Origin of the sequence: Massilia arenae, from assembly GCF_008014745.1 — a bacterium.
Lineage (GTDB): Bacteria > Pseudomonadota > Gammaproteobacteria > Burkholderiales > Burkholderiaceae_D > Telluria > Telluria arenae.
The window spans coordinates 1-55126 of the sequence record NZ_VPFD01000029.1 but is presented as its reverse complement, the minus strand read 5'-3'; the positions used below and the strand labels follow the sequence as shown (position 1 = coordinate 55126).

At 65.6% G+C, this 55126-nt stretch carries 54 protein-coding genes (1 of these 54 cut by a window edge); 32 read left to right on the top strand and 22 right to left on the bottom strand.

The genetic code is table 11. The annotated features are described in order from the left end of the window. Together FVD38_RS21870 and FVD38_RS21865 are read right to left on the bottom strand one after the other, a co-directional pair. Positions 1-1749: the 5' portion of a bifunctional diguanylate cyclase/phosphodiesterase gene (locus FVD38_RS21870; RefSeq protein ID WP_147936735.1), read on the bottom strand. 1083 nt of this gene lie to the left of the window's left edge; only the first 1749 of its 2832 coding nucleotides appear in the window; its start codon is at positions 1747-1749; the stop codon falls past the left edge of the window. 146 nt (positions 1750-1895) lie between these two features. Continuing rightward, positions 1896-2672, bottom strand: a complete 777-nt coding sequence (locus FVD38_RS21865; protein ID WP_147936734.1) for a fused MFS/spermidine synthase — start codon at positions 2670-2672, stop codon at positions 1896-1898. Between the two features lie 189 nt (positions 2673-2861). Here FVD38_RS21865 and FVD38_RS21860 point away from each other — a divergent pair, with 189 nt between their 5' ends. From FVD38_RS21860 to FVD38_RS21850, 3 genes are read left to right on the top strand one after another with little or no spacing between them, the layout of a single operon-like run. Continuing rightward, positions 2862-3113, top strand: coding sequence for an AbrB/MazE/SpoVT family DNA-binding domain-containing protein (locus FVD38_RS21860; RefSeq protein WP_147936733.1), 252 nt, complete (start codon positions 2862-2864; stop codon positions 3111-3113). Beyond that, the gene (locus FVD38_RS21855; protein ID WP_147936732.1) at positions 3107-3457 is read left to right on the top strand and encodes a type II toxin-antitoxin system ChpB family toxin; all 351 of its coding nucleotides are present in this window, start codon (positions 3107-3109) and stop codon (positions 3455-3457) included. The genes FVD38_RS21860 and FVD38_RS21855 overlap by 7 nt, the downstream gene beginning before the upstream one ends. A 10-nt stretch (positions 3458-3467) precedes the next feature. Further along, positions 3468-3704 carry a hypothetical protein gene (locus FVD38_RS21850; protein ID WP_147936731.1) on the top strand — a complete coding sequence of 79 codons (237 nt, stop codon included), beginning with the start codon at positions 3468-3470 and terminating at the stop codon, positions 3702-3704. Between the two features lie 134 nt (positions 3705-3838). Here the strand turns inward: FVD38_RS21850 and FVD38_RS21845 are convergent, their stop codons facing one another. The 3 genes from FVD38_RS21845 to FVD38_RS21835 all read right to left on the bottom strand — a co-directional run bounded on the left by FVD38_RS21845 (position 3839) and on the right by FVD38_RS21835 (position 7643). Continuing rightward, positions 3839-5362, bottom strand: a complete 1524-nt coding sequence (locus FVD38_RS21845; protein WP_147936730.1) for a CitMHS family transporter — start codon at positions 5360-5362, stop codon at positions 3839-3841. 138 nt (positions 5363-5500) lie between these two features. After that, complete coding sequence (locus FVD38_RS21840; RefSeq protein WP_147936729.1) at positions 5501-6952, bottom strand: sensor histidine kinase; 1452 nt, start codon at positions 6950-6952, stop codon at positions 5501-5503. Between the two features lie 4 nt (positions 6953-6956). Further along, positions 6957-7643, bottom strand: coding sequence for a response regulator (locus FVD38_RS21835; protein WP_040777660.1), 687 nt, complete (start codon positions 7641-7643; stop codon positions 6957-6959). A gap of 123 nt (positions 7644-7766) precedes the next feature. Here FVD38_RS21835 and FVD38_RS21830 point away from each other — a divergent pair, with 123 nt between their 5' ends. Together FVD38_RS21830 and FVD38_RS21825 are read left to right on the top strand one after the other, a co-directional pair. After that, entirely contained in the window at positions 7767-8828 is a 1062-nt protein-coding gene (locus FVD38_RS21830) for a porin (RefSeq protein WP_147936728.1), read from the top strand. A 34-nt stretch (positions 8829-8862) separates the two neighbouring features. Then, a complete protein-coding gene (locus FVD38_RS21825; RefSeq protein WP_123068902.1) occupies positions 8863-9843 on the top strand; it encodes a tripartite tricarboxylate transporter substrate binding protein in 981 nt (326 codons plus the stop codon). A gap of 1 nt (position 9844) precedes the next feature. On the opposite strand, the gene FVD38_RS21820 is transcribed toward FVD38_RS21825, so the two are convergent. Together FVD38_RS21820 and FVD38_RS21815 are read right to left on the bottom strand one after the other, a co-directional pair. Next, on the bottom strand, positions 9845-10462 hold the full coding sequence (locus tag FVD38_RS21820; protein ID WP_147936727.1) for a PEP-CTERM sorting domain-containing protein: 618 nt from the start codon (positions 10460-10462) through the stop codon (positions 9845-9847). 228 nt (positions 10463-10690) lie between these two features. Beyond that, positions 10691-11311 (bottom strand): PEP-CTERM sorting domain-containing protein, encoded by a 621-nt coding sequence (locus tag FVD38_RS21815; RefSeq protein WP_222706956.1) that lies wholly within the window; start codon positions 11309-11311, stop codon positions 10691-10693. A 220-nt stretch (positions 11312-11531) separates the two neighbouring features. On the opposite strand from FVD38_RS21815, the gene FVD38_RS21810 reads away from it, so the two are divergent. The 4 genes from FVD38_RS21810 to FVD38_RS21795 all read left to right on the top strand — a co-directional run bounded on the left by FVD38_RS21810 (position 11532) and on the right by FVD38_RS21795 (position 14776). Beyond that, a complete protein-coding gene (locus tag FVD38_RS21810) occupies positions 11532-12155 on the top strand; it encodes an exopolysaccharide biosynthesis protein (RefSeq protein WP_123068905.1) in 624 nt (207 codons plus the stop codon). Positions 12156-12258: 103 nt separating this feature from the next. Further along, on the top strand, positions 12259-12534 hold the full coding sequence (locus tag FVD38_RS21805; protein ID WP_123068906.1) for a hypothetical protein: 276 nt from the start codon (positions 12259-12261) through the stop codon (positions 12532-12534). After that, a complete protein-coding gene (locus FVD38_RS21800) occupies positions 12524-13708 on the top strand; it encodes a GGDEF domain-containing protein (protein WP_229493891.1) in 1185 nt (394 codons plus the stop codon). Before FVD38_RS21805 ends, FVD38_RS21800 begins: the two co-directional genes overlap by 11 nt. Positions 13709-13798: 90 nt before the next feature. Then, complete coding sequence (locus tag FVD38_RS21795; RefSeq protein ID WP_147936725.1) at positions 13799-14776, top strand: Ppx/GppA phosphatase family protein; 978 nt, start codon at positions 13799-13801, stop codon at positions 14774-14776. Here the strand turns inward: FVD38_RS21795 and FVD38_RS21790 are convergent. Beyond that, positions 14750-15847: an AI-2E family transporter gene (locus tag FVD38_RS21790; protein ID WP_147936724.1), complete on the bottom strand. Its 1098-nt coding sequence runs from the start codon at positions 15845-15847 to the stop codon at positions 14750-14752. The two genes, FVD38_RS21795 and FVD38_RS21790, sit on opposite strands and share 27 nt — an antisense overlap. Before the next feature lie 276 nt (positions 15848-16123). Between FVD38_RS21790 and FVD38_RS21785 the strand changes: the two genes are divergently transcribed. Then, positions 16124-16639, top strand: a complete 516-nt coding sequence (locus tag FVD38_RS21785; RefSeq protein WP_147936723.1) for a hypothetical protein — start codon at positions 16124-16126, stop codon at positions 16637-16639. 7 nt (positions 16640-16646) lie between these two features. Here the strand turns inward: FVD38_RS21785 and FVD38_RS21780 are convergent, their stop codons facing one another. The 6 genes from FVD38_RS21780 to FVD38_RS21755 form a co-directional block, all read right to left on the bottom strand. Then, entirely contained in the window at positions 16647-16937 is a 291-nt protein-coding gene (locus FVD38_RS21780; RefSeq protein WP_147936722.1) for a hypothetical protein, read from the bottom strand. A gap of 176 nt (positions 16938-17113) precedes the next feature. Continuing rightward, the gene (locus tag FVD38_RS21775; RefSeq protein WP_147936721.1) at positions 17114-17758 is read right to left on the bottom strand and encodes an ABC transporter ATP-binding protein; all 645 of its coding nucleotides are present in this window, start codon (positions 17756-17758) and stop codon (positions 17114-17116) included. A 16-nt stretch (positions 17759-17774) separates the two neighbouring features. Then, positions 17775-18569 carry a phosphonate ABC transporter, permease protein PhnE gene (gene phnE / locus FVD38_RS21770; RefSeq protein ID WP_147936720.1) on the bottom strand — a complete coding sequence of 265 codons (795 nt, stop codon included), beginning with the start codon at positions 18567-18569 and terminating at the stop codon, positions 17775-17777. Then, a complete protein-coding gene (locus tag FVD38_RS21765; RefSeq protein ID WP_147936719.1) occupies positions 18566-19396 on the bottom strand; it encodes a PhnE/PtxC family ABC transporter permease in 831 nt (276 codons plus the stop codon). Before FVD38_RS21765 ends, phnE begins: the two co-directional genes overlap by 4 nt. Continuing rightward, on the bottom strand, positions 19396-20211 hold the full coding sequence (locus FVD38_RS21760) for a phosphonate ABC transporter ATP-binding protein (protein ID WP_147936718.1): 816 nt from the start codon (positions 20209-20211) through the stop codon (positions 19396-19398). The genes FVD38_RS21765 and FVD38_RS21760 overlap by 1 nt, the downstream gene beginning before the upstream one ends. Positions 20212-20230: 19 nt before the next feature. Then, positions 20231-21109: a putative selenate ABC transporter substrate-binding protein gene (locus tag FVD38_RS21755; RefSeq protein WP_147936717.1), complete on the bottom strand. Its 879-nt coding sequence runs from the start codon at positions 21107-21109 to the stop codon at positions 20231-20233. A 308-nt stretch (positions 21110-21417) separates the two neighbouring features. Here FVD38_RS21755 and egtD point away from each other — a divergent pair, with 308 nt between their 5' ends. Genes egtD through FVD38_RS21740 form a run of 3 tightly spaced genes read left to right on the top strand, consistent with a single transcriptional unit; the run spans position 21418 to position 24535 of the window. Next, complete coding sequence (gene egtD, locus FVD38_RS21750; RefSeq protein WP_187271672.1) at positions 21418-22368, top strand: L-histidine N(alpha)-methyltransferase; 951 nt, start codon at positions 21418-21420, stop codon at positions 22366-22368. Then, on the top strand, positions 22365-23591 hold the full coding sequence (gene egtB / locus FVD38_RS21745; protein ID WP_147936715.1) for an ergothioneine biosynthesis protein EgtB: 1227 nt from the start codon (positions 22365-22367) through the stop codon (positions 23589-23591). The genes egtD and egtB overlap by 4 nt, the downstream gene beginning before the upstream one ends. Next, positions 23588-24535, top strand: coding sequence for a YihY/virulence factor BrkB family protein (locus tag FVD38_RS21740; RefSeq protein ID WP_147936714.1), 948 nt, complete (start codon positions 23588-23590; stop codon positions 24533-24535). Before egtB ends, FVD38_RS21740 begins: the two co-directional genes overlap by 4 nt. 66 nt (positions 24536-24601) lie before the next feature. On the opposite strand, the gene FVD38_RS21735 is transcribed toward FVD38_RS21740, so the two are convergent. Then, a complete protein-coding gene (locus FVD38_RS21735; protein WP_123068918.1) occupies positions 24602-25567 on the bottom strand; it encodes a TerC family protein in 966 nt (321 codons plus the stop codon). A 148-nt stretch (positions 25568-25715) separates the two neighbouring features. On the opposite strand from FVD38_RS21735, the gene nhaR reads away from it, so the two are divergent. Then, positions 25716-26660 (top strand): transcriptional activator NhaR, encoded by a 945-nt coding sequence (nhaR, locus tag FVD38_RS21730; protein WP_147936713.1) that lies wholly within the window; start codon positions 25716-25718, stop codon positions 26658-26660. Positions 26661-26693: 33 nt separating this feature from the next. Here the strand turns inward: nhaR and selD are convergent, their stop codons facing one another. From selD to FVD38_RS21715, 3 genes are all read right to left on the bottom strand, one after another. Beyond that, on the bottom strand, positions 26694-27749 hold the full coding sequence (selD, locus tag FVD38_RS21725) for a selenide, water dikinase SelD (RefSeq protein WP_147936712.1): 1056 nt from the start codon (positions 27747-27749) through the stop codon (positions 26694-26696). Between the two features lie 235 nt (positions 27750-27984). Continuing rightward, positions 27985-29577, bottom strand: coding sequence for a DEAD/DEAH box helicase (locus tag FVD38_RS21720; protein WP_147936711.1), 1593 nt, complete (start codon positions 29575-29577; stop codon positions 27985-27987). 366 nt (positions 29578-29943) lie between these two features. Then, positions 29944-31275 (bottom strand): transglycosylase SLT domain-containing protein, encoded by a 1332-nt coding sequence (locus tag FVD38_RS21715; protein ID WP_147936710.1) that lies wholly within the window; start codon positions 31273-31275, stop codon positions 29944-29946. Positions 31276-31600: 325 nt separating this feature from the next. On the opposite strand from FVD38_RS21715, the gene FVD38_RS21710 reads away from it, so the two are divergent. Beyond that, a complete protein-coding gene (locus FVD38_RS21710) occupies positions 31601-32167 on the top strand; it encodes a DUF1415 domain-containing protein (protein ID WP_147936709.1) in 567 nt (188 codons plus the stop codon). Beyond that, a complete protein-coding gene (locus FVD38_RS21705) occupies positions 32151-32372 on the top strand; it encodes a DUF1289 domain-containing protein (protein WP_147936708.1) in 222 nt (73 codons plus the stop codon). The genes FVD38_RS21710 and FVD38_RS21705 overlap by 17 nt, the downstream gene beginning before the upstream one ends. Before the next feature lie 13 nt (positions 32373-32385). Here the strand turns inward: FVD38_RS21705 and FVD38_RS21700 are convergent, their stop codons facing one another. Continuing rightward, the gene (locus FVD38_RS21700; protein WP_147936707.1) at positions 32386-32895 is read right to left on the bottom strand and encodes a DUF1993 domain-containing protein; all 510 of its coding nucleotides are present in this window, start codon (positions 32893-32895) and stop codon (positions 32386-32388) included. A 154-nt stretch (positions 32896-33049) separates the two neighbouring features. On the opposite strand from FVD38_RS21700, the gene FVD38_RS21695 reads away from it, so the two are divergent. Both FVD38_RS21695 and FVD38_RS21690 read left to right on the top strand, forming a co-directional pair. Beyond that, complete coding sequence (locus tag FVD38_RS21695) at positions 33050-35911, top strand: bifunctional diguanylate cyclase/phosphodiesterase (protein WP_147936706.1); 2862 nt, start codon at positions 33050-33052, stop codon at positions 35909-35911. Continuing rightward, complete coding sequence (locus FVD38_RS21690) at positions 35904-38168, top strand: xanthine dehydrogenase family protein molybdopterin-binding subunit (protein ID WP_147936705.1); 2265 nt, start codon at positions 35904-35906, stop codon at positions 38166-38168. The genes FVD38_RS21695 and FVD38_RS21690 overlap by 8 nt, the downstream gene beginning before the upstream one ends. A gap of 94 nt (positions 38169-38262) precedes the next feature. Here FVD38_RS21690 and FVD38_RS21685 read toward each other — a convergent pair whose 3' ends face one another. Continuing rightward, entirely contained in the window at positions 38263-38688 is a 426-nt protein-coding gene (locus tag FVD38_RS21685) for a thioredoxin family protein (protein WP_187271671.1), read from the bottom strand. Between the two features lie 99 nt (positions 38689-38787). Between FVD38_RS21685 and tsaB the strand changes: the two genes are divergently transcribed. Genes tsaB through FVD38_RS21665 form a run of 4 tightly spaced genes read left to right on the top strand, consistent with a single transcriptional unit; the run spans position 38788 to position 41798 of the window. Then, entirely contained in the window at positions 38788-39498 is a 711-nt protein-coding gene (gene tsaB, locus FVD38_RS21680; protein ID WP_147936703.1) for a tRNA (adenosine(37)-N6)-threonylcarbamoyltransferase complex dimerization subunit type 1 TsaB, read from the top strand. Further along, positions 39495-39962: a ribosomal protein S18-alanine N-acetyltransferase gene (gene rimI, locus FVD38_RS21675; RefSeq protein ID WP_147936702.1), complete on the top strand. Its 468-nt coding sequence runs from the start codon at positions 39495-39497 to the stop codon at positions 39960-39962. Before tsaB ends, rimI begins: the two co-directional genes overlap by 4 nt. Next, positions 39959-40864, top strand: coding sequence for a uracil-DNA glycosylase (locus FVD38_RS21670; protein ID WP_147936701.1), 906 nt, complete (start codon positions 39959-39961; stop codon positions 40862-40864). Before rimI ends, FVD38_RS21670 begins: the two co-directional genes overlap by 4 nt. Further along, complete coding sequence (locus FVD38_RS21665; RefSeq protein WP_147936700.1) at positions 40848-41798, top strand: DUF1853 family protein; 951 nt, start codon at positions 40848-40850, stop codon at positions 41796-41798. Before FVD38_RS21670 ends, FVD38_RS21665 begins: the two co-directional genes overlap by 17 nt. A gap of 472 nt (positions 41799-42270) precedes the next feature. Here the strand turns inward: FVD38_RS21665 and lplT are convergent, their stop codons facing one another. Continuing rightward, positions 42271-43530, bottom strand: coding sequence for a lysophospholipid transporter LplT (gene lplT / locus FVD38_RS21660; protein ID WP_147936699.1), 1260 nt, complete (start codon positions 43528-43530; stop codon positions 42271-42273). A 159-nt stretch (positions 43531-43689) separates the two neighbouring features. On the opposite strand from lplT, the gene alr reads away from it, so the two are divergent. The 10 genes from alr to phoR all read left to right on the top strand — a co-directional run bounded on the left by alr (position 43690) and on the right by phoR (position 53726). Further along, positions 43690-44796, top strand: a complete 1107-nt coding sequence (alr, locus tag FVD38_RS21655) for an alanine racemase (RefSeq protein ID WP_147936698.1) — start codon at positions 43690-43692, stop codon at positions 44794-44796. 31 nt (positions 44797-44827) lie between these two features. Next, entirely contained in the window at positions 44828-46204 is a 1377-nt protein-coding gene (gene radA / locus FVD38_RS21650) for a DNA repair protein RadA (protein WP_147936697.1), read from the top strand. A gap of 64 nt (positions 46205-46268) precedes the next feature. Beyond that, complete coding sequence (locus FVD38_RS21645) at positions 46269-46619, top strand: PilZ domain-containing protein (protein ID WP_308617161.1); 351 nt, start codon at positions 46269-46271, stop codon at positions 46617-46619. Positions 46620-47124: 505 nt separating this feature from the next. Further along, positions 47125-48159, top strand: a complete 1035-nt coding sequence (pstS, locus tag FVD38_RS21640) for a phosphate ABC transporter substrate-binding protein PstS (protein WP_147936695.1) — start codon at positions 47125-47127, stop codon at positions 48157-48159. A 95-nt stretch (positions 48160-48254) separates the two neighbouring features. Then, entirely contained in the window at positions 48255-49277 is a 1023-nt protein-coding gene (gene pstC, locus FVD38_RS21635; RefSeq protein ID WP_147936694.1) for a phosphate ABC transporter permease subunit PstC, read from the top strand. After that, complete coding sequence (gene pstA / locus FVD38_RS21630) at positions 49277-50137, top strand: phosphate ABC transporter permease PstA (protein ID WP_147936693.1); 861 nt, start codon at positions 49277-49279, stop codon at positions 50135-50137. Before pstC ends, pstA begins: the two co-directional genes overlap by 1 nt. Positions 50138-50173: 36 nt before the next feature. Further along, a complete protein-coding gene (gene pstB, locus FVD38_RS21625; RefSeq protein WP_174348361.1) occupies positions 50174-50962 on the top strand; it encodes a phosphate ABC transporter ATP-binding protein PstB in 789 nt (262 codons plus the stop codon). Positions 50963-51025: 63 nt separating this feature from the next. Continuing rightward, positions 51026-51724 carry a phosphate signaling complex protein PhoU gene (phoU, locus tag FVD38_RS21620; protein WP_147936692.1) on the top strand — a complete coding sequence of 233 codons (699 nt, stop codon included), beginning with the start codon at positions 51026-51028 and terminating at the stop codon, positions 51722-51724. Between the two features lie 4 nt (positions 51725-51728). Then, on the top strand, positions 51729-52415 hold the full coding sequence (locus tag FVD38_RS21615; RefSeq protein WP_123072181.1) for a response regulator: 687 nt from the start codon (positions 51729-51731) through the stop codon (positions 52413-52415). 18 nt (positions 52416-52433) lie between these two features. After that, positions 52434-53726, top strand: a complete 1293-nt coding sequence (gene phoR, locus FVD38_RS21610) for a phosphate regulon sensor histidine kinase PhoR (protein ID WP_147936691.1) — start codon at positions 52434-52436, stop codon at positions 53724-53726. Positions 53727-53743: 17 nt separating this feature from the next. Here the strand turns inward: phoR and FVD38_RS26565 are convergent, their stop codons facing one another. Further along, positions 53744-54913, bottom strand: coding sequence for an IS110 family RNA-guided transposase (locus FVD38_RS26565; RefSeq protein WP_441294927.1), 1170 nt, complete (start codon positions 54911-54913; stop codon positions 53744-53746). Positions 54914-55126: the final 213 nt, after the last annotated feature.

Sequence of the window (55126 nt, the reverse complement as noted above, 5' to 3'; positions counted from 1 at the left end):
GTCGCCCGACAGGCGCGCCACGGTGTCGGCATCGCGCAGCGACGAGCGCAGGCGCGCCGCCACCGTCACCAGCAGCACGTCGCCGGCCTTGTGGCCCATGCTGTCGTTGACGAACTTGAAGCGGTCGAGGTCGATCAGCATCACCCATACCGGACGGCCGCCGCGGTTGGCGTAGGCGATCGCCTGGCCCAGGCGATCCTGCAGCAGCGAGCGGTTGGGCAGGCCGGTCAGCACGTCGTGCTGGGCCACGTGGTGCACGCGCTGCTCGGTCAGCTTGCGCTCGGTGATGTCGCTGCCGGTCCCGCGGTAGCCCTGCAGCACGTCATCGTCATCGAACACGGGCTGGCCGTTCACGCAGAACCAGCGGGTGTCGCCATGGTCGTCGACCACTTGATATTCCAGGTTGGCGAAGGCTTCGTGGGCCTGCATCTTGGCCAGGTGCTCGCGCCCGCTCTCGTTGTCGAGCAGGCCTGGCACGTATTCCCAGCGCGTCTTGCCGATCAGCCCCTGGACCGCCACGCCAGACTTCTCGGTGAAGCCGCCGGTGATCATCGTGAAGCGGAAATCCCGGTCCTGCTCCCAATACCAGTCGGACGACATCGCGACCAGCTGGCGGAAGCGCTGCTCGCTTTGCAGCAGTGCCTTCTCGGCGCGCTCGCGCGCGGCCATGTCCTCGATCAGGCGGCGGTTGCTGCGGCGCAGGTCCGAGGTGCGCTGGCGCACCAGTTGCTGGACCTTGCGCGCGCGCATCCCCGCCGACTGGACGAAGGCGGTGCCGAGCAGGGTCACCAGGATGCCGCCCACCAGCAGCGCCACCGAGGCCATGTGGTCGGCCAGGAAGGGACGCGGCGCGGCGGCGACCTCGACCCGCCATGGGCGTCCGCCGGCCTTCAGCACGGTGGCGCGGGCGCCATGGTCCGGCCGCAGCCAACTGATGAGCGCCGGGCGCGCCCGGGGCGCGGTAGGGCCGGTCGACATCAGCAAGGCCGCCGGATCGGCGTGCTCGCCGGCATACACCGACACGAAGATGTCGGTGCGGTCCAGCAGGCCGGTCTCGAGCAGCGACTGGTGCACCAGTTCCTTGCCGCGGACGACGGCCGCCGTATTGCCGAGCAGTTCGCCGCGCTTACCGAACACCGGCATGACCAGGTCGAAGACCGTGGCCCCCGTCCGCCTCAGCGTGAACAGGCTGGTCGCGGTGGGCTGGCGGCTGTTCTTCGCTTCGTCGAGCGCGGTCATGAGCGATGCATCGCGGCCCAGGTCCAGGCCGAAGGCGCCTTCGTTGCCGACCATCGGCTCGACGTACTCGATCACGTGGTAGCGGCCGCGCGCCGGCGCCGGCGCCAGACCGTTTGGTGTCATTTCCGTCAGGACGGCGCCGGGCCGCACGCGCTGCAACTCGGCCTCGACCGCCGCGCGCTCGTGGGCCGGCACCACCCGGTGGTAATGGAAGGCTTGTATGAAACGGTGCCGATCCAGCAGGCGCGAGGTGAAGTCTGCGAAGCGCTCGCGGCTGACCGGCTCGCCGTTCGAGAACAGCTGGTTGGTCACCGCCAGCACCTCGATCGCCCCGTCCATCCCCTGGCGCACCGCCGCCACCCGCTCGTCGGCGCGCTGGCCGAAAGCCAGCGCCATATTGTCGTACTCGAGGTGGCTGACGCCCACGAACAGGCCGAAGGAAGCGGCCAGGCCGCCGCCCAATGTGAGGGCCGCCGCGAGTGTCAGTGAACGGATCGGTCGGCGCGGCATCGGGTTGTGTTCCTGGACTATCGTCTGACTGTGTGGGTGTGTTGACAGAAAACTGCTTGCCGGTAGGCATTAATCCGCGCAAGTGTGTCATAAACGCGATCGGCTCGCAAACGAATCCTATCGTGCGAGACATTTCGTCCACACGTTCACACCCGGCGTCGCGCCAGCCAGGCGACGAGAAGGCGTGCCAGCAGGCGGTTGCTCCAGCCCAGGCCGCGGCCTTCCTTGCATGCCATGCGGGTAAGCAGGCGTTCGCCGCGGCCCGGTATGGTGCCCGGGTGGGCGGGGCGGATCGCGTACAGGATGCGGTTATTGCCGGCGATGCGGGTAAACCAGGCCAGGCGGCCGTCGAAGGCGGCGCGCAATCGCTGCAACACGCCCGCATATTGGGGATCGTAGGTAAACACGTTCGCCACCAGCACGCCGCCCGGGTGCAGGGCGCGCCGGCAGGCGGCGTAGAAGGCGCTGCCTGCCAGCACGGATGGCAGGCCCTGGCTGTCGAAGCCGTCGACCAGCAGCACGTCGCAGCAGCCTGGCATGCGCGCCAGGTAGTCGGCCGCATCGCAGTGCAGGACACGCAAGCGGGCGTCGTCGGGCGGCAGGCAGAACTGGTCGCGCAGGGCGATCACGTCGTCGCGAATCTCGAGAACGGTGATGCGGGCGCGCGGAAAATGGCGGTGGCAGAACTTGGCCAGCGAGCCGCCGCCCAGGCCGACCATCACGATGTGATGCGGATCGGGCACGAACAGCGCAAAGCACATCATGGCGCGCGTGTATTCCAGCACCAGCGCGTCGGGCCGCGAGACCAGCATCTCGCTCTGGACGTCGCCGGGCTTGAATTCGAGGGTGCGGCGGTCGCCGTCGGTGCGGACCAGGGGCGGGTGGGTGTGGTCGGTGGCGGGGCGGTCGAGGGGGGCGGGCATGGGGGGAGTATATGCGAGCTGCGCGGCCGGTCGGCGTCGCTCGTATCGCGTCTGCCCGTACCTTCGAGTGTGACAAGGGAGGTCCGAGGGGATGTGCCAGACGATATTGTGAGACGTATCTACATTGTAGAATTCTCTTGTCGCAGCAGATTTTCGGTAATACAATGTATCTACATTGGAGGTGTAATCATGGAACTCGCGATTCAAAAATGGGGTAATAGCGCGGCTGTCCGACTGCCGTCAACTTTGTTGAGCCAATTAGGCGTTGCACTTGGCGACAGGCTGAGCGCTGATATGAAACCGGAAGGGCTGGTGTTGCGGCCTGCCCGCAAATCCTATTCTCTCGCTGATCTAATGGCGCAATGTGATTTGAAGGCGGCGCCTCCTGTGGACGCTGAGGCCTGGGAGCGTAGCAAACCGGTAGGTCACGAAGTATGGTGAGGCGTACCACGTTCAACCGTGGGGATATCGTCCGCGTATGCCTCAACCCAACTGTTGGACGAGAGCAGCAAGGCGACTTTCGTCCCGCCCTTGTCCTTTCGCCGGCCGCGTTCAATCTCATGGGGGTGGCGTTGGTGGCCCCAATTACCCAAGGTGGCGATTTGGCGCGCTATGCAGGCTTTGCAGTGCCATTGAGCGGATCCGGTACGGAGACTCAAGGCGTCGCGCTGGTAAACATGATTCGGACGATGGACTTGGCAGCTCGAGGGGCAAAGAAAATTGAGACTGCACCTGAATTTGTGGTCGAGGACGCACTTGCCCGGTTGCGGGCCATTGTCGAATAAGGAAAACGAAATGGCCATTTTTATCTTGCGTGAGGGCGAGAAGGAAGGCGCAGTACAAACCTCCGACCTTCCCAGCGGTGATGTGGCTGTGACCTGCCAAATCACGGTCAACAACAGCGTGAAAGCCGTTTGTTCGTCTTTCGCGGGAACAACTTTCAACTGGACCTACAAAAACTGGATCGTCCCGAAAGTGCACAAGGATGCTTTGTATCAGGCCCTTGCTCAACGCGGAACGCGCACGTACTAGATTGAGAGTAGGGGATTCATTTCGCTAACTATATCGCAACTAATGCGTGCAAGAGCTTCGCCCCTGTTTCGAGGCTGCAATGGCTATAACCTGGCCGGGCACAGTCGCCATCGCATCCATTTCAGAAAATGACATCAGGCTCCTGATCCCATCAGCGGCACCACGCCAAAGATGACAGCGGCCACCAGCATCACCAGTGAGGCCGAGATCGACCAGATCAGGGTGTAGCGCTGATGGTCGCCGAATTCGACCTTGCACATGCCGACCAGCAGGTAAGTCGAAGCGACCAGCGGGCTGAGCAGGTGGACCGGCTGGCCGATCACCGAGGCGCGGCCGATCTCAGCCGCCGTGATGCCATACACCTCGGCCGCCTTGGCCAGCACCGGCACCACGCCGAAATAGAAGGCGTCGTTCGAGATGAAGAAGGTGAACGGGATGCTCAGCAGGCCGGTGACGATCGCCATATAAGGCCCCATCCAGTCCGGCACCGCTGCGATTACGCTCAGGGCGATGGCGTCGACCATTTTCGTGCCCTGCAGGATGCCGACGAAGATGCCGGCAGCGAAGATCAGCGACACCACCGGCAGCACATTGGCCGCATGCGCCTCGATGCGCGCCTTCTGCGCCTCCAGGCCCGGATAGTTCACGGTGATGGCGATCGCGAAGAAGATCATGAACAGCACCGGCAGCGGCAGGGCGCCCAGCACCAGCAGCACCAGCAGCGCCACGGTCAACAGGAAATTCACCCAGATCAGCTTGGGACGTGCGGTGTCGGGCGAGGACACGCCGACCGGCGGCTCGTCGCCACCGCCCGAATTGCCCGAGCCGCCCGAGCCACCCACTGCGCCGGCATCGGCCTCGATGCGGCCAGCGGCGAATGCATGCACATTGCCTTCGCGCGCGGCGGCGGCCGGGGCGGCGCTCCATTGGCCGGTGGTGCCGTTCATGCTGCCGGCGACGGCAAGTTCATTGAAAGCCGGCTGCAGGACGGGCGCTGGCGCCGCTTTCCTGACCTCGGCCCTGGCCTGGCCCGGCAGGCTTACGGTGCCCAGGCGCTTGCGCTCCTTCATGCCCAGCATATAGGCGACGAACAACACCCACACGGCGGTCACGGCCATCGCCGGGATCATCGGCACGAAGATGTCGCTCACGTCCACGCCCAGCGCGGTGGCGGCGCGCGCCGTCGGGCCGCCCCACGGCAGGATATTGAAGACGCCGCCGGCCAGCATGATGACGCAGGCCATCACCAGGCGGCTCATCCCCAGGCGCATGTACAGCGGCAGCATGGCCGACACCGTGATCATATAGGTGGTGGCGCCGTCGCCGTCGAGCGAGATGAACATCGCCAGCGCCGCGGTGCCGACCACGATCTTCATCGGGTCGCCCTGCACCAGTTTCAGGATGATGCGCACGACCGGATCGAACAGGCCGGCGTCGATCATGACGCCGAAATACAGGATGGCGAACATCAGCATGACGCCAGTGGGGGCCAGCGAGCGGATCCCGTCCAGCATCATCGGGCCGAGGCCGGCGCCGAAGCCGCCGATCAGGCCGAAGGCGATCGGCACGACGATCAGCGCGACCAGCGCTGGCAGGCGCTTGGTCATGATCAGGAACATGAAGACGATGATCATCGAATAGGCGAGGATGGTCAGCATGTCATGCTCCGCGGGGGATAAGGGATGGCGTGGCCAGGACGGCGCGCGCGAAAGCAGGCTGCTTCATGATGTCTCCGATCGTTGTCGTAATGGGGCTCTGCCCCGTTTTCGCCAACTATAGGCCGCGCAAGCTTTCAATCAGCTTTCAGCGCGCGGCACATCGAAGATCACCTCGACTTTCAGGCCGCCAGCGTCCGAGCGTCCGAGCGCCAGGGTGGCGCCGTGCAGGCTGGCGACGTCGCGCACGATCGCCAATCCGAGGCCGGTGCCGCCGGGATTGGCTTCCAGCGTGGACTGGGCGCGGTAGAAGGGCATCACCACCTTGTCGATCTCGGCCTCGACGATGCCCGGGCCGCTGTCGCTCACCGCCAGCACGACTCGGTCGTCGCGCCGCCCAACCCACAGCAGCACGCTGCCGCCAGCCGGCGTGTAGCGGATCGCGTTGTCGACCAGGTTCGCCACCAGTTCGTGCAGCAGCAGTTCCCGGCCGACGACCATGGTGTCGGCGTCGGCCTGTGCTTCGAGCGCCAGGTCGAGGCTCTTCTGCACCGCCGGCAGGGCCAGCTCCAGGCCCACCTGGCGCGCAATGGCCGCTAGCGCTACCGGCTGCACTTGCTCTCCGCCGCCGCCATGCTCGATGCGCGCCAGCACCAGCAGGCGGTTGGCCAGGTGGATGGCCGAGTCGGTGGTGCCGGCGATCGAACTCACGATGGCGCGCATCGCCGCCGGATCGTTTTCGCGAAGGGCCAGCGCGGCCTGGGTCTTGAGCACCGCGAGCGGGGTGCGCAGTTGATGCGAGGCGTCGGCGATGAAGCGGCGCTGGCTGGCGATCAGGTCCTGCATGCGCGCCATGGTGCCGTTCATGGCCGCCACCAGCGGCCGCACCTCCTTGTGCACCAGGGCCTGGTCGATGGTCGACAGGTCGGACAGCGGGCGCGTCTCGACCTCGTTCTTGAGCCGCATCAGCGGCCGCAGCACCAGGCGCACCGCAAACCACACCAGCGCCGCCACCGCCAGCACCAGCAGTGCCTGGCGCCACAGGGTGTTGAGCAGGATGTCGCGCGACAGGGCATTCCTCGCGTCGAGCGTCTCGCCAACCTGGATCAGGGCGATGCCGCGCATCGAATCGTCGTAGACCGGCTGCAGCAGGGCCGCGATGCGTACCGGCTCGCCGTTATAGCTGGCGTGGTAGAAGCGCACGAGGGCCGGATACAGGTCGCTGCGCGGCACGTCGGACGGCACCGGCGGCAGGTCGCCGTAGCCGCTGACGGTCTCGCCATCCAGGCCGGTGACCTTGTAGTAGATGCGGCCCAGGGTATCGGTCTCGAAACTGTCCAGCGCCACATAAGGCACGTTGGCGACCACCTTGCCGTCCCTGACCGTGACGCGCTCGGCCAGTGCACGCGTGGACGACAGCAGCGAACGGTCATAGGCCACGTCGGCCGCCTCCAGCGCGTCGCGGTACAGCGACACGGCATTCAGTGCGACCAGCGCCACCAGCGGCAGGATCAGCCAGCGCAGCAGCTGCTGGCGCAGGCTGCCGAGCGGCCGGGCCGCGGCGCGTTGCAGCAGGGAGATGCGCTGAGCCATGGCCTCAGGCGGGCTTTTCTTGCATCAGGTAGCCGATGCCGCGCAGGGTGACGATGGCGGCGTCGCCCCCCGGGCGCTCGAGCTTCTTGCGAATGCGGTGGATGTACAGCTCGATGGCGTCGAGGTTGGCGTCGTCGCTCAGGGCGAACACTTCCTGGAACAGCTTTTCCTTCGACAGCGCGCGGCCTGGCCTGGCGATCAGCGCTTCGAGCACCGCGTGCTCGCGCGGCGTCAGCGCCAATGGCTCGCCGCAATAGGAAAACATGCGCGAGACCGTGTCGAAGGCGAGCTGGCCGCAGCGGTGCACCAGCGCCTCGTTGCCGCTGCGCCGGCGCAGCAGCGCTTTGACGCGCGCTTCGAGTTCGGCCAGTTCGAACGGTTTGGCCAGGTAGTCGTCGGCGCCCAGGTTCAGGCCCTGCACCTTGTCTTCCAGGCCGCCGCGCGCGGTCAGGATCAGCACCGGCGTGCCGCCGCGTGCACCGCCGCGGGCGCGCAGGCGGCGCAGCACGTCCAGGCCATCCATGCGCGGCAGGGTCAGGTCCAGGATCACCAGCGCGTAGTCCTGGGTGTGCAGCAGGGCGTCGGCATCGGCGCCGGTGCTCGCGCATTCGACGGTCAGATGGGCGTCGCGCAGCGCCTTCGACACCCAGTGCGACAGCTCGACGTGGTCTTCAACTAGCAGGATTCTCATCGCGTCAGTGTAAGCGCAATGGCGGGGCCGTGGAAAGGGCAGCTGTTGAAAGCAAACTGAAAGCTGGCGCCGCATATAGTCGAGCGATAAAGCAGCACAACCATAACAAGATTCGGAGACACCATGAAGCAGTCGGCCCTCGCGCTCGCCGTCCTGGCAGCGCTTTCCCTGAACCATTCCGTCCACGCCCAGAGCAATGTACAGGTCTATGGCCTGATCGATGCCGGCGTCGAGTACGTCAACCATCCCAGCGAAAACAGCGGAAACATGGTGCGCGTCATCTCGGGTGGCAAGAACACCTCGCGCTGGGGCTTTCGCGGCAGCGAAGACCTGGGCGGCGGCCTGAAGGCGATCTGGCAGCTCGAAGGCGGCATCCTGATGGATACCGGCGAAAGCGACGGCGCCGTGTTCAAGCGCCAGGCCTGGGTCGGCCTGGACGGTTCGCTCGGGCGCATCGTCATCGGCCGCTCGTTCACCACCACCTACGAGCTGGTGATCAAGTTCGATCCGCTGGGCTTCGCCCCCAATTATTCCTGGGCCACCGGCGCCAGCGCCACCGGGCCGTCGAAGTACGGCATGACGACCCAGTTCGACAACCTGGTCAAGTACACGGGAAAAAGCGGCGGCTTCACCTATGGGGCCACGGTCGGCCTGGGCGAGCGCTCGGGGAGCCTGGCCGAGGGCCGCAAGCTGGCGGTGGGCGGCTCGTGGTTCGGCGATAGCGGCCTCGGGCTGATGGCCTCGTATGAGCAGATCAACGGCAATGCGGTAGCCGGCCTGCCGGCGCGCGACGAAACCCGCGCCTACCACCTTGGCGCGGATTATCGAACAGGCAAGTGGCGCTACACCGCCGGCATGCGCGGCTATAAGCTCGACGCGGCCCGCGCCGGCGCCGACCTGCGCGCCGACACGTATTGGGGTGGCATCTCGCGCACGATCGACAGCGTGACCCTGACCGGCGCCGTCTATCACGTGAACACGAAGGACGTGCCAGCCCTCGAGGATGCCGACCCGACGATGTTCGTCGTGCGCGGCATGCTGGCGCTGTCCAAGCGCACCGACCTTTATCTGTCGGTGGCGCACGCGAAAGCCGACCATGGCCAGCTCGTCGGCCTGTCGCGCGACGACCCCGGATTCGGCACGACCCAGAGCGGCGTCAGCGCCGGCATGCAGCATCGTTTCTGAGCCGGACCGGCACCGCGGCCGGCATGGCGCTATCATGCGTCCCATGAGATTCGTGCACACCTTCCTCGCCATCCTGGGCCTGGCGCTGGCCGCGCCCGGCGGCGCCCAGCCGCGCGGGGCGGAATGCCTGATCCCGTCCAAGCCCGGCGGCGGCATGGACCTGACCTGCAAGCTGGCCCAGAAAGCCCTGCACGGGCAGCCAGGCGCGCCCGAGCTGCAACTGAGCTACCTGCCGGGCGGGGTGGGCGCGGTGGCCTGGCACACCATCGTGTCGCAGCGCCGCGCCGAAGCCAATACCCTGGTCACGTTTTCCGGCGGTTCGGTACTGAATCTCGCGCTGGGCAAATTCGGCGACGCCGACGTCGACGACGTGCGCTGGGTGGCGGCCTTCGGCGCCGACTACGGCATGATCGCGGTGCGCGCCGATTCGCCCTGGCAGTCGCTCGACGATCTGTTGAACGCCCTGAAGCGCGATCCTAAAAAAGTCTTGATCGGCATGTCGGGCACGGTCGGCAGCCAGGACTGGATCAAGATGGCGCTGCTGGCGCAAATGGCCGGCATCGACCCGCGCAAGATGCGCTTCGTCGCCCTCGAGGGCGGCGGCGAGCAGTTCATCGCGATGCAGGAAAACCATGTGCAGGCGGTGTCGGGCGACACCTCCGAAGCCTTGCTGTACACGGGTGGTGGCAAGGTGAGGGTGCTGGCGGTACTGTCCGAACAGCGGCTACCGGGTGCGCTGGCAAATGTGAAGACCGCGCGCGAACAGGGCTACGACGTGGTCTGGCCCGTGATCCGCGGCGTGTGGATGGGGCCGGACGTGCGCGAGGCCGACTACCGGCGCTGGGTGCAGGCTTTCGACAATATGGAGGCCAGCCCGGAATTCGCCGAAAAGCGGGCCCGGGCCGGCCTGTATCCGTTTTCGCTCACCGGCGACGCGCTCACCCGCTACATCAAGCAGTCGGTCGCCGGCCATCACCGCCAGGCCCGGCAGTTCAAGCTCTTGCGCGAGCGCTAGTTCAAGACTGGCGACGACGACGCAGGGCGCCGACACCCAGCAGGCCCGCACCCAGCAGGGCGATGCTGGCCGGTTCCGGCACGTCGACAGGAAGCTCGTCGATGGCGGTGCCGATCGTCAGATTGTCGACCGAGGCGAAATTGAGGCCGGTTGCGGCGGTCAGGGTGATCGAGGCGATGCCGACCAGGCTCGTGAAGCCGCGGTAGCTGTCCGCCAGCGACAGTGGTGACAACGAGGTGTTGGTGCCGTCGCTAAGGGCGATGGTGATCATGGTGCTGAGGAACTCATCGGCGTTGCTGGAGTTGAAGAAATTGCCGCCGATGGCAGTCACGGTTGCACCGGTAAACGTGATGGCGAGTGCGTTGGTGGATCTGTAAGTGCCCAGGAAACTCCCGCTCAGCCATACGCCGTCAGGGGCGGAGGCGGTGTATGAATAAGCGCCGCCTGCAAAATTTATCGTCGGTGGGATGCTGAAATCAGGGGAGCTGAAGGTTTCAGTATAGGCGCCGGCGGCGACTTGCGGCAGGAAGTCGGCGGCTGAGGTGTAGACCACTGCGGCGTGGCTAGGGGCGGCGAACATCGAGGCGGAGACGGTGAGCAGTGCGAGTAGCTGTTTCATGACAAATCCCTTCGTTATCGTGGTTATGTGTTTGCGACGGATATTGCTAAGCAAGCCCTGTGCCCGATCGCGAGATTTGTTAAAGAACAATGATTTAGATCAAGATAGACGACCTGCCTGGCCGTCGCCTCGCCGTTTTCTCGACAATGTAAGATTTCCCGACGCCTGTCTTGGACCGCGCTTCTGCCGGAAGCGGGGCCCGTGTAACTTGCGCCAGGTTATTTCCGTCTAATTGGCCGACGATGCGCGGCGGCGTTGGCCCAGCAGACCGGCCAGGCCGATTCCGATCAGACCCAGGCTGGCCGGCTCGGGCACTTCGCCCGGGGCTTCGCCGATCCAGGCGCCGACCGTCAGGTTGTCGAGGCTGGCGAAATCGAGCAGGTCCGTGCTGCTGAGGGTGACGGAGGCAATGGCGACGTCCGAGGTGAAGCCGCGGTAACTGTCCTCGACCGAGCTGGGTGTGAAGCGCGTGATCGTGCCGTCGCTGAGCGCGATGATGATCTCGGCCGCACGGAAGGCCAGGTCGACACCGGTGTTGTAGAAATTGGCGCCGAAGGCGGTGACGTCGGCGCCCGTGAACGAGATGGTCAGCGAACTGGCGGTAGTCGAGGTGCCCAGGAAGTCGCCGTTCCCGAACAGGCCTCGTCCGGCAAAGACCGTATAGGCGAAATCGCCTTGCGCGTAGTCGAGCGCGCGTGGCGCGTTCGAGAGGGCGGTGTCAAAAGTTTCGGTGTAGGCGCCTCCCCCCACTTGCGGCAGGAAGGCGGCGGACGAGGTATGGACGACAGCGGCTTGGGCGGGTGTAAGTAAGGTACAGGCAAGTACGACCAGTGCAAAAGCGTGTTTCATGGCGATCCTTTCGGGTTGGGGGAGTTGCAGTTCAGTAAACACAATGCCGGGATTTGGCATGTATTGACAACAACGTCGCCCCCGCGCAAATGGATGCGGATTCGTATGCGGTGTGAGGGGTGGCGCGGTGCACAATGACGGTTGCCCGGCAATCGACAGTGCCGATCCCCGCTAACGCGTATACTGTCGCTCCGTCATTGACTCCAGGAATAGAAACGCAATGAACAGTGCCCCGATTTCCCAGACGCTTCGCTCGCTGGTCCGCTCCCTGCCGCGCACCGGCATTACCCTCAGCGAACTGATACAGCGTGTCGGCAACGATGGCCTGCTGATCCTGGTCACCCTGCTGACGCTGGTGTTCCTGATCCCGGTGTCGATCCCGGGCGTGAGCACCGTGTTCGGCGCCGCCATCCTGCTCATCAGCGTCAGCCGCCTGTTCGGCCGCAACCTGTGGATCCCGTCGAAGATCGAGCACCGCATCATCGGCACCCGTAAGTTGCGCCCATTGCTGCGCAAGGCCTTGTCGTGGCTGAAAAAGCTCGAGCGGGTCAGCCGCCCGAACCGCATCCAGTGGCTGGTGGCGAGCGGCACCATGGCGGTCATCAACAACCTGGCCCTGATCCTGGGCGCCGTGTTGCTGATGATGCCCTTCGGTCTGATTCCATTCAGCAATACCTTTCCGGCGGTGGCGATCCTGTTCCTGGCGATCGGCCTGTTGCAGCGCGACGGCCTGTGCATCCTGCTGGGCCACGTCAGCAATGTCGTGACGATCCTGTATTTCGCCGTCCTGATCGGCGGCGGCGGATTGGCCATCCGCGAGGTGTTCAACCGCTTCGCCGGCTGAACCCGGCAAAGGCGTTGATGTCCAGGAGCAACGTCGAGGCGGAAGAGTTGGCTTGTTGCAAAGCATCTTCTTCTGATAAGCTGGCCGCTTCGACGGAGAGCCCATGTTCCTGGACCATCCCACCATGACCGCGACCAATGCCGTGGCCGAGCCGGACCGCCTGGAGCGGCTGCAGCGCGTGTACGGTTACGCGGCAGCGCTGGCGGACGGCTTTGGAGATGGCGGTTTCGTCGATAAAGTCACCCAGTTGCACGATCACAAGGGCACCCTGATCGTGTTCTGGCACGAACCGCCCCTGGACGCGGAGCGGGACTATTTCACCCGCGCCTGGGCCAGCAAGGTCGGCGACGGCACCTTGAACGTCGAACATGAGTACTGACACAATGATGCTGGACGCGTCGACCATGGTCCTGGTACTGGCATTGGGCAACCTGGCCCTGTGCGCGCTGCTGACCTTCTTCAATCACGGACCGACCCGCTCGCCGGCGCTGGTGCTGTGGAGCCTGTCGAAACAGATCCAGGGCGGCGCCTGGCTGCTGCTGGCCCTGGGCGATGCCGGCGTGGTGCCGGCCCCGATCGCGGTGCCGGGCGGCTATGCCTTGCTGTTCGCCGGCGTGGCGGTCGAAGGCGGCGCCTCGTGGGAAGCGGCGCGCCGACGCGGCTGGCGCACCCCGACCATCATCGTCGGCGGCCTCGCCATCCTCGGTTTCTTCCTGTGCTACCTGATCGACGAGGAAGCCTTGCGCGCCGTGGCGGCCTCGCTGCTGCTGGGCGGCTTCTATTTCTCGGGCGCGCTGGCCCTGGCCTGGCGCTGGCGCGACGTCAGCCTGCTGCAGCGCTTCCTGGCGCTGGCCAGCATGGCGCTGGCCCTGGTGGTGGCCTCGCGCGGCCTGTCGGTGCTGCTGCTTCCGGGTGGCTGGGGCTGGCTGACGAGCGAGCTGCTGGGCCAGCTGTCCAGCGGCGCCCTGTACCTGCTCATGCTCGGCAATGCCTTCGGCGTGCTGCTGCTGACGCGCGAACGCCTGCAGGACGCGCTCGAGCGCGCCGAGGTGATCGATCCGCTGACCGATGCGCCGAACCGGCGCGGCTTCTTCCAGCTCCTGGGGCCGTGGATGGCGCTGGCGCGCCGTCCTGGCCAGCCGACCTCGCTGGTGGTGTTCGATCCGGACGGTTTCAAGCGCGTCAACGACAGCTACGGCCATCCGGCCGGCGACGTCGTGCTCCGCCAGATGGTCGAGCTGTGCCGACGCCAGCTGCGCGACAGCGACCAGCTGGGGCGCGTGGTCGGCGTGGAGTTCGCGCTCCTGCTGCCGCGCACCAATCTCACCGAGGCCGCGCTGGTGGCCGAGCGCATCCGCGCCGCGATCGAGTCGACCCCGTTCAAGGGCGAGCGCGCGATGATCAAGCTGACCGCCAGCTTCGGCGTGACCACCATCCGCCCCGAGGACAGCACCACGACCCTGTTCCAGCGCGCCGACGAGGCCTTGCAGCAGGCCCGCCAGGCGGGGCGCAACCGGGTGGAGCTGGCCAGCGAGACGCTGGCCGAGGTTTGAGCGGCCTCGCTTAAGAAAGAGTTCGCGCCGCGCCGTCACGCGCATGTCACGGACACGGCTTATCCTGCGGCCTGTTCAACTGGACATGCCATGCAAGCCTCACATAGCGAATCACCAATCTATGCCGCCGTCGAGCTGGGCTCGGACAGTTTCCGCCTGCACGTCGGGCATGTCGAGGACGGCGTGCTGCGCCTGGTCGCCACCATGGCCGAGCCGGTCCGGCTGGCCGCGACGCTCGACGAGGACGGCATGCTGTGCACGGCCGCCATGCGGCGCGCGCTGGACTGCCTCGATGCCTTCCGCAGTGCGCTCGATGCATGGCGCCCGCAGGCGGTGCGCGTGGTGGCCACCTCGGCCCTGCGCATGGCGCGCAATGCGGCGCTGTTCCTGCCCGCCGCCGGCAAGGCGCTGGGCCGGCCGATCGAACTGATCGCGGGCGACGAAGCCGGGCGCCTGGTCTACCTGGGCGTGGCGACCACGCTCGGCGCGCAGGACACCGCGGCGCGGCTGGTGGTGGATATCGGCAGCGGCTCGACCGAGCTGGTGCTGGGGCAGGGCGCCACGATCCGGCGCATCGAATCGTTCGCCGTCGGTGCCGTGCGCCAGAGCCTGACCTTTTTCCCGGATGGGCGCCTGGACGCGGCCGGTTTCGACGCCGCGGTGCGTTCGAGCCGCAGCCGCTTCGCCGAGGCCAGGCTGGGCGCCCAGCGCTGGCAGCAGGCGTATGGCGCCTGCGGCACGGTGCGCGCACTGGCCGAGATCGCACAACTACACGGCGAGCAAGGGGTGTTGAGTCGCGCCGGCCTCGAACGTCTGCGCGCGGACTTCATCCGGATCGGCCACGTGGCCGGCGTGCGCCTGGCCTATCCGGCGGCCGAGCGGGCCTCGCACCTGCCGGGCGGGCTGGCGATTTTGATCGGTTTGATGGAAGAACTCGACATTGCCGAGCTGGCGCCAGTGCAGGCCGGCCTGCGCGTGGGCGCACTATGGGACTTGCACCAGCGCGCGGCGGCAGTGGGAACCGCCGCGCTGGTCGACTCGCTAGCGCATCCGCTCGGCGTCGCCTGACGCCTCGGTGGCCGGCGCCTGCGGCGGCGGCACCGTCAGCAGCGCGGTGCCCGGCGGTTCGTCACGCAGCCAGCCGAACAGGATCGCCATCATCAGCGGGCCGACGAACAGGCCGATCACGCCCAGCGTCGAGACGCCGCCCAGCAGGCCGAACAGCACCGCCAGGAAGGGCAGGTTGACGCGTTGCCCGATCAGTTTCGGGCGGATGAATTTATCGACCAGGAACAGCTCGACCGCGCCCCAGGTGAACAGGCCCAGCGCCTCGGCCGAATGGCCCTGGCCGAACAGCAGCAGCGACACCATCGTGAACGACAGCGGGGCGCCGCCCGGGATCAGGGCCAGGTAGCCGGTGATCACGCCCAGCAGCACCGGGGCCGGCGCGCCGGCCACCCAGTAGGCCACGCCCAGCACGATGCCTTCCAGGATCGCGATCGAACCGAGTCCCAGCGCGGTGCCGCGTACCGACAGCGGCAGCACGCGCCGCAGCTTGGTGTACTGGTCGGGCAGCAGGCGCGCGCCGGCGCGGTCGATGTAGTGCATGACGGCCGAGCCGTGCACGTAGAGCACGAACAGCGTGAGCAGGGTAAGGAACAGGTACAGGGCGTTGGCCAGGATCGTGGAGCCCCAGACGCGTGCGGTGTCGGTCAGGTGCGGCATGAAGTCGCCCACCGTGGTGCGCACCAGCGCGTTGAGTCCGCCCGGCACGGCAAGGTGCTCGAGCCACCACTTGACGGCGGGTTCGGCCACCAGCGGCAGGTTGGCCAGCCAGTCCGGCACCGGCACCCCGGTCTGGTTGAAGCTGATGAGCATGCGCTGCAGGCTCGCCAGCTCGTAGGTGAGCGTGTGGAACAGCAGCACCGACGGCCCGACGAAGCTGACGATCAGGAGCAGCAGCATGAAGCTTGCGCTGGCCAGCGGCGCCCAGCCGCGGCGCAGCAGGCGCTGGTGCAACGGCCAGGTGATCACGGCCAGCAGGCCGGCCCAGGCGATCGAGCCAACAAAATGTTGCAACAGGAAGGCCAGGGCGATGGCGAACAGCACCGGCAGGATCAAATGAGCTTTGTTGCGCATACTGGCCCGGATTGAATCACGTTTTCCTCAAAAAGTTTCTACGTCGCGCGGAGTTTACAGCAGAGTTGTCCGCTCGAAAGAATAATACAGGATGCCTTCCCATAAAAGCGGAGTTTACAGAATGAATACTTCTGAAAAACAGAATGCCGCTCCTATGGAGATGGTATTGTGACACCGATCGGCGCCGGCGGCAGCAAGCGCGCGGTATGTACGCTATTCGGCGGGAAGCGGCTAAATCGTTTATACTATTTGCCCTCGCAACGAAGGAGCAGCACCATGCCACGCAAGCCGGCGACCGCGCCCGAACCAGCAGCAACGCGCGCGTCGCGCGCCAGGGCGAAGAGCGCCAGTCTTAAACCGGCGGCCAAGGCGGTGAGCAAGGCGGTGACCAAGCCCGCGACCAAGCCTGCAGCCAGGCCGGCCGCCAAGGCCACCAGGGCCGCGACGGCGAAGGGTGGACTCAAGACGGCGGTCAAGTCGGCCGCCAGGACGCTCGCGAATCCGCCGGCCAGGAAGGCGGCAGCCAGGCCAGCGGCGAAGGCCGTGGAACGTGCTCCCGTCCAGGATGCGCGTCCGGTGCTGGTGCGCGACAGCTTCACCATGCCCGAGGGGGAATACGCGGTGCTGCTTGAAGTCAAGCAGGCCTGCCTGCGGGCCGGCATCGACGTCAAGAAGAGCGAACTGCTGCGCATTGGCGTGGCCCTGCTGGGCCAGCTCGACGTGGCCACCTTGCAGGGCGTGCTGGCGGCGCTGCCCCAGCTCAAGACCGGGCGTCCGCCAGCGCAGGAGTAAACCCGCGCTAGTGGATCGCCGACGCGCTCGTCAATTCCTTGAGTTCGCGGATCGGGATATTCGATTTTTCGTGCATGCGCAGCAGGATCGTCGCACCGACATTGAGTTTGCGGTGGCGGATCTTGCTGATGATCGGCGGCTGCACTTCAAGCACGCGGCACAGCTCCGCGTCGTTCTTCAGCTGCAGGCGCTCGATCAGGGTGTCGAGCAGTTTGTTGGGTACGAAACTCGAGGGCTCAAGCGCCCGCGCTCGATGCATGGCATCGAGCATTTCCTGTTTTTTCTGTCGTACGGTCATGTCGATTCTCCAATATGAAAACATGATTCAAGACAGAGCGACTGTTCTGGAAAACGATCCACGCCTGTTGTATTCGCTTTATCGCGGCGGGTCGTTGTGATATTACTACGATTATGTTGCGCACGATTCGCGAAATTTAACTAAAAATGCCGCAATTGCGCGTTTCTTCCAGGAACTTATGCTAATTTCAGTCCGGAATGTGTCAGCAGCAGCACCTTGTCGGCCATGGCGGCCGCGGCGTGGGAGTGGGTGACCATGATGGCGCCGGCGCCGTGGGCGCGGGTCTCGTGGCGTAATAGCTGTAGGATGACGTCGGCCGTTTCCGGATCGAGGTTGCCGGTCGGTTCGTCCGCCAGCAGCAGGGCCGGACGGTGCACCAGGGCGCGCGCGATCGCCACCCGCTGCAGTTCGCCGCCCGAGAGCTGGCGCGGGAAATCGTCGCCCCGCCCTCCCAGGCCGACGGCTTCCAGCATCAGGTCGGCCCGCCCGGCGGGCTCCTTGTTGAGCAGCAGCGGCAGCGCCACGTTCTGGCGCAGGGTCAGGTGTGGCAGCACATGAAAGGCCTGGAAGATGAAGCCCATGCGGGTGCGCCGCAGGCGGGTGGCGGCATCGTCGTCGAGGCTGGACATCGGCGCGCCATCCACGATCACCTGGCCGGCGTCGGGCGTGTCGAGGCCCGCGATGAGATTGAGCAGGGTCGACTTGCCGACCCCGGATTCACCCATGATCGCCACGAACTCGCCGGCCTGGAACACATGCGACAGCTGCGCCAGCACCGTGCGGCCGCCGTAGGATTTGGTGAGCTGGTCGAGTTCGAGCATGCAGGCGATATGGAAGCTAACGGGTCAGGGCGCGCCGCAGCGCATAGCTGGCCGCATCGACCAGGGCCACCAGCACCAGCATCGCGATCACCACGGTGGCCGCGCTGGGCATCTGGAACAGCGACAGGTGGTACTTGAGCATCTGGCCCAGGCCGCCGGCCCCGACCACGCCCAGCACCGCCGCCGCGCGAATATTGTTCTCCCAGCGGTACAGCGTGTACGACAGCATCTGCGGCAGCGCCTGGGGCAGCGTAGCGTACAGGAAGGCCGCCAGCGGCCGCGCGCCATTGGTGCGCAGGGTCTGCTCGGCATGCGGTTCGACGTTTTCCAGGGCGTCGGCGAACAGCCGTCCCAGCACCCCAGCGGTGTGCGCGGCCAGCGCCATGGTGCCGGCCATCGGCCCCAGGCCGGCCAGCACCAGCAGCACCGCGGCCCATACCAGTTCGGGAATCGAGCGCAGGATATTGAGCACCAGTCGTGTGACGGCGCGCGCCGCGCGGCCCAGGCGTCCCGCGCCGGCCAGCGCCAGCGGCAGGCCGACGATGGCGGCGAGCAGGGTGCCGATCGCCGACATGGCCAGCGTCTCCCATAGTGCAACCAGCGTCTTCATGAGGAAAGGCGTGCTGGTCTCGGGCGGCGCGAAGCCGGCCAGGAATTCGCGCGCCGAGCTGACCGCCTCGGCGGTGAAGAAGGCGCTCCACTGCAGTGGCAGCGAGGCGAAGCTGGCCACGACCAGGGCCAAGAGGCCAAGCAGGATCAGCCAGCTCGTGAGATCGCGCGCCGGCGCCGGCGGCAGGGTCGGCTGCTTCATCCGAGCCTCCGGCGCAGCAGTTTCGACACCAGGTCGGCCGCCGCCACCAGCAGCACGAACATGATCAGCATGGTGGCGACTTCGCCGCCGGCCATCATCTTGGTCGATTCGTCCAGGCGCTGGCCCAGGCCGCCGGCGCCGACGAAGCCCATCACCGCCGAGCCGCGGATCGCGCACTCCCAGCGGTACACCGTGTACGACACCAGTTCGGCGCTCGAATCGGGCAGGGCGCCGTACAGCAGGGCGGGCAGGCGGCCGGCGCCATTGGCGAGCAGGACGTCGGTGGCATGGGCGTCGCTCGACTCGAGGATCTCGGCATACACCTTGGCCAGCATGCCGCTGTACGACAGGGCAATCGCCAGCACGCCGGCGGTCGGCCCCAGGCCGACGATGCGCACGAACAGCAGCGCCCACACGAGTTCGGGCACCGAACGCAGGATCATCAGGATCCAGCGCAGGCCCTGGCGCACGAGCGCCGCGAACGGATGCACGCGGCCGGTGCCCAGGCGCGAGATCGACAGGCGTTCGGTGATGACGAAGGTGGCGGGAATCGCCACCAGCAAGGCCAGCGTGAGGCCGGCGGTGGCGATCGCCACCGTCTGCCAGGTCTCGCGCAGCACCATGGCCAGGAATTCGGGGTCATGCGCCGGCATCAGGAAATCGGACAGGAACATCCCGGCCGCGCGCAGGCTTTGCGCGTCGAACAGCAGCCAGGGCTTGAATTCGGCGCCTGCCAGCAGCGGGTATAGCAGGACGATGAAGATCGCGGCCCAGGTGACGCGCGTGCGCCACGCGGGATCGCGGTGAAGAACTGCAGCGGCGCTCATCAGAAGCAGGCGCCGACGGCGATCTGGCCGGGTGTGTCGTGCGGTGTCTCGGGCGGCATGTCGACCTGCTCGTTGGCGTACAGCTCGGCGATCATGGCGTCGCTGACGTCGTCGCGCGCCGCATCGAACACGATACGCCCGTAGCGCAGGCCGATCAGGCGAGCGAACTGCTCGCGCGCCAGGTCGACCTGGTGCAGGCTGCAGACCAGGGTCGCGCCACGTTGCTGCGCTTCCTGACGCAAGGTGGCCAGGGTGTGGCGCGCCAGCGCCGGGTCGAGCGCCGAGATCGGCTCGTCGACCAGCAGCGCTTCGGCATTCGAGAGCAGCAGGCGCGCCAGGCCGCAGCGCTGGCGTTCGCCGCCCGACAGGCGGTCGACCCGTGCATACAGCTTGTCGCCCAGTGAAAAGCGCGTCAGCGCGGCGTGGGCGGCGGCGGGATCCTGCGGGCGCACCAGCGAGGTCAGGGCCTGCCACAGCGACCAGTGCGGCAGGCGCGCGGCCAGCACCGCCGTCACCACGCGCTGGCGCGGCGGCAGTGGCGGCGCCTGCGGCGCCAGGAACAGGCGCGCGCGCAGGTGGTGGCGCTCTGCGCCGGTCAACTGCCAGGGATCCTGGCCGAAGATTTCAAGCGTGCCCTCGGCCGGCCGGTGGGCGCAGGCGAGGGTGGACAAGAGGGTGGTCTTGCCGGCCCCGGAAGGACCGATCAGGGCGACCTGCTCGCCGGCGCGGATCGTGAGGTCGAGCGCGTGCAGGGCCGGCGCGCGGCTGCCGGCCAGGTGGCGCACGGTCAGGCCGCGCAGGCGGTAGGTCGCCATGGTGAATCGCCTTCCGGTATTACTTCAGCAGGCCCGCATTGCGTGCGGCGGCTTCGATCGCGCCATAGTTGGCGGTCTTGGTCGGCACGAACTTGGTGGCGCGCTGCAGGTCGAGGATCTGCTTACCTTCGGCGGTCGAGCCGTCCAGCGCCAGGAAGGCGTCGGTGATTTTTTTCTTCAGTGCCGGGTCCATATCGGTACGCACGGTCCAGTTGTAGTCGAAGTAGCCCGGGGTGGTGTAGAACACGCGCACCTGTTTCGGATCGACCTTCTTGGTCTCGACCAGCTTTTCCCAGACCGAGATGTTCAGCGCGCCGGCATCGACCTTGCCGCCGGCCACGGCCGCCACGGTCGCGTCATGCGCGCCCGAGAAGGCGATGCGCTTCAGGTCGGTGTCCGGGTTGACCTTGGCTTGCAGTAGGAACGAGCGTGGCATCAGGTGGCCCGAAGTCGACGATTCCGAACCGAAGGCCAGGGTCTTGCCCTTCAGGTCTTCCAGCTTGGTGATGCCTGGCACGGTGGTGATGAAGACCGAGCGGAATTTCTCGTCTTCCTCGCGCTGCACCAGCGGGGTGACCTGACCCTTGCTGCGCACATTGGCTTGCACGAAGGTGAAGCCGCCGAACCAGACCATGTCGATCTTGCGGTTGATCAGGCCTTCGACCGAGGCGGCGTAGTCGGTCACCGGGGTGAATTCGACCTTCAGGCCGGTGGCCTTGGCCAGGTATTCGCCCAGCGGCTTGAACTTGCGCTGCAGTTCGGTCGGCGATTCGTCGGGGATGGCCGAGACGCGCAGCACGCCATTGCTCTGGGCGTTGGCGGCGCCTGCGATCAGCATCGTGCCGGCAACGGCTGCGCACAGGGTTTTCAGGACGTGACGGCGAATGGACATGGTCATGGGAGCTCTTATCGGTGACGAAGTACTGGTGAAAGTACTGGTTAATGAAACGTGGAAACGAATTATAAATGCCCGACAGTGCGGGATGGGTATTCCACGTGGCAAAAGACCACTGTTTTTCCCACTATGGGACGGCGGGTATTTACCTGCACGCTAGAATTGTGGCGCGCACAGCAAAAATAGAGAATCCGCTATGATGGATAAAACAGCAATACATAGACGTTAAACTCATATGCCATCTCGCATGGTGCGGCGTGGCGGCACGAATGATAAACCTTATGCTGACATCCTGCACATCGGACAAGCCCATGGCTGCCTCCAGCTCCGCAATCGCCAATGCCCACGATGCAGAAGAGCTGCACGTGGGCCTCGGCGCGGCTGAACCCTGCATTTCGCCCAAATTCCTGTATGACGCGCTCGGATCCAAGCTGTTCGAGGCGATCTGCGAATTGCCCGAGTATTATCCAACCCGTACCGAGGCGGCGATCTTCGAGCGTCACGGCGCCGAGATCGCGCGCGTGGCCGGCACCGGCGCCACCATGATCGACCTCGGCGCCGGCAATTGCGCCAAGGCCGCCAAGCTGTTCCCGCTGCTGCAGCCGGCGCAATATGTGGCGGTCGACATCTCCAGCGAATTCACGCATGACGCCCTGGCGCGCCTGCGCCAGCGTTTCCCGCAGATCGCGATGGAAGCGCTGGGCATGGATTTCTCGAATCGCTTCGAATTGCCCGAGCTGGTGCGCGCCGAGCGCCGCCTGTTCTTTTATCCCGGCTCGTCGCTCGGCAATTTCACGCCCGAGCTCGCGCACGAGTTCCTCATGCGCCTGCGTGCGCAATGCGGGCCGGACGGCGGCATCCTGATCGGCATCGACCTGGCCAAGGACAAAGCCACGCTCGACGCCGCCTATGACGACGCGCTGGGCGTGACCGCCGCCTTCAACCTGAACATCCTGCGCCATGTAAACCAGCTGGTCGACGCCGACTTCGACATCCGCCAGTGGCGCCACCACGGTTTCTACAATGCCGCGCGCGGACGCATCGAGATGCACCTCGAGGCGCGCACGGCGCAAGACGTGCACTGGCGCGGCGGCGCGCGCCGCTTCGAGGCGGGCGACTGCATCCACACCGAGAACAGCTATAAATACCAGCAGGCCGACGCCATCAAGCTGCTGGAGCGTTCCGGTTTCGAGGCGACCCGCGTCTGGACCGATCCCCAGCGCTGGTTTGCCGTGATCCACGCACAGGCCATACCCGTATGAATATGCTGCGCGACGAGGGCCTGCCACGCACTTTTGCCCGGGTGCGCGGCCGTTCGCTGCACCTGGCAGAAAGGTTGTCCGACGAGGACTGCTGCGCGCAGTCGATGCCCGACGCCAGCCCGATCAAGTGGCACCTGGCGCACACCACCTGGTTCTTCGAGACCTTCATCCTCGAACCGCGCGAGCCGGGCTTCGCGCCGTTCCACCCGGCGTTCCGCGTCATTTTCAACTCCTACTACAACGGCGTCGGCGACAAGCATCCGCGTCCGCAGCGCGGCCTGCTCACGCGGCCGGCACTGGGCGAGGTGAAGGCCTACCGCCATGACGTCGACCGCCGCATGGACGCCTTGCTGGCGCGCGGTATTGACGACGCGCTGGCGAGTCTGGTCGAACTGGGCCTGCAGCACGAGCAGCAGCACCAGGAATTGATGCTCACCGACGTCAAGCACCTGCTGGCGCAGAGCCCCCTGTATCCGGCCTATGCGGCCGAGCCCCTGGCGCCATCGACACCGGCGCCGCAGCTGGAGTGGCTGCGGTTCGAAGGTGGACTGGCCGAGATCGGCCACAAGGGCAGCGGCTTTTGCTTCGACAACGAACTGCCGCGCCATCGCACCTATGTGGCGCCGTTCGCGCTGGCCTCGCGCCTCGTCACCAATGGCGAATACCGCGCCTTCATTGAGGCCGGCGGCTACCGCGACCCGGCCCTGTGGCTGGCCGAGGGCTGGGACCGGGTCTGCTCGGGCGAGATCGCCCGGCCGCTGTACTGGATCGAGCAGGACGATGGCTGGCACGAGTTCACGCTGCACGGTGTGCAGCCGCTCGATCCCGAGCGTCCCGTCACCCACGTCTCGCTGTACGAAGCCGACGCCTATGCGCGCTGGCGCGGTGCACGCTTGCCGACCGAGGCAGAGTGGGAGTTCGCGGCGCGCCAGACAAGTCTGGGCGGGCTGCCGACCCATCATCCGGCGGCTGCCAGCGGCGCCGGCCTGCAGCAACTGTTCGGCGCCTGCTGGCAGTGGACCAGCAGTAGCTACGCGCCATATCCCGGCTATGCGCCAGCGCCGGGCGCCATCGGCGAATACAACGGCAAGTTCATGATCAACCAGTACGTGCTGCGCGGCTCGTCCTGCGCCACGCCCGAAGGCCATGCGCGCGCCAGCTACCGCAATTTCTTCCCGTCCGGCGCGCGCTGGCAGTTCACCGGCATCCGGCTGGCAAGATGAGCCGGCGGCGTGACTGGCGCGCGCGCCTGAAGGACCAGCGCGCCAATATCTACATCCTGTCGCATCCCCTCAAGTTCACCCTGCAGGTGCTCAAGGGCTTCCGCGCCAACCAGGGCCTGCTGCTGGCCGGCGCCGTCGCCTATTACGCACTGCTGTCGATCGTGCCCTTCCTGATGCTGGTGGTGGTGGTGCTGTCGCACTTCATCGACCCGCACGAATTGCTCGACACCTTGCGGCGCTACCTCGAACTGCTGGTGCCGGGGCAGTCGCGCCCAATCGTGACCGAGGTCGCCAACTTCCTGCAGGACCGCCAGTTGCTGACCTGGGTGCTGGCGCTGACCATGCTGTTCTTCAGCTCACTCGCGTTCACGGTGTTGGAAAATGCGATGAGCGTGATCTTCGTGCACCGGGTCGCGATTCGACGCCGCCATTTCATGGTCTCGGCGGTGCTGCCGTATTGCTACATCCTGGCGCTGGGCATCGGCATCATGGTGGTGACCCTGGTCGCCGGCGCGCTGCAGGTGATGGGGTCCGAGAGCGTGTGGCTGTTCAACTACAAGTGGTCGCTGGGCGGGGTGTCGGGGGTGTTGCTGTATTTGTTGGGACTGGCGGGCGAGATCCTGGTGCTGACCTCGATCTACCTGGTGATGCCGGTGGGCCGGCTGTCGATCTGGCACGCCTTCATCGGCGGCGCGACGGCGGCGCTGTTGTGGGAAGTCGCGCGCCACGTGCTGGTCTGGTATTTCTCGACCCTGTCGCAGGTGAACCTGGTGTATGGCTCGATGACGACCGCGATCGTGGTGATGTTCTCGCTGGAGATTGCGGCCACCCTGCTGCTGCTGGGTGCCCAGGTGATCGCCGAGTACGAGCGGGTGGGGCAGGCCGGCGGCGGGGAGCCGCCGGACAAGCCAACGTGCGATATTCCGCCGCTGGCGAGAGGTTGAAAAAACAGGGTGGACGGCACAGCCTTCCACCCTATGTATTACTTCCGATGCATTATTTCCGATGTATTACTTCGCTTCGTCTTTCGGCTTGATCATCAGGCTGGCGATGCAGCTACCAGCGATCAGGACTGCCACGACAGTCAGCGAAGCCTGCACCGGGATGTGATACCACGGCATGATCAGCATCTTGACGCCGATGAAGGTCAGGACCATCGCCAGGCCATACTTGAGCAGGTGGAAGCGGTCAGCCACGTCGACCAGCAGGAAGTACAGTGCACGCAAACCTAAAATCGCGAACATGTTCGACGTGAACACGATGAACGGGTCGGTCGTGATCGCGAAGATCGCCGGGATCGAGTCCACCGCGAAGATCAGGTCGGTCACTTCGATCAGGATCAGCACCAGGAACAGCGGCGTCACATAACGCAGGCCATCCTTCTGGACGAAGAACTTCTCGCCATGGTCGCCGTCGGCCACGCGCAGGTGCTTGCGCGCCAGCTTCAGGATCGGGTTGTTGGCCACGTCCGGTTCTTCGTCGACCGCCACCAGCATGCGGATACCGGTGAACAGCAGGAAGGCGCCGAACAGGTACAGGACCCAGCTGAATTCGCTCACGACCCAGGCGCCCGCGCTGATCATGATGGCGCGCATGATGATCGCACCCAGCACGCCATAGATCAGGACGCGGCGCTGGTATTGCTGCGGCACCTGGAAGGCGGTGAAGATCAGCAGGAACACGAACACGTTGTCGACCGACAGCGCTTTCTCGATCAGGTAGCCGGAGAAGAATTCGAGCGACTTCTGGCTCGCGATCTCGGGGCCGGCGGTGTCCTTCAGGTAGAAATACAGACAGGCGTTGAAGATCAGCGCCAGGCTGACCCAGACCAGCGACCAGATGCCGGCTTCCTTGACGCTGACTTTGTGCGCCTTGTTGCCGCCGAAGACGAACAGGTCGAGTGCGAGCATGACCAGCACGAAGCCGACGAAGCCGGCCCACATCATGGGACTTGCGATGGTTTCCAATCCGTTCATCGGGTACTCCTTGTACTTACAACGGGACGAGGGGGCATGACAGTCCTCCAATGGGTAAAAACCACACTATAGGTTGCACCAATACATCGTACAAATCGAATATTGTTTGATGTAAGATCGAGTTTTTCGATCTTTACGCGAGAGCGCCGTGTCGACACTCAACTATAAACACCTGCGTTACTTCTGGATGGTAGCGAAAACCGGCAGCATTGCGCGCGCAGCCGAACAGCTGCACCTGACGCCCCACTCGATCTCCGGCCAGCTGTCCGAATTCGCCAACAGCCTGGGCGTCGAGCTGTTTCGCCGGGTGGGGCGCAAGCTCGAACTGACCGACACCGGGCGCCGCATCGTGAGCTACGCCGAAGCCATCTTCAATACCGGCGACGAGCTGCTGGAGCTGGTGCGTGACCAGGCCTTCGCGACCACGTCCTATCGCGTCGGTTGCGCCGATTCGGTCTCCAAGCTGATTGCCGTCGATCTGGTCGAGCCGGCCCTCAGGCTGAAAGACCCCGTCAAGCTGATCTGCCGTGAAGGGCGGCTGGACAGCCTGATCGCCGACCTGGCCGTGCACCGGCTCGACCTGGTGGTCGCCGACCGCCCGATCCCGGGCCACTTCAGCGTGCGCGCCTATAACCACTTGCTGGGCGAGAGCCCGATGACGGCCTTTTGCACCGAGACGCTGGCGGCCACCTTTGACCAACCATTCCCGGCCTGCCTGCACAATGCCCCGATGCTGCTGCCGGGCGAGGATTTCGCGATCCACCAGCGCCTGCTGCGCTGGCTCGAACGCTGCGACGTGCATCCGCGTGTGGTGGGAGAGTTCGACGACAGCGCCATGATCCAGGCCTTCGGCCGCTCGGGCGCTGGCGTGTTCTTCGCACCAAGCGTGATCGCGGCCCAGGTCAGCAGCCAGTACGGCCTGGTCGCGCTGGGCGAGGTCGAGTCGGTGGTCGAGCAGGTGTATGCGATTACCACCGAGCGCCGCATGAGCCATCCGGCCACCGTGGCGATCAGCAGGCTGGCGCGCGACAAGCTGTTCGCGCGCGGCGATGGCCGCGGTGAGAGCGCGGGCGAGGGGCGAGGTGGCGACTGACGGGCGCCGCGCGGCGCCCGGGTCGGTAAAACGTCAGGCGCGAACGGTGACGCCGGCGGCGCCGGCTTCGATGCGGCCGACCACCGCCGCATCCGCGAACCCTTCGCGCGCGAACAGGGCCAGCACCTCGTCGACCGAGGCCGGATCGCAGGCCACCAGCAGGCCGCCCGAGGTTTGCGGATCGGTCAGCAGCGCGCGCTGGGCCGGGGTGAGGGCATCGTCGAGCTGCACGTCCTTGCCATAGGCATCCCAGTTGCGTCCCGAGGCGCCGGTGAAGAAGCCGTCATGCGCCAGTTGCAGCACGCCGGGCAGCAGGGGGATCGCCGGCATATCAAGTGTCGCGTGCATCTGGGCGCCACGCGCGAGTTCGAGCAGGTGGCCCAAGAGGCCAAAGCCGGTGACGTCGGTCATGGCGTGCACGCCGGGCATGTCGGCCAGCAGGCGGCCCGGCTTGTTCAATTTGGTGGTATTGGCGATCATGGCCGCATAACCGTCCTCGCCCAGCACGCCCTTCTTGAGCGCGGCCGACAGCACGCCCACGCCCAGCGGTTTGCCCAGCACCAGCACGTCGCCGGCGCCGGCGGCGCTGTTCTTCTTGACCTTCGACGGGTGCACCAGGCCCATCACCACCAGGCCGTAGATCGGCTCGACCGAATCGATCGTGTGGCCGCCGGCGATCGGGATGCCGGCTTCGCGGCAGATCGATGCGCCGCCTTCCAGGATCTGGCCGATGGTCTCGAGCGGCAGCTTGTTGATCGGCATGCCGACCAGGGCCAGGGCCATGATCGGGGTGCCGCCCATCGCATACACGTCCGAGATCGCATTGGTGGCGGCGATGCGGCCGAAGTCGAACGGGTCGTCGACGATCGGCATGAAGAAATCGGTGGTGGCGACCAGCGCCTGCTCGTCATTGAGCAGGTAGACCGCGGCGTCGTCCGAGGTCTCGATGCCGACCATCAGCTCCTTCGGCAGCGGAAAGCCGCCGGACGACTTGAGGATCTCGGCCAGCACGCCGGGCGCGATCTTGCAGCCGCAGCCGCCGCCGTGCGAGAACGAGGTGAGTTTGATGGGTTGGTCGCTGGTACTCATGGGATATCCGGTTATCGTTGATCGTGGAATTATCGCGCAAGTCGGACGCCGGCGCTTGGCGGCGAGCCTGCGAGGTACTTTTTTCGTTGGCCCAAAAGCGTCGTCCCCGCGCAGGCGGGGACCCAAGGTTGCCTGCACAGCCACTTCGGTATTCGTAGTGGCGTGCTGAGAAACTTGGATCCCCGCCTGCGCGGGGACGACGGGTTACTGCAGTTTGCTGTTTAGCGTTCGGAGATTACTCGCCGAACGAACGGCGGGCGCCGTCCATCGAGCGCGGGTGGGCGCCCTTGTAGCCGCCTTCGCGGCGCTGGCCCTGGCCTTCGCGCGGGCCGCCGAAGCGGTTGCCGTCGCGTGGCGCACGGTCGGCGGCCGGACGGTCGCCTTGTGGACGCGGCGCGTAACCCTCGCGCGGGCCACGGTCGGCGTAACGGCTCTCGCCGGCAGGGCGGTCGCCCTGCGGACGCGCCGCGAAGCCTTCGCGTGGCGTGCGGTCGGCGTAACCGCCTTCACGCGGGCCGGCCGGCTTGCCGAAGCCGCGCTGGGCCGGCTTGCCGGCACCGGCATTGCGGCCGTCGCCGGGCTTCCAGCCTGGACGGGCTGCCGCGCGGGCCGGTGCTGCGCTGCGCTTCGGCTCGAAACCTTCGACCACGTTGACCGGGATCGGCTGGCGGGTGAAGCGTTCGATGCGGCGGATGTTCATGTTCTCGGCGTGGTTGACCAGCGAGATCGCGGTGCCGTTGCGGCCGGCGCGGCCGGTACGGCCGATACGGTGCACGTAGTCCTCGGGGAACTTCGGCAGGTCGTAGTTCACCACGTGGGTGATGGTCGGCACGTCGATGCCGCGCGCGGCGACGTCGGTGGCCACCAGCACGCGCACGCTGCCGCGGCGCATGCCGTCGAGCGTGCGGTTACGGGCGCCCTGGTGCATGTCGCCATGCAGTGCGGCGGCGGCGAAGCCGGCGATGTTCAGGCGGTCGGCGATCATGTCGGCGTCACGCTTGGTGGCGGTGAACACCACGGCCTGGTCCATCGACTCGTCGCGCAGCAGGTGGTCGAGCAGGCGGTTCTTGTGCGACAGGTCGTCGACAAAGTGAACGCGCTGCACGATGTTCTCGTGACGGTTACCGGCGCTGGCGATCTGGATCGTCATCGGATCGGTGGTGATGCGACGGGCCATATTGCCCACGACGCCGTCCAGGGTTGCCGAGAACAGCATGGTCTGGCGGGTCGACGGGGTAGCGGCGACGATCTTCTCGATGTCGTCGATAAAGCCCATGTCGAGCATGCGGTCGGCTTCGTCCAGCACCAGGATTTCGAGCTGCGAGAAGTCGATCTTGCCCGAGTCCATATGGTCGATCAGGCGGCCAGGGGTGGCGACCAGGATCTCAGGATTCTTGGCCAGCAGTTGCATCTGCTTCGGGTACGGCATGCCGCCCAGGATCGAGACGCAGCGCACGCGGCGCATGTGGGCCGTGTACTTGTCGGTGTTGCTGGTCACTTGCAGGGCCAGTTCGCGGGTCGGGGTCAGGACCAGCATCTTCGGCTGGGCTGGCTTGAAACGGACGCGCTCGCCGCGTGCCTTGGCAGCCTGCGCTTCTTGTGCAGGGGTCTTGCCGACCGGGGTAGGCTCGGCGTTGGCCAGGCGGTGCAGGGCCGGCAGCATGAAGGCCGCGGTCTTGCCCGAACCGGTTTGCGAGGACACCAGCAGGTCGCGGCCGGCGATGGCTGCAGGGACGGCTTGCAACTGGACCGGGGTCGGGGTGGTGTAGCCGCTGTCGACGACTGCCTGGACGATGGACGCGTGCAGGCCAAGTGCTTCAAAACTCATGTGTGCTTACTTTCGAAATAAATCATGCGTTCGCACATGTGGCGCGAACGTAAAAATGCAACGCGAACCGACAAACGAAATGACTTAGTAGTGAAAGAAATTTCGGCACAAAAGCTTTGCGCCGGGACGGTGTCTGGAAACGACACACAAGGCGGGAGGCTTTGGAAAGGCGCTCTATGTCGAGCTGCCTGGGGTTTGCGTAGCTGCTGGTTGTACTGCTAACGCTGTTGCTGCCGGCTCATCGAATCTCCTGGAGATCGTATCGAGCGGGCGCGATGTCGCAGCGCACAAACAGAACTATACAGGTTTTTCCGTTTGTTTGCACGACAGCGCGTAAAACCGTGCAGCTAATGCTGCACGGCAACATCAGCGCTGCTTGCGCTTGGAAGAAGTATTGCGGGCGAGGCGCTTGCTGTTCTTGCTGGTGCTCGCCTTGGCCTTGAAGCGTGAGGCATTGCGCTTGGCCTTGCCGCGGTCGGCTTCAAAGGCCACCACCGCGTTCTCGATGATGTTCTCGGCGATGTCGCCATGGCTCGAGGCCGAGGTCTTCGGTACCAGAATGGTCGAGCCGGCTTTCAGGCGCGACTGCGGCGGGATATTGTTGGCCTGGCGGATGACATCGGGCGTGGTGCCGAACTTCGAAGCCAGCTGGGCGATGGTCACGCGGGCGCCGGTGATCCTGTGCGTGGTCCAGGTCGACAGCGCATGGCCCCACTGCGCCAGGTTGATGTGGAATTTTTCGGCGTTCTCGGTCGGCAGCAGGATCTTGGTGCGCTCGCCGCCGATGATCACCGGCTTCTTGAATTGCGGATTGAGCGCCTTGAATTCGTCGAGCGACATTTCGGCCAGCTGGGCCGCGATGGCCAGGTCGATGTCGCTGGTCTTGTCGACCGTGGTGAAGTAGGGCTGGTTGTCGATCGCCGGCAGGGTGACGCCGTACTGCGAAGGATTGGCCACCACGTTCTTGACCGCCTGCAATTTAGGCACGTAGTTGCGGGTCTCGGCCGGCATCAGCTCGGCGAGGCTGTCGAAGTCGGTCGGCTTGCCCAGTTCCTGGTTTTTCTTGATGGCGCGCTGGACATTACCTTCGCCCCAGTTATATGCCGCCAGGGCCAGCGGCCAGTCGCCGAACATCGTGTACAGGCGCTGCAGATAGGAGAGGGCGGCGTCGGTCGAGGCGACCACGCCGCGCCGCTCGTCCTTGAACATATTCTGGCGCAGGTCGAAATCCTTGCCGGTGCCCGGCACGAATTGCCACAGGCCGGCGGCATTGGCGCTCGACATGGCTTGCGGGTTGAAGGCCGATTCGATCACCGGCAGTAGCGCCAGCTCGGTCGGCATGCCGCGTTTTTCCAGTTCCGACACCACGTGGTACAGATAAGGCGAGGCGCGTCCGGAGATGCGCGACAGGTTACCCGGATGCGCCGCATAGGCCTGGGCGTGGCGCGTCACCAGGGCATTGTTCAGGTCGGGAATCGCATAGCCGCTGCGGATGCGGCCCCAGACATCGGTCTCACGGAATTCGTCGGCATCCAGTTTCATCGTCGACGACGACAGTGCCGGGCGCTCGTAGCTGGCGGCGGCGTGGGCGCCAGAAGCCGGGGCCGCGTCCATCGCCTGGCAGAGCGGTGCTGCCGCCAGGAGGGCCAGCGCAGCCAGGGTGAAGATGGAGCGTTTCGTATCGTGCATGGGCTTCATGTGAGGCGTTTCCAATGTTGCGTCCAGGAACGAACGGGCAGGACAGAAGGGCAGTGTACGTATCAATTGTCGAGTCAGTCAAGAATTAAGTCGCTGTCGTTACAATTGAAATCGAACGATAAATGTCATCCATTGGCATCATGAAAACGGAAGATGCCGCACATATCACGGATATTGCCGAGCAGTGCGCTGTTTGTCCGACCCATCCCGGATAACGGCCGTGTCTGGCAAACCTTAGCGCTGTGGCGGGGTCGAACTATGAGTGGGCGCAAAGAGTGCGTACAATCCAGGCTTTGCCGTTCGCCTTGCTTTCGAAAGTTTCACCATGAGCACCCCCAATCTGAACGCCGACGACGATGCCATCGTCGCCGCCACCCGCAAGTGGCTGGAGCGCGCCGTCATCGGCCTCAATCTCTGCCCCTTCGCCAAGTCGGTCTATGTCAAGGAGCAGGTGCGCTACGTCGTTTCGAACGCCACCACGCCCGAGCAATTGCTTGAGACCTTGATGGACGAGTTGCAACGCCTGTCCGATACCAGCCCCGAGCAGATCGACACGACCTTGCTGATCCACCCATTCGTGCTGAACGATTTCGAGGACTACAACGAATTCCTGGACGTGGCCGATGTCGCGGTCGAGGACATGCAGCTCGATGGCGAGTTGCAGGTGGCTTCCTTCCACCCGGATTACCAGTTCGCCGACAGCGACGCCAACGACATCGCGAACTACACCAACCGCGCCCCGTACCCGATCCTGCACCTGCTGCGCGAGGACAGCATCGCGCGCGCGGTCGAGGCCTTCCCGGAAGCGGAAGAGATCTTCGAAAAGAATATCGCGACCATGGAAAAGCTCGGCCACGAAGGCTGGGACAAGCTCGATGTCGGCCCGGCCTGAAGACCGCGCCGCCGTGGCGGCGGCGGCGGCCGAACGTCCCGATACCCCGTGCGTGGCGGTGTGCTCGACCACCTTCGACGAGGTGTGCCGCGGCTGCGGCCGCACGGTCGCCGAAGTCGCCCACTGGGTGTCGATGGACGCTGCCGCGAAGGAGGTCGTGTGGCAGCGCATCCTGGCGCAGGGTTATCCGCGCCGGAATACTTGACTGTGGGGCCTGCTCAATAGGCCCCGATGAAATCCTTCTTGCCGATCGGGACGCCGTTGTGGCGCAGGATCGCGTACGCCGTCGTCACGTGGAAGAAGAACTGCGGCAGCGCGAAGTGGGTCAGGTAGTGCGCGCCGTCGTCGAAATGGCGCGCCCGCTCGCCGCTGCCATGGGTGATGGCGCGGGTGGCGCCGGCTTCCACGTCCGCTTCTTTTAGTCCGTCGATGAAGCCCAGCGTTTTGCTGATGCGCTGCTGCAGCTCGGCGAAGCTGCGTTCGCCATCTTCGTAGCGCGGCGGCTCGACCCCGGCCAGGCGCGCGCTGGCGCCCTTGGCGAAGTCGGTGGCGATCTGGATTTGTTTGGCCAGCGGGAACATGTCGGGATAGAGGCGCGCCTGCAGCAGGGCGTCCGGCTCGATGCGGCGTTCCTGGGCGTGGGCCTCGGCTTTTTCCAGCACCGCGGCCAGGCTGCCCAGCAACTGGCGCAATACCGGCACCGAAGCGGAATACAGGGAATGGCTCATCTGGTTCTCCTATTGTCAGAATCGTCCCATCATAGCAAGTCCTGTCGCGCGCCGTTGACGGTGTTGCCCCTATAGTTAGTGACTCCCGGCAAGCAACTGTGCATAATCTGGCCATCCTTTATGCATCGGGCTCGCCCGACCCCGTTCCGCGTCCATGTCGAGTCCCGTTGCCCGCAATCCGTCCCGCCTGCGTTCGCTGTACGGCCGTTCGCTATACGGTGCGCTGCTGCTGGTGGTGTTCGCCGGCCTGCTGGCCCCCGCCGTGGTCGGCGGCTACCTGCTGGTCGGCCTGCAGCAGCGCGCAGGCGCCAGCCTGAACGACACGCTGCAGGGCAATTACGCGCTGGTGCTGGCACTGCAATTGGCGGTGTCGCTGCTCCTGATCGCGCTGCTGCTGCGGCGGCGCCTGGTGTCGCCCCTGCGCCAGCTGATGCGTTTTTCGGACCGCCTGGCGCGCGGCGACTTCGAGACGCCGCTGGCGCTGTCGGCCCACGACGAGCTGGGACGGCTGGGCGAGCAGATGGAGCGCATGCGCCTGGCGATCCGCGACCTGTTCGCCGACGTCGCGCGCCGCGAGGAACAGTTCCGCACCATCGTGACCCAGGTCCCGGGCGCCGTCTATCGCGCGCGCGCGGGCGGGGCGATCGAATTCGTCAGCGACGAGATCGAGAAGATCACCGGCTACCCGTCGGCGCGCTTCATGTGCGCCACCACCGAGGACTGGGCCGCCATCGTCCATCCGGAAGACCGGCGCGTCTACCACCGCACCGTGCGCGATGCGGCGCTGTCGGGCGCCGCCTTCGAGATGGAATACCGGATCGTCGACGCCCACGGCATCGAGCGCTGGGTGCAGGAACACGGCCAGCCGCAGGCCGCCTGGGATCCGGCGCTGCACGGCCCGGATGGCGTGCGGGTGGACGGCATCATCTCGGACATCAGCGAGCGCCGCCACGACGAGATGCGCATCGAGGCGCTGCTGGCCGAACAGGGCGCGATCCTCGATAACGTCATGTTCGGCGTGCTGTTCGTGCGCCAGCGCCGCATCGTCTCGAGCAACCGCCGCTGCGAAGAGCTGTTCGGCTACGCCGAAGGCGAGATGGTGGGGCAGTCGACCGCGGTCCTGTATCCCAACCACGAGGACTATGAACGCATCGGCGTCGAACAGTATCCGCTGCTCGAGAAAGGCATGGACCTGGGCGAGGAGCGCCAGCTGCGCCACCGCGACGGCAGCCTGTTCTGGTGCCTGATGAGCGGCTGTGCGCTGGAGCCGAACCGCGCCAACGAGGGCAGCATCTGGGTGTTCGCCGACATCACGGAGCGCAAGCTGGCCGAGGAAAAGCTGCGCCTGTCGGCCAATGTGCTGGAACACATCGCCGACGGCGTGATGGTGCTCGACGTGCACGGGCGGATCGCGGCCACCAATCCCGCGTTTACCCGCATCACCGGCTATGCCGAGCATGAAGCCTTGGGGCGCACTTCGAGCCTGTCTTCGCACGACGGATCAGGCACCCGCAACGATCCCGCCCTGTACCAGGAACTGTGGCGCGAGCTCGACGCATCTGGCTTCTGGCGCGGCGAGATCTGGGACACGCGCAAGGGCGGCGAAGCCTACCTGGAAGCGCTCACGGTGTCGGCGGTGCGCGACGACGACGGCGCCACCACCCACTATGTGTGCGTGTTCAGCGACATCACGCGCGAGCGCGAATCACAGAACCAGCTCGACCACCTGGCCCATCACGATGCGCTGACCGCGCTGCCCAACCGCCTGCTGTACCACGACCGCCTGCGCCATGCGATGGCGCGCGCCGAACGCGACGGCGATCAGCTGGCGGTGATGTTCATCGACCTCGACCGCTTCAAGAACGTCAACGACACGCTGGGCCACCATGTGGGCGACGAGTTGCTCAAGCAGGCGGCGCTGGCGCTGTCGCGCTGCCTGCGCGAAGGCGATACCTTGGCCCGCCTGGGCGGCGACGAATTCATCGTGCTGCTGGAAGACGTCGACGGCATGCACGGCGCCACGCGCGTGGCCGACAAGCTGATGGCGATGTTCGAGCAGCCCTTCAATGTCTCGGGCTACGAGCTGTTCGTCACCGGCAGCGTCGGCATCAGCCTGTATCCGCAGGACGGGCGCGACATGCACATCCTGATCCGCAATGCCGACGTGGCGATGTACCAGGCCAAGGCGCGCGGCCGCAACGGCTACCGGTTCTACGCGCCGGCGATGAGCGGCGACGGCGAGCTGCGCCTGCGCATGGAGGCCCTGCTGCGGCGCGCGATCGACAAGGACGAGATCCATCTGGCCTACCAGCCGCAGGTCGAGATCGACAGTGGCCGCCTGATCGGGGTCGAGGCCCTGCTGCGCTGGAACAGTCCCGAACTGGGGCAGGTCGCGCCCAGCAGCTTCATCCCGCTGGCCGAGGACACCGGCTTCATCGGCCAGCTGGGCCAGTGGGTGCTGCAGGAAGCCTGCCGCCAGATGGTGGCGTGGGAGGCGCGCGGCCTGGCGGTGCCGAAGATCGCCGTCAACCTGTCGGTGCGCCAGTTCGAGCGCGGCGGCATGGCGGCGGCCGTGGCCGGGGTCTTGCAGGACACCGGCCTGGCGCCGCAGCGCCTGCAGCTCGAGGTGACGGAATCGGTGATCATGAACACGGGCGACGCGCTGCAGTATGTGAACGACCTGCATGCGGTCGGCGTGTGCCTTGCGATCGACGACTTCGGCACCGGTTATTCGTCGCTGGCCTACCTGAAGCAGCTGCCGGTGCAGACCCTCAAGATCGACCGCAGCTTCATCAAGGACATCCCGCAGGATCCGGACGACGAGGCGATCGCGATCGCCATCATCCAGCTCGGCAAGAGCATGAACCTGTCGGTGATCGCGGAAGGCGTCGAGCGCGAGGACCAGGCGGCCTTTTTGCTGCGCCATGGCTGCAACCTGGCCCAGGGCTATTTGTACGGCAAGCCGCTCGCGCACGGCGAGATCCTGGCGCGCTGGGGAGTTGAGCAAAATGCATAAGCTAACCCGCCGCAACTTCCTGCTGGCCGGCCTGGCCGCCGGCGGCGCGCTGCTGATCGGCTGGGGCGCGCAGCCGCCGCGCCAGCGCCTGCATCCTTCGCGCCCGCTGGCGCTGGCCGACGACGAGGTCGCGCTCAACGGCTGGGTCGCGCTCGCGCCCGACGGCACGGTGTCGGTGGTGGTGCCGCGCAGCGAAATGGGGCAGGGCGTGCACACGGCGCTGCCGATGCTGGTGGCCGAGGAACTCGACATCGGCCTGGACGCGGTGCGCGTCATCGCACCGCCGATCGACAAGATCTATGCCAACGTCACGGTGCTGCGCGAAAACCTGCCGTTCCACCCGGACGACGGCGGCCATACGGCCCAGGGCGCACAGTGGCTGATGGCGAAGATCGGCCGCGAGCTGGGCATCATGTTTACCGGCGGCTCGAGCAGCGTGCGCGATGCCTGGCTGCCGATGCGCGAAGCGGGCGCGGTGGCGCGCGCGATGCTGGTGAAGGCGGCCGCGCAGGAGTGGGGCGCGCGGGTGGAGGACTGCCGCACCGGGGATGGCTTCGTGATCCACGCCGACGGCCGCAGCGCCGGTTATGGCGCGCTGGCCGGGCTGGCGGCACAGGCTGGCGCCGGACTCACCGCGCGCGATGTGCGCCTGAAGGAACCGAAACACTTCCGCCTGATCGGCAAGCCTTTGCCGCGCCTGGACAGCCGCGCCAAGTCCGACGGCAGCGCGCGCTTCGGCATCGATGCGCGGCCGGCCGGGATGGTGTACGCGGCCTTGACGATGGCGCCGACGATCGGCGCCACGCTCGCGGCATTCGACGCCGACGCCGTGCGCCGGATGCCGGGCGTGCTGGCCGTGGTCGACGTCTCGTCCGCGCTCGAGGGCCGCACCGGCGCCGGGGCCGGCGTGGCGGTGGTGGCGTCGACCTGGTGGCAGGCGCGCCAGGCGGCCCAGGCCTTGCCGGTCACCTGGCAGCCGGGCGAGGGTGCGGCGCTGTCGAGCGCCGCCGTCCTGGCCGGCCTGGCGCGCGCGCTCGATGAGGAACGCGGCTACGTCTATCACGAGACCGGTGCGCAAGAGGTCAAGGGCGCCGTGCGCACGCTGCGCGCCGAATACCGCGCGCCGTTCCTGGCCCATGCGGCATTGGAACCGGTGAATTGCACGGCCCAGGTGGCGCATGGCAAGGTGCGGCTGTGGGCCTCGACCCAGGTGCCGAGCATCGCGGTCGACTGCGCCGCGCGCGTAGCCGGGGTGGCGCGCGAGGACGTGGCGATCGAGGTCATGCTGCTGGGCGGCGGCTTCGGGCGCCGGCTCGAAGTGGACATGGTGGCGCAGGCGGTGGCCGTCGCCAGGGCTCTCGACGGCCAGCCGGTGCAGCTGATCTGGACCCGCGAACAGGACACGATGCACGACGTCTACCGTCCGGCGGCGCTGGCGCGCTTCAGCGCGCAGCTGGACGAGGGCGGCGCCATCCTGGCCTGGGATAATAAATCGGCGAGCGGCTCCATTGGCCATCAGTACGTGGAACGCAGCCTGGGCCTGCCGGGCGTGGGGCCGGACAAGACCACGGCCGAGGGAGAATACGACCATCAATATGCGATTCCGAACCAGCGCGTCGCGCACGTGATCGTGGACAGCCAGGTGCCGATCGGCTACTGGCGCTCGGTCGGGCATTCGCACAATGCCTTCTTCAAGGAGTCGTTCCTGGACGAGGTGGCGCACGCCGGCGGACAGGATCCGGTGGCCTTGCGGCGCACCCTGCTGGCGGGCCAGCCGCGCGCGCTGGCGGTGCTCGATGCGGCGGTGGCTGCCGCCGGCCAGGCGCCGGAAGGACGCGCGCACGGCGTGGCGCTGCACCGCTCGTTCGGCAGCACGGTGGCCCAGGTGGCCGAGGTCGCGGTCGAGGATGGCGAGATCCGCGTGCACCGCGTGGTGTGCGCGATCGATTGCGGCCTGGTGGTCAACCCGAATATCGTGGCCCAGCAGGTAGAGTCGGGCGTGGTGTTCGGGCTATCGGCGGCGCTGGCGGGTGAGATCACGATCGAGGCAGGCAAGATCCAGCAGTCGAACTTCGGCGACTATCCGCTGCCGCGCATGGGGCAGGTGCCGCATGTGGAGACCATCGTGATGGCCAGCAGCGCGCATCCGGAAGGCGTGGGCGAACCGGCCGTGCCGCCGGTGGCGCCGGCGGTGGCGGCGGCGGTGTTCAAGCTGACCGGCAAGCGGTTGCGGGCGCTGCCGCTGACGCTGGCTTGATCGGATCGATCAGGGGCACAGCCTCCTTCGTCGGTGCGGATGGTCTTTCGTCGCGCGTGGCACAGGCCTGAAGGACGGCGGCGTAGACAGCGGTTCAGTCGTGCGCGCCGAGAAGGATGCGCAGATTGCATTCTTCCTGCCAGGTGCGGCGTTCTTCGCTCGACTGCCCCAGGCGCGCCAGTTCTTCGTCGCTCTGCTCGGCCTGGGCCTGGATCAGCCGATCGGCCACGCCGCCGTCCGGCACCATGGTGCCGAAGAAGGCGACCGTGTCGCCGCGCTGCAGCAGCAGGGTCGGGAAGTTATCGACGTCGAGGTCGCCCACCAGGTCGGCCTGGTCTTCGATGTCGATCCAGACGAACTGCTTGTCCGGGTGGCGCAGCGCCAGCTCTTCGAAGGTGGCGCGGTAGGTGGCGCAGGTGCCGCACCAAGCGGCGCACAGGCAGGCGACGGTCCAGCCGTCGCCATGGACGGCGGCGGCGACGACGTCGCGGGTGGTGGAGTCGAGGGTCAGGCTCTGCATGTGCGGCATTGTACAGCGACTTTTTAATCGTGTTGCACTGCGATGGCGATTCGCGGCGCCACCATGGAAGGCGCCGTGCCGAGAGGTTAAAATAGCGGCATGTCTACCATCCTTGCTATCGAAACCTCGGCCGAGCTGGCGTCCTGCGCGCTGCTGGTCGGGGACAACGTCATCGTGCGCTCGACTCCCGGCGTGCGCAGCCACTCGCAATCGGTCCTGCCCATGGTGCAGGAGTTGTTGAACGAGGCCGGCATCGCGCTGGCCGATTGCGACGCCGTCGCTTTCGGCGCCGGTCCCGGCTCCTTCACCGGCGTGCGCACCGCCTGCGGCGTGGCCCAGGGCCTGGCCTATGGCGCCAAACTACCTGTGCTGCCGCTGGTGACGCTGGAGGCGATGGCCGAAGCCTGCCGCGCCGCCACCGGCGCTGGCGAAGTGCTGGCGGTGCTGGATGCGCGCATGGGCGAGGTGTATTGGGCCCAGTACCGGTTCCTCGATGGTGGCTGGAGCGAGGTGGTGGCGCCGACCCTGTCGGCGCCGCAGGACGTGGCGCCGCTCGCGGCAGAGGGCCTGCAAGCTTGCGGTAATGGCTTCGCAGAGTATGCCGACGCCTTCGCCGGCAAGCCGTTCGCGCAAGCCGCCTTGCCCGAGATCGTGCCGCATGCGCGCGAGCTGGCGCTGCTGGCGCGCGCCGCGCTGGCGGCGGAGCAGGGCGTGCCTGCGGCCCAGGCCCAGCCGATCTACCTGCGCAACAAGGTCGCGTATACGAGCGCCGAGCGTCAGGCAATCAATCAGGCCAAGGCTGGCGCATGAGGGAGCTGGAAGGCACCGGCTTGCGTCTGGCCCCGATGACGGCGGCCGACGTGGACGAGGTATGGGCGCTCGAATGCGGCGTCTTTCCCTATCCCTGGAGCCGTGGTAACTTCGTCGATTCCATGGTCAGCGGCTACGACTGCTGGACCGTGCGCGATGCGGCCGGCGAGCTGGCCGGCTACTATCTGCTGATGTACGCGCTCGACGAGGCGCACCTGCTCGACGTCGCCGTGGCCGGCAAGCGCCAGCGCCAGGGCCTGGGCCGGCGCCTGCTCGACGAGGTCGCGGCGCGCGCGCGCAGCCAGGGCATGACCTCGATCCTGCTCGAGGTGCGGCCGTCGAACGAACGGGCGCTGGACGTGTATCGGCGCCATGGCTATGTCCATATCGGCCGCCGCAAGGGCTATTATCCGGCCGGCCCGGCGAGCCGCGAGGATGCGATCGTGATGAGACTGGATTTATGAAGAACACGAGCCAGCGCGATGCGCTGTTCCTGGCCGAGATGGGCATCGGCCCGCTGTGGCAGCTGCGCGATATGCCGCAGTCCGAGGCGGATCCGGTGGCCGAAATGGCTGTCGTCGAGGCAGCGCCGGAAGCCGTTGCGCCTGCAGCAGCGCCTGCAGTGGCACCTGTTGCTGCACCTGCGCCTGTGTCCGCACCGGCACCTGAGCCAGCACCGGCCGCGCGCGCCCACACGCCGCTGTCCGCGCCGCCTTACCGCAATCCGCCGCCGGTTGCCGACGACTCGGCCTGGGACGACAGCGCCGCGCCCGAACCGGCGGCGCCCGACGTCGCCAATCTGGACTGGGCCGGGCTGCGCCAGGCGATCGTCGCTTGCAAGGATTGCGCCTGCGGCGAAGGCCGCAAGCCGGTGTACGGCGCCGGTCCGCGCCAGGCGCGCTGGCTGATCGCGGCCGGCACCCCGAGCGCGCTCGACGAAGAGGCCGGTCAGCCGCTCACGGGCGACGCCGGCAAGCTGCTCGACAATATGCTGCACGCGGTCGGGCTGGCGCGCGAGCGCGATGTCTATGTCACCCCGCTGGTCAAATGCCGGCCGCTGAACGCGAAAGGCGGCGACCGCGCGCCGACGCCGGGCGAGATTGCCGCCTGCCGTCCCTTCGTCGAACGCGAGCTGGCGCTCACAGGGGCCACGACCGTGCTGACCCTGGGCCAGGTCGCGACCAACGGCCTGCTGGGCCGCGCGCTGCAAGAGCCGCTGGCCGGCGCCCGCGGCGAGGTCCATCGCCTGGGCGAGGTGCCGCTGGTGGCGACCCTGCATCCGGGCGAGCTGCTGCTGCGCGGCGAAAACAAGGCCCAGGCCTGGGCCGACCTGTGCCGGGCGCGATCCCTTGGACCGCGCGGCTAGTTACCAGGCCGGCTTTCACCGCCGCTGGGGGCACCTGCGGCAGGACCGGGTGCGCGCACTGGCCTGGCTGCTCGACTCGCCCGACCTGCTCGACGCGGCCGCGCCTGAGTGGGCCGGCCGCATCGCTACACTGGGCCCCGTCACGCAAGACGCGGCCGACTGGCTGGCCCGACTCGACCTGGACCCCGCCAGGCTCGACGCGGCCTTGGGCGACAAGACCTACACCCGGCTTGGCCTGTACGCCGAAAAACTGATGGCCTTTTATTTCGCAGAGCAGGGCCGACTGGTGCGCCACGGCCTGCAGGTGCGCGCCAGCCGCAACGACACGGTGGGTGAGTTCGACTTCCTGCTCGAGAACGGGCCGGGGGCGCTAACGCACATCGAAATCGCCACCAAGTTCTACCTGCTCGATGGCGGCGGATCGAACGAGTTCGACGCCCTGGTCGGCCCCAACCTGGCCGACACCCTGGGCCTCAAGATGCGCAAGGTCTTCGAGCGCCAGCTGGCGCTGGGCGATCATCCGGCGGCACAGGCGCTGCTGCCGCTCCCCGTGACCCAGGCGCAAGCCCTGGTCAAGGGCTGGCTGTTCTACCCATCCGGCAACTGGCCCGCGATGCGAGGCATCACGGCCGCCCACTGCCGCGGCTTCTGGTGCGCCCTGGACGAGATCGATGACATCGCTGGCGAGGAATTCTTGCTCCTGCCCAAGCTCCAGTGGCTCGCCCCATTGCGCACAGATCCCGCAACGCCACTGATGAACCGTCCCGAACTGCACGCCGCCCTGACGGACCAATTCACATCCTCCGGCACACCAGTACTGATCGCCACCATGCGCCGCCACGACGATTTCATCGAAGAAGTCGACCGCGGCTTTATCGTCCCCACCGACTGGCGCTCCCGCGCCGCACAAATGCAGCTGACCAAGCCAGCCTGACCCTCCAATGAGGGTCAGTGTCAAATTGTTTGACAACTTTCCGCCTCCCCCGGTAATTCGCCCCCGAGTCCTCCCTTTACAGGTGGCCGACTCGACAGTAAGCAATGAGGGTCAGAGTCGAATTGTTTGACAACTTTGAGGAATTGCCCAATAAATCGACACTGACCCTAATTATTTTTTTGCTGGCTGGATCTGTTTAAGTTGAGGTGTGGCAATGAATGAGGAGGATGCTGAGCCGCAGCGGAATGCGCTGAAAGTACATTGCCTAACGCTCCCCAATTTCGTTGCAAAATAATTAGGGTCAGAGTCGATTTGTTGAGCAATTTTCCGCGTCAGCGAGTAATCGGGGACAGAGTGTGCTGCCCGAGCAAGTGCTGGTGGTAACCAGCGCTTTTGTTCGCGCGCCGAGCAATGGCTGACGCGAAACGTTGTCAAACAATTCGACACTGACCCTCATTGGGGTTCTGGGGGGTTAGTGTTTGCCTTCGCCGATCAGGCCGAGCGAGTCGTGTTCGCGCTGGTTGAGGGTGTGGCGGCGTTGGATCAGGAGCATGATGCCGGCGACCGACAGGCCGAAGATGACGATGATGATGTCCAGGTCCAGGTTCAGGGTGATCATCACCGCGTAGGCGGCCAGCATCACCAGGATCGACAGGTTCTCGTTGAAGTTCTGCACCGCGATCGAGTGGCCCGCGCTCATCAACACATGGCCGCGGTGCTGCAGCAGCGCGTTCATCGGCACCACGAAGAAGCCCGACAGGAAGCCGATCAGGGCCAGCAGCGGGTAGGCCACCGTCACCGAGTGCACGAATACCATGCTGGTCACGACCAGGCCCATGATGATGCCCATCGGGATCACCGTCAGCGACTTGCGCAGCGGGATCATGCGCGCCGCCATCGCCGCGCCCAGCGCCACGCCGATCGCGACCACGCCGATCAGGTTGGTGGCCTTGTCCAGCGGCATGCCGAGCGAGCGCTCGGCCCATTTCAGCACGATGAATTGCAGGGTGGCGCCAGCGCCCCAGAACAGCGTCGTCACTGCCAGCGAAATCTGGCCCAGCTTGTCGCGCCACAAGGTGGCCGAGCAGTTGGCGAAGTCGGCGATCAGCTTGGCTGGATTGCGTTCCTGGTGCTCGTAGCGGGCGCCGGTGTCCGGAATGCGCAGGTTGAACAGGGCGGCCAGGAGATAGATGCCGACCACCACCGCCATCGCGGCTTCGGCGCCGGTCGTGAGGCCCAGGCTCGCGAAGGTATCGAACGACAGCAGGAAGGCCGTGCCGCGCTCGCTCACCAGGGTGCCGCCGAGCACGGTGCCGAGAATGATCGACATCACGGTCAGCCCCTCGATCCAGCCATTGGCGGGCACGAGTTTTTCGGGCGGCAGCAGTTCGGTCAGGATGCCGTACTTGGCAGGCGAATACACGGCCGCGCCGAAGCCGACCACGGCATACGAGATCAGGGGATGGATGGTGAAGAACATCAGCGCACAGCCGAAGACCTTGATGATGTTCGCGATGAACATCACGCGCCCCTTGGGCAGCGCATCGGCGAAGGCGCCCACGAAAGCGGCGAGCAAGACGTAGAACAGCACGAACGACAGCTTCAGCAACGGAGTCAGCGATGCCGGCGCATCCATGGCGACGAGCAGGCTGATCGCGACAAACAGGAGCGCGTTATCCGCCAGCGACGAGAAGAACTGCGCCGCCATGATGGTATAGAAACCACGGTTCATTCGAGAATTCACAAATCTGGTCCGGGTTGCTTTATACCATGAATGCATAGACAGGCGAAACGGGAAACGGTGCGACGCCGCCGCCGCGCGGCCCGCTCCGGTAAAATAGGCACTTGACGTTTTATACCGGATTCCTTCCGTTTTTCTTAAAAGATTGCCATGTCGCGCCCGCTCTTTGCCACCATCCACCTCGATTCCATGCAACACAACCTCGCCCAGGCGCGCACTTGCGCGCCGCTGGCGAAGATCTGGGCCGTCGTGAAAGCCGATGCCTACGGCCACGGCCTGGAACGCGCGCTGCGCGGCTTCGCCAGCGCCGACGGCCTGGCGCTGGTCGAGCTGGAAAGCGCGATCCGCCTGCGCCAACTCGGCTGGATCAAGCCGATTCTTTTATTAGAGGGATTCTTCGAAGCGGCCGACGTGCCCCTGCTGGCCGAGCACAATATCGCCACCGCCGTGCACAGCATCGAGCAGGTCAAGCTGCTCGAGTACACCCAGCTGTACCGCCCGATCGACGTCTACCTCAAGATGAACACCGGGATGAACCGCCTGGGCTTTCCGCCCGCTGAATATGCCGCCGCCTGGCAGCGCCTGCACGCGATCCGCGACGTGCGCTCGATCACCCACATGACCCATTTCGCCAATGCCGACGAACTGGAACATCCGCGCCTGACGATCGCCGAGCAGGTGCGGCGCTTCCAGCTGGGGGCGGCCGACCTGGCCGGCGAGCGCAGCCTGTCGAATTCGGGCGGCGTGCTGCACCAGGCCGAACTCGCCGACCAGCTGTCGAACGACTGGGTCCGGCCCGGCATCATGCTGTACGGCGGCACGCCGGGCGGCCGCAGCGCCCAGGAGTTCGGCCTGCGTCCTACCATGACCCTGCGCTCGGAAGTGATCGGCATCCAGCATATCGGGCCGGGCGACACGGTCGGCTACGGCAGCCGCTTCGAGGCTGAAGGCCCGATGACGATCGGCGTGGTGGCCTGCGGCTATGCCGACGGCTACCCGCGCAGCGCGCCGCACGGCACGCCGGTGATCGTCGACGGCGTGCGCACCACCCTGGTCGGCCGGGTCTCGATGGACATGATGACCGTCGACCTGACGCCCATCCCCAACGCCCGCATCGGCAGCAAGGTCACCCTGTGGGGCGATGGATTGCCGATCGACGACGTGGCCCAGGCCGCCGGCACCATCGGCTATGAGCTGATGTGCGCACTGGCGCCGCGCGTGCGCGTGACCGAAGGCCGTCTCGGCACCGACGGTTGAACCGCGGCCCGACAATCCCCATATAGATACGATGGCAAAAGCAAAAACCAATTACACCTGCAGCGAGTGCGGCGCGATCTCCACCCGCTGGACCGGCCAGTGCGCCGACTGCAAGGCCTGGAACACCATGGTCGAGACGGTGGTCGACACGCCGGGCGTCAATCGCATGTCGCAGACCCCGCACCGCAGCCTGGCGCAGACCGCGCCGGTGCTGTCCCTGGCCGACATCGAGGCGATCGACGTGCCGCGCTTCGGCACCGGCATCGAGGAATTCGACCGCGTGCTGGGCGGCGGCCTGGTGGCCGGCGGCGTGGTCCTGATCGGCGGCGACCCCGGCATCGGCAAGTCGACCCTGCTGCTGCAGGCGCTGTCGAGCCTTTCCACCGTCCGCAGCACCCTCTACGTCAGCGGCGAAGAATCCGGCGCCCAGATCGCGCTGCGCGCCAAGCGCCTGGCGGTGGATGCGAAAGACCTGAAATTGCAGGCCGAGATCCAGCTCGAGAAAATCCTCGGCACCATCGCCGACTTGAAGCCCGACGTGGTGGTGATCGACTCGATCCAGACCATGTATTCGGATGCGCTCACGTCGGCCCCCGGCTCGGTGGCCCAGGTGCGCGAGTGCGCGGCCCAGCTCACGCGGGTGGCCAAGCAGACCGGCGTCACCATCATCCTGGTCGGCCACGTCACCAAGGAGGGCGCGCTGGCCGGCCCGCGCGTGCTGGAACACATCGTCGATACCGTGCTGTACTTCGAAGGCGATACGCAGTCGAGCTATCGCCTGGTGCGGGCGATCAAGAACCGCTTCGGCGCGGTGAACGAGCTGGGCGTGTTCGCGATGACCGAGAAAGGCCTGAAGGGCGTGTCGAATCCGTCCGCCCTGTTCCTGTCGCAGCACGACAGCCAGGTGCCGGGTTCCTGCGTGATGGTGACGCAGGAGGGCACGAGGCCGCTGCTGGTGGAGATCCAGGCACTGGTCGACACCAGCCACCTGCCCAACGCGCGCCGCCTGTCCGTTGGGTTGGAACAGAATCGCCTGGCGATGCTGCTGGCGGTGCTGCACCGGCACGCCGGCATCGCGGCTTTCGACCAGGACGTGTTCATCAATGCGGTCGGCGGCGTCAAGATCACCGAACCGGCGGCCGATCTTGCCGTGCTCCTGGCGATCAACTCGTCGATGCGCAACAAGCCGCTGCCGCGCGGGCTGGTGGTGTTCGGCGAGGTCGGCCTGGCCGGCGAGATCCGGCCGGCGCCGCGCGGCCAGGAACGCCTGCGCGAGGCGGCCAAGCTGGGCTTCTCGCTGGCTGTGATCCCGAAATCGAATGCGCCGAAGGGCAAGATCGAGGGTATGCGCATCATTACCGTCGAACGCATCGAGGAGGCGTTTAATAAATTGCGCGAGGTCGACTGATCGTCAATACCTGCCCAGCGGGCTGGGCTATTGTCTGTCGGATTTCTCGAAAGATTCTATAATTGTGTCTTGTTCACTGTATTCGGCTAAACACGTGTATCAAGACCAAAGGAAATCTCCACGCAAGGTGTACCGCACCAAGGCGATGATCGCCATCGACGGCCAGCCGCCCGTCGGCGGCAAGACCACCGACGTCGGCGCCAACGGCGTGAGCATCAACCTGGCCGATCCGCTGGCGGTCGGGCAGGGCGGACAACTGGCCTTCGACCTGCTGGTCGAGGGCAGCTTCTTCACCATCAATACGCGGGTCAAGGTGTCGTATTGCATTTTCAGCAGCGGCGAATTCAAGGTCGGCTTCCAGTTCCTGCAGCCCGACCTGGCCGCGGTGACGGCGCTGGCGCGCTTCATGCGATAAATGTCATGAAGGCGGCAGTTCGACAATAGCGCCTTGTATACGACAAGCGGCGAGCGCCATCGGCCTCGCCGTCTGCTGTATTGGCCCACTGAGCGGGCCATGCGCTATTCGTGATAGCGGTCGTGTAAATCGGAGGAACTGCCGCGCACTTCCTGGTAAATCTCGAACGCCACGAGGGCGGCCAGTCCGCTCAGTATCCCCATCACCATCAGATCTAACATATAAAACAAAACGCCTGTCGGCATCCCCTCCATGTCATGACTACCATCTCAGGTTAGCAGGCAATGGTGTATTTACAAGTGCCCACAATGCGGAACATGACTATATTCGGCTGACGCCGATTTCCATCCGCGCGCCGCGTCGCGCCCGGGGATGACATCCTTGCGCGCGTGTCATGTTCATGTCACATTGGCCAAATATGTCATGAACCTGTCACATTCGCCCGTTAGACTGCGGCTCATCGTCAGCGGGACCGTCCCGTGGTGTCACTTCCAAAGGATCCGATATGCGCATGAAGCACTTCTTCGTCTCGATCGCCCTGGCTGCAACGGCATTTTCCGCCAGCGCCCAGAACGTCAACATCACCGGCGCCGGCGCGACCTTCCCATACCCGATCTATGCCAAGTGGGCCGAGCTGTACAAGGCGGCGTCCGGCGTCGGCCTGAACTACCAGTCGGTGGGTTCGGGCGCCGGCATCAAGCAGATCAAGGCCAAGACCGTCGACTTCGGCGCGTCCGACATGCCGCTGGCAGCGAATGAACTGAATGCCGCGGGCCTGTTCCAGTTCCCGGCCATCATGGGCGGCGTGGTGCCGATCGTGAACCTGGACGGCATCGCCCCGGGCCAGATGAAACTGAGCGGCGCCGTCATCGCCGACATCTACATGGGCAAGATCGTCAAGTGGAACGCGCCGCAGATCGCCGCGCTGAACCCGGGCGTCAAGCTGCCGGCCACCGACATCACCGTCGTGCGCCGCGCCGACAGCTCGGGCACCTCGTTCCTGTGGACCGACTACCTGAGCAAGGTCAGCCCGACCTGGAAATCGACCATCGGCGCCGGCACCACCGTCAAGTGGGCAGTGGGCGTGGGCGGCAAGGGCAATGAAGGCGTGGCCGCCAACGTGCAACGCATCAAGGGCGGCATCGGCTACGTCGAGTGGGCCTACGCCAAGAAGAACAAGATGTCGCACACCCAGCTGCAAGGCGCTGACGGCAGCTGGCTGCAGCCTTCGGACGACGCCTTCAAGGCCGCCGCCGCCGGCGCCGACTGGAAGGGCACCCCGGGCTTCGCGGTGGTCCTGACCAACCAGGCTGGCAAGGGCGCATGGCCCGTGACCGGCGCCTCCTACATCCTGGTCCACAAGACCCAGGCTGCCGCCAAGGGCCAGCAAGTGCTGAAGTTCTTCGACTGGGCGTACAAGAACGGCGCGCCGTCGGCCGCCGAACTGGACTACGTGCCGATGCCGGCCGAAGTCGCCAAGCTGGTGCAGGATGCCTGGCGCGCCAACCTGAAGGACGCGTCCGGCAAGGCGCTCTGGTAATCCACATTTCCTCAACCCGGAAGGGCCGGCGCGACCGGTCTTTCCGCATGCCAGCGATATTGACAAAACGATATTGATAACGAGTCCATAAGACCATGAGCGCCCACCCATCCGTCACCGTAAACGACCTGTCCGACAAGGCCGCAGCCGAAGACGCCCGCCACTACGAAGCCTTGCGCGGCACCATGCGCAACCAGCGTATCCAGGACTTCTTCTTCCACAAGATCACCTTGCTGTTCGCCGCTTCGGTGCTGCTGGTGCTGGTCGGAATCATCATCTCGCTGGCGATCGGCGCCGCGCCGGCATTCAGCCAGTTCGGGCCGGGCTTCATCACCCGCGTCGAATGGGATCCGGTGAACGACGAATTCGGCGCCATGATCGCGATCTGGGGCACGCTGGCCACCTCGATCATCGCGCTGGCGGTCGCGTTCCCGATCAGTTTCGGGATCGCCCTGTTCCTCACCGAGATTTGCCCGGCCTGGCTGCGCCGCCCGCTGGGCACCGCGGTCGAGCTGCTGGCCGGCGTGCCGTCGATCATCTACGGCATGTGGGGCCTGTTCGTGTTTGCGCCCTTGTTCGCGGAGTACGTGCAGCCGGCGCTGAAGGAAACCATCGGCCAGCTGCCGATCATCGGGGCCATCTTCCAGGGACCGACCATGGGCATCGGCATCATGACCGCCGGCCTGATCCTGGCGATCATGATCATTCCCTTCATCGCTTCGGTGATGCGCGACGTGTTCGAGATCGTGCCGACCGTGCTCAAGGAATCGGCGTATGGCCTGGGCTGCACCCGGTGGGAAGTGGTGCGCAAGGTCGTGCTGCCGTACACCCGCAACGGTGTGGTGGGCGGCGTGATGCTGGGCCTGGGCCGCGCGCTGGGCGAGACCATGGCAGTCACCTTCGTGATCGGTAATGCCCACTCGCTGTCGGCGTCGCTGTTCTCGCCGGGTAATTCGATTTCGTCGACCCTGGCCAACGAGTTTGCCGAAGCAGCTACCGCGCTGCATTCGTCGTCGCTGTTTGCGCTGGCCCTGATCCTGTTCGGCATCACCTTCATCGTGCTGTCGGCCGCCAAGCTGATGCTGGTGGGTATGTCGCGTAACGAAGGCACCAAATAATGAATAACGCTGTCAAGAACCCTGTTTATCGCAAGCGCCTGCTGGCGCACCGCATCGGCATTACCCTGTCGGTGTGCGCCATGGGCATCGGCCTGGCCTTCCTGGCCTGGATCTTGTGGACCCTGCTGTACAACGGCCTGGGCGGCTTGAGCTCGACCCTGCTGACGGCCGATACGCCAGCCCCGGGCACCCCGGGTGGCGGCTTGCGCAACGCCATTGTCGGTAGCGTGATGATGGTCGGCCTGTCGACCCTGGTCTCGACCCCGATCGGCATCCTGGCCGGCATCTATCTGGCAGAGTACGGCGAGAACAACAAGTTCGCACAGATCACGCGCTTCGTGACCGACATCATGCTTTCGGCGCCATCGATCGTGATCGGCCTGTTCGTGTACGCGATCTACGTGGCCAATGTGCAGCACTTCTCGGGCTACGCCGGCGCCATCGCGCTGTCCCTGATCGCGGTGCCGGTGGTGGTGCGTACGACCGACAATATGCTGCGCCTGGTGCCAGCCAGCCTGCTTGAAGCCGCCTACGCCCTCGGTGCGCCGCACTGGAAGGTGGCGATCACGGTGCGCCTGCGCGCCGTCAAGGCCGGCGTCGTGACCGGCGTGCTGCTGGCGATTGCCCGCGTCACCGGTGAGACCGCGCCGCTGCTGTTCACCGCGCTGAACAACCAGTTCTACAGCAACGACATGAACGCGCCGCTGGCCAACCTGCCGGTGGTGATCTACACCTACGCCATGAGCCCGTATGACGACTGGCGCTCGCTGGCCTGGGCCGGCGCACTGCTGGTGACTGCTACCGTGCTGTTGCTGAACATCCTGTCGCGGACCCTGTTTAGCCAAAAAACTCCGCGTTAATCTACCCTGATAAAAGACAAAGTGATGAACCAAGCCATGCTCAATACGACTCCGACCCCGGCCGCTGCAAAAGCCAAGACGATCGAAATCGAAGGCCTGAACTTTTTTTACGGTAAGACGCAGAGCCTCAAGGATGTCTCGCTCGACATCCACGCCAAGCAGGTGACGGCCTTTATCGGCCCGTCGGGCTGCGGCAAGTCGACCCTGCTGCGCACGCTGAACCGGATGTACGACCTGTACCCGGGCCAGCGCGCCGAAGGCTCGATCATGTACCGCGGCCGCAACATCCTGGAGCCGGGTGTCGACGTCAACATGCTGCGCGCCAAGGTCGGCATGGTGTTCCAGAAGCCGACCCCATTCCCGATGTCGATCTACGACAACATCGCCTTCGGCGTGCGCCTGTACGAAAACCTGTCGAAGGGCGAGATGGACGAGCGCGTCGAGTGGGCCCTGAAAAAGGCGGCCCTGTGGGAAGAAGCCAAGGACAAATTGAACAAGAGCGGCCTGTCGCTGTCGGGCGGCCAGCAGCAGCGCCTGTGCATCGCGCGCGGCGTGGCGGTCAAGCCAGACGTCCTGCTGCTCGACGAACCGACCTCGGCGCTGGACCCGATCTCGACCGCCAAGATCGAAGAACTGATCAGCGAGCTGAAGCAGGATTACACGATCACCATCGTGACCCATAATATGCAACAAGCCGCGCGTTGCTCGGATTACACTGCCTACATGTATCTTGGCGAGCTGGTCGAATTCGGCGAGACCGACCAGATCTTCATGAATCCGGCGCGCAAGGAAACGCAAGACTATATTACCGGCCGCTTCGGCTGATTCTACCGGTTGCTCATTTTGCCGGCCCCCGCCGGCTTCACAAGAAAATTTGACGGAGAAGTTATGACAGGCGAGCATTCATCCAAGCAGTACGACCAGGAACTCGAGGGCATCCGTTCCCAGGTCTTGCTGATGGGCGGCATGGTGGAAACCCAGTTCGAGGAAGCGCTCGAGTGCTTCCGCATCGGCGACATCCCGCGCGCCGAGCGCGTGATGGCCGAAGACCAGGCCGTCAACCAGCTCGAAGTCTCGCTCGACGACGCCTGCAGCCACCTGATCGTCAAGCGCCAGCCGACCGCCAATGACCTGCGCACCGTGATGGCCACCATCAAGGTCATCACCGACCTGGAGCGCATCGGCGACGAGGCGACCAAGGTCGCGCGCACCGCCAAGAGCTTGCACGAGCGCGGCGTTACGGGCTTCGCCCACTACGACATGATCCGCACCATCGCCAAGGCGACCTCGGAACTGTTGCACGATTCGCTGGATGCGTTTGCGCGCCTGGACGGCAAGCAGGCCTTGCAGATCATCGCCGGCGACGAGGTGATTGACCACGAGTTCCGCACCATCCTGCGCAGCATGGTTACCTATATGATGGAAGACCCGCGCACGATCTCGTCGGCGCTGGACACGCTGTGGGTGGCGAAGGCGATCGAGCGCATCGGCGACCACGCCAAGAACATCGCCGAGTACGTGATCTACGTGGTCGAAGGCCGCGACATCCGTCACAGCAAGGTAGTGCTCGACCAGGTGGCGGAATAACACGATGGCAGACAACACCTCGGTCCTGGTCGTTGAAGACGAGCCGGCGATCGTCGAGCTGGTGACGTATTCTCTGCGCGAGGCTGGCTGGGACATCCGCACCGCCGACACCACCGCCGGCGCCTGGGAGAGCATCAGCCGGGGCAAGCCCGACCTGCTGCTGCTCGACTGGATGCTGCCCGACCAGAGCGGCCTGCGTTTGCTGTCGCGCCTGCGCGCCGACCGCGACTTCCAGGACCTGCCGGTGATCATGCTGACGGCAAAGAGCATGGAAGAGGACAAGCTGGCGGGCCTGAACAACGGCGCCGACGACTACATCACCAAGCCGTTCTCGCCGCGCGAACTGCTGGCGCGTTCACGCGCGCTGCTGCGCCGCAAATCGCCGCACCTGGCCGAGGCGCCGCTGCGTGCCGGCACGGTGACGCTCGATCCGAACAGCTGCACCGTCACGGTGGAGAACCAGCAGATCGACATCGGCAATGCCGAGTACAAGCTCTTGAAGTACCTGATGGCGCATCGGGAGCGCGTGTTCTCGCGCGCCCAGCTGCTCGACAAGGTGTGGGGCGACCATGCCGTGATCGAGGAGCGCACGGTCGACGTGCACGTGCTGCGCCTGCGCAAGGCATTGAAAAGCGCCGATGGCTTGATCCGCACGGTGCGCAGCGTCGGCTACATGCTGTCCGAGAAATAAGCGGTGTCGAAGGAAGCGATGAATCCCAAGCTGTTGTTCTGGGTGCCGGCGCTGCTGCGCACGGCGCTGCTGTTCGCCGTGTCCGGCGTGGTGTGGTGGTGGTTCGGTCTCGTGGCCGCGCTGGCGCTGGCGCTGGCCGGGATGGCGGTCGCCGTGTTCACGCAATTGTCGTACCTGTACAAGCTGGGCGAGTGGCTGGAAGAGCCGCACAGCACGCGCCTGCCGGACGGCTGGGGCGCCTGGACCGATGCGTTTGCCCGTCTGTACCGCCTGCGGCGCGACGACGAGCGCCACCAGGCCGAACTGACCGAATGGCTGGCGCGCTTCCGCCAGGCGATGCACCTGCTGCCGGAAGGCGTTGCCATCATGGACGACGTGCTGTTCCTGGAGTGGTGCAATCCGGCGGTCGAGCGTCACCTGGGCCTGACGATGGAGCGCGACAAGGGCCTGCGCGTCACGAACCTGGTGCGCCATCCGGACTTCATCGACTACATCGTGCTGGGGCGCTACGAGCAGCCGTTGACGCTATCGTTCCGCGGCCGCAAGCTGGAATGCCGCATCATCCCGTTCGAGAACCGGCGCCAGATCCTGGTGACGCACGACGCCACCGACACCGAGCGCATCGAAGCGATGCGGCGCGACTTCATCGCCAACGCCTCGCACGAGCTGCGCACGCCGCTGACGGTGATCGTGGGCTTCCTCGAGATCGCGCTGTCCGATCCGGGCATCGACGTCGCCACGCGGATGTCGCACCTGAACCTGATGACGGAGCAGGCGCACCGCATGCAGCGCCTGATCCAGGACATGCTGACCCTGTCGCGGCTGGAGTCCGACGAATATCCCATGAAGCGCGAGCGGGTGGACATACGCAGCCTGATCGACTCGATCGCCGCCGAGGCGCGCGCGCTCTCGGGCGGCCGGCACACGATCGACGTGGCGGTTGACGGCCCCGACGTGATGGGCAGCATGGAAGAACTGCGCAGCGCCTTCGCCAACCTGGCCTCGAACGCGGTGCGCTACTCGCCCAACGGCGGTACGATCCGCCTGGCCTGGACCCGCGGCGCGGATGCGCTGAGTTTCGCGGTAACGGATTGCGGCATCGGCATCGACCCCGAACACATCCCGCGCCTGACCGAGCGTTTCTACCGCGTCGACAAGAGCCGCTCGCGCGAAACCCAGGGCACCGGCCTCGGCCTGGCGATCGTCAAGCACGTCCTGCTGCGCCACGGCGGCAAGCTGACAATCACCTCGCATCCCGGCAAAGGCAGCACCTTCTCCGCCTCGCTCCCCAACACCTCACTCCCCGCCTAACCCCCCTCCAATTAGGGTCAGATACCGTCTTGGATTGCAAGATTTTTGTGAAGGTAATTGGCGTCAAACGGCTTGCCGGTTCGGATGACGCCATAGATCAGGTGTGCCAGCTTATGTGTGACGGCGCTGATCACCGCTCGCTTGGCCATGCCGTTCGCTAGAAGGCGTTCGGCAAATTGACGAAGGATAGGGTTGTGGCGGCGTGCGACCATGCTCGGCATGAATAGCGCTGCCCGTAGCGATGTGTTGCCCGTTTTGCTCACCATCGTTCGGCCTTTGAGCGACGTGCCTGATGTTCTCTGTTTTGGGGTAAGCCCCAGAAAAGCGGCGAAGGCTTTCGCATTCTTGAAGCGTCGGATGTCACCAAGGTGGCCCAGTACTCGGGCGACCGTCGTNACGGCGCTGATCACCGCTCGCTTGGCCATGCCGTTCGCTAGAAGGCGTTCGGCAAATTGACGAAGGATAGGGTTGTGGCGGCGTGCGACCATGCTCGGCATGAAGAGCGCGGCCCGTAGTGAGCTATTGCCTGTTTTGCTCACCATCGTTCGGCCTTTGAGCGACGTGCCTGATGCTCTCTGTTTTGGGGTAAGGCCCAGAAAAGCGGCGAAGGCTTTCGCATTCTTGAAGCGTCGGATGTCGCCAAGGTGGCCCAGTACTCGGGCGACCGTCGTCGCCCCCAGGCCAGGGATGCTGGCGATGAGTGCCGCATCGTTCTTCAATCCAGGATGCCTGTCGATGTGGTCGTCGATCTCATCCTGGAGCTTTCGAATCTCGGCATCGAGCCACTTGATGTGCTCGGCAACGTTGGCTGCAACGTCTCTCAGCCCAGCCACCATGTGCGCCTCTATGCGATTCTCTTCCTGCTGCCGAATGTCCTTCAGGGACTGGACGCGCAAGGTCCATGCACGCAGCTGGCGCTGCTCAAGCGGAGGTGGAGTCCAAGTATCTGGGCTCATCGCCGCGCAGTAGCGCGCGATAAGACCAGCGTCGATTTCGTCGTTCTTGTTGCGGATGTTCTCGCCCAGTCCAAAGCCCTTGATACAGGCTGGATTGACCACGCTGACATTGAAGCCCTCAGCGTGGAGCGTCGTGGCGATCGCNTCATCCTGGAGCTTTCGAATCTCGGCATCGAGCCACTTGATGTGCTCGGCAACGTTGGCTGCAACGTCTCTCAGCCCAGCCACCATGTGCGCCTCTATGCGGTTCTCTTCCTGCTGCCGAATGTCCTTCAGGGACTGGACGCGCAAGGTCCATGCACGCAGCTGGCGCTGCTCAAGCGGAGGCGGAGTCCAAGGATCTGGGCTCATCGCCGCGCAGTAGCGCGCGATAAGACCAGCGTCGATTTCGTCGTTCTTGTTGCGGATGTTTTCGCCCAGTCCAAAGCCCTTGATACAGGCTGG

Coding starts and splice junctions, on each gene's coding strand:
- FVD38_RS21865 (WP_147936734.1), bottom strand. CDS start 2,672: ATGCCCGCCCCCCTCGACCGCCCCGCCACCGACCACACCCACCCGCCC.
- FVD38_RS21860 (WP_147936733.1), top strand. CDS start 2,862: ATGGAACTCGCGATTCAAAAATGGGGTAATAGCGCGGCTGTCCGACTG.
- FVD38_RS21855 (WP_147936732.1), top strand. CDS start 3,107: ATGGTGAGGCGTACCACGTTCAACCGTGGGGATATCGTCCGCGTATGC.
- FVD38_RS21850 (WP_147936731.1), top strand. CDS start 3,468: ATGGCCATTTTTATCTTGCGTGAGGGCGAGAAGGAAGGCGCAGTACAA.
- FVD38_RS21845 (WP_147936730.1), bottom strand. CDS start 5,362: ATGCTGACCATCCTCGCCTATTCGATGATCATCGTCTTCATGTTCCTG.
- FVD38_RS21840 (WP_147936729.1), bottom strand. CDS start 6,952: ATGGCTCAGCGCATCTCCCTGCTGCAACGCGCCGCGGCCCGGCCGCTC.
- FVD38_RS21835 (WP_040777660.1), bottom strand. CDS start 7,643: ATGAGAATCCTGCTAGTTGAAGACCACGTCGAGCTGTCGCACTGGGTG.
- FVD38_RS21830 (WP_147936728.1), top strand. CDS start 7,767: ATGAAGCAGTCGGCCCTCGCGCTCGCCGTCCTGGCAGCGCTTTCCCTG.
- FVD38_RS21825 (WP_123068902.1), top strand. CDS start 8,863: ATGCGTCCCATGAGATTCGTGCACACCTTCCTCGCCATCCTGGGCCTG.
- FVD38_RS21820 (WP_147936727.1), bottom strand. CDS start 10,462: ATGAAACAGCTACTCGCACTGCTCACCGTCTCCGCCTCGATGTTCGCC.
- FVD38_RS21815 (WP_222706956.1), bottom strand. CDS start 11,311: ATGAAACACGCTTTTGCACTGGTCGTACTTGCCTGTACCTTACTTACA.
- FVD38_RS21810 (WP_123068905.1), top strand. CDS start 11,532: ATGAACAGTGCCCCGATTTCCCAGACGCTTCGCTCGCTGGTCCGCTCC.
- FVD38_RS21805 (WP_123068906.1), top strand. CDS start 12,259: ATGTTCCTGGACCATCCCACCATGACCGCGACCAATGCCGTGGCCGAG.
- FVD38_RS21800 (WP_229493891.1), top strand. CDS start 12,524: ATGAGTACTGACACAATGATGCTGGACGCGTCGACCATGGTCCTGGTA.
- FVD38_RS21795 (WP_147936725.1), top strand. CDS start 13,799: ATGCAAGCCTCACATAGCGAATCACCAATCTATGCCGCCGTCGAGCTG.
- FVD38_RS21790 (WP_147936724.1), bottom strand. CDS start 15,847: ATGCGCAACAAAGCTCATTTGATCCTGCCGGTGCTGTTCGCCATCGCC.
- FVD38_RS21785 (WP_147936723.1), top strand. CDS start 16,124: ATGCCACGCAAGCCGGCGACCGCGCCCGAACCAGCAGCAACGCGCGCG.
- FVD38_RS21780 (WP_147936722.1), bottom strand. CDS start 16,937: ATGACCGTACGACAGAAAAAACAGGAAATGCTCGATGCCATGCATCGA.
- FVD38_RS21775 (WP_147936721.1), bottom strand. CDS start 17,758: ATGCTCGAACTCGACCAGCTCACCAAATCCTACGGCGGCCGCACGGTG.
- phnE (WP_147936720.1), bottom strand. CDS start 18,569: ATGAAGCAGCCGACCCTGCCGCCGGCGCCGGCGCGCGATCTCACGAGC.
- FVD38_RS21765 (WP_147936719.1), bottom strand. CDS start 19,396: ATGAGCGCCGCTGCAGTTCTTCACCGCGATCCCGCGTGGCGCACGCGC.
- FVD38_RS21760 (WP_147936718.1), bottom strand. CDS start 20,211: ATGGCGACCTACCGCCTGCGCGGCCTGACCGTGCGCCACCTGGCCGGC.
- FVD38_RS21755 (WP_147936717.1), bottom strand. CDS start 21,109: ATGACCATGTCCATTCGCCGTCACGTCCTGAAAACCCTGTGCGCAGCC.
- egtD (WP_187271672.1), top strand. CDS start 21,418: ATGGCTGCCTCCAGCTCCGCAATCGCCAATGCCCACGATGCAGAAGAG.
- egtB (WP_147936715.1), top strand. CDS start 22,365: ATGAATATGCTGCGCGACGAGGGCCTGCCACGCACTTTTGCCCGGGTG.
- FVD38_RS21740 (WP_147936714.1), top strand. CDS start 23,588: ATGAGCCGGCGGCGTGACTGGCGCGCGCGCCTGAAGGACCAGCGCGCC.
- FVD38_RS21735 (WP_123068918.1), bottom strand. CDS start 25,567: ATGAACGGATTGGAAACCATCGCAAGTCCCATGATGTGGGCCGGCTTC.
- selD (WP_147936712.1), bottom strand. CDS start 27,749: ATGAGTACCAGCGACCAACCCATCAAACTCACCTCGTTCTCGCACGGC.
- FVD38_RS21720 (WP_147936711.1), bottom strand. CDS start 29,577: ATGAGTTTTGAAGCACTTGGCCTGCACGCGTCCATCGTCCAGGCAGTC.
- FVD38_RS21715 (WP_147936710.1), bottom strand. CDS start 31,275: ATGAAGCCCATGCACGATACGAAACGCTCCATCTTCACCCTGGCTGCG.
- FVD38_RS21710 (WP_147936709.1), top strand. CDS start 31,601: ATGAGCACCCCCAATCTGAACGCCGACGACGATGCCATCGTCGCCGCC.
- FVD38_RS21705 (WP_147936708.1), top strand. CDS start 32,151: ATGTCGGCCCGGCCTGAAGACCGCGCCGCCGTGGCGGCGGCGGCGGCC.
- FVD38_RS21700 (WP_147936707.1), bottom strand. CDS start 32,895: ATGAGCCATTCCCTGTATTCCGCTTCGGTGCCGGTATTGCGCCAGTTG.
- FVD38_RS21695 (WP_147936706.1), top strand. CDS start 33,050: ATGTCGAGTCCCGTTGCCCGCAATCCGTCCCGCCTGCGTTCGCTGTAC.
- FVD38_RS21690 (WP_147936705.1), top strand. CDS start 35,904: ATGCATAAGCTAACCCGCCGCAACTTCCTGCTGGCCGGCCTGGCCGCC.
- FVD38_RS21685 (WP_187271671.1), bottom strand. CDS start 38,688: ATGCAGAGCCTGACCCTCGACTCCACCACCCGCGACGTCGTCGCCGCC.
- tsaB (WP_147936703.1), top strand. CDS start 38,788: ATGTCTACCATCCTTGCTATCGAAACCTCGGCCGAGCTGGCGTCCTGC.
- rimI (WP_147936702.1), top strand. CDS start 39,495: ATGAGGGAGCTGGAAGGCACCGGCTTGCGTCTGGCCCCGATGACGGCG.
- FVD38_RS21670 (WP_147936701.1), top strand. CDS start 39,959: ATGAAGAACACGAGCCAGCGCGATGCGCTGTTCCTGGCCGAGATGGGC.
- lplT (WP_147936699.1), bottom strand. CDS start 43,530: ATGAACCGTGGTTTCTATACCATCATGGCGGCGCAGTTCTTCTCGTCG.
- alr (WP_147936698.1), top strand. CDS start 43,690: ATGTCGCGCCCGCTCTTTGCCACCATCCACCTCGATTCCATGCAACAC.
- radA (WP_147936697.1), top strand. CDS start 44,828: ATGGCAAAAGCAAAAACCAATTACACCTGCAGCGAGTGCGGCGCGATC.
- pstS (WP_147936695.1), top strand. CDS start 47,125: ATGCGCATGAAGCACTTCTTCGTCTCGATCGCCCTGGCTGCAACGGCA.
- pstC (WP_147936694.1), top strand. CDS start 48,255: ATGAGCGCCCACCCATCCGTCACCGTAAACGACCTGTCCGACAAGGCC.
- pstA (WP_147936693.1), top strand. CDS start 49,277: ATGAATAACGCTGTCAAGAACCCTGTTTATCGCAAGCGCCTGCTGGCG.
- pstB (WP_174348361.1), top strand. CDS start 50,174: ATGCTCAATACGACTCCGACCCCGGCCGCTGCAAAAGCCAAGACGATC.
- phoU (WP_147936692.1), top strand. CDS start 51,026: ATGACAGGCGAGCATTCATCCAAGCAGTACGACCAGGAACTCGAGGGC.
- FVD38_RS21615 (WP_123072181.1), top strand. CDS start 51,729: ATGGCAGACAACACCTCGGTCCTGGTCGTTGAAGACGAGCCGGCGATC.
- phoR (WP_147936691.1), top strand. CDS start 52,434: ATGAATCCCAAGCTGTTGTTCTGGGTGCCGGCGCTGCTGCGCACGGCG.